Annotated in this window: 39 protein-coding genes, 7 tRNA genes and 2 pseudogenes (1 of these 48 cut by a window edge); 39 read left to right on the forward strand and 9 right to left on the reverse strand. The window is 39.7% G+C overall.

From position 1 onward, the window contains the following. Window positions 1–7: 7 nt before the first annotated feature. The 23 genes from H5154_RS03245 to H5154_RS03355 all read left to right on the forward strand — a co-directional run bounded on the left by H5154_RS03245 (window position 8) and on the right by H5154_RS03355 (window position 23,038). Window positions 8–83, forward strand: a tRNA-Lys gene (locus H5154_RS03245). A gap of 71 nt (window positions 84–154) precedes the next feature. Continuing rightward, window positions 155–230 (forward strand) — tRNA-Lys (locus H5154_RS03250). 71 nt (window positions 231–301) lie between these two features. Then, window positions 302–377, forward strand: a tRNA-Lys gene (locus H5154_RS03255). Between the two features lie 72 nt (window positions 378–449). Next, a tRNA-Lys gene (locus H5154_RS03260) sits at window positions 450–525 on the forward strand. A 71-nt stretch (window positions 526–596) separates the two neighbouring features. After that, a tRNA-Lys gene (locus tag H5154_RS03265) sits at window positions 597–672 on the forward strand. Window positions 673–743: 71 nt separating this feature from the next. Continuing rightward, window positions 744–819, forward strand: a tRNA-Lys gene (locus H5154_RS03270). 207 nt (window positions 820–1,026) lie between these two features. Continuing rightward, the gene (gene nadA, locus H5154_RS03275; RefSeq protein ID WP_145233099.1) at window positions 1,027–2,067 is read left to right on the forward strand and encodes a quinolinate synthase NadA; all 1,041 of its coding nucleotides are present in this window, start codon (window positions 1,027–1,029) and stop codon (window positions 2,065–2,067) included. A 148-nt stretch (window positions 2,068–2,215) separates the two neighbouring features. Next, a tRNA-Ser gene (locus tag H5154_RS03280) sits at window positions 2,216–2,305 on the forward strand. A gap of 175 nt (window positions 2,306–2,480) precedes the next feature. Beyond that, on the forward strand, window positions 2,481–3,617 hold the full coding sequence (gene csm6, locus H5154_RS03285) for a CRISPR-associated ring nuclease Csm6 (RefSeq protein WP_182717373.1): 1,137 nt from the start codon (window positions 2,481–2,483) through the stop codon (window positions 3,615–3,617). Between the two features lie 70 nt (window positions 3,618–3,687). Next, on the forward strand, window positions 3,688–7,128 hold the full coding sequence (locus H5154_RS03290; protein ID WP_182717374.1) for a DEAD/DEAH box helicase family protein: 3,441 nt from the start codon (window positions 3,688–3,690) through the stop codon (window positions 7,126–7,128). Next, window positions 7,129–8,103: a RhuM family protein gene (gene rhuM, locus H5154_RS03295; RefSeq protein WP_182717375.1), complete on the forward strand. Its 975-nt coding sequence runs from the start codon at window positions 7,129–7,131 to the stop codon at window positions 8,101–8,103. A 135-nt stretch (window positions 8,104–8,238) separates the two neighbouring features. Further along, window positions 8,239–9,819, forward strand: a complete 1,581-nt coding sequence (locus H5154_RS03300; protein WP_182717376.1) for a class I SAM-dependent DNA methyltransferase — start codon at window positions 8,239–8,241, stop codon at window positions 9,817–9,819. Next, on the forward strand, window positions 9,816–10,982 hold the full coding sequence (locus H5154_RS24020; RefSeq protein ID WP_182717377.1) for a restriction endonuclease subunit S: 1,167 nt from the start codon (window positions 9,816–9,818) through the stop codon (window positions 10,980–10,982). The genes H5154_RS03300 and H5154_RS24020 overlap by 4 nt, the downstream gene beginning before the upstream one ends. Before the next feature lie 121 nt (window positions 10,983–11,103). Then, on the forward strand, window positions 11,104–11,538 hold the full coding sequence (locus H5154_RS03310) for a hypothetical protein (protein ID WP_182717378.1): 435 nt from the start codon (window positions 11,104–11,106) through the stop codon (window positions 11,536–11,538). Window positions 11,539–11,679: 141 nt separating this feature from the next. Beyond that, window positions 11,680–12,156 (forward strand): hypothetical protein, encoded by a 477-nt coding sequence (locus H5154_RS03315; protein WP_182717379.1) that lies wholly within the window; start codon window positions 11,680–11,682, stop codon window positions 12,154–12,156. A gap of 32 nt (window positions 12,157–12,188) precedes the next feature. Further along, a complete protein-coding gene (locus tag H5154_RS03320) occupies window positions 12,189–12,887 on the forward strand; it encodes an amino acid adenylation (RefSeq protein ID WP_259398444.1) in 699 nt (232 codons plus the stop codon). A gap of 101 nt (window positions 12,888–12,988) precedes the next feature. Next, complete coding sequence (locus tag H5154_RS03325) at window positions 12,989–15,844, forward strand: molecular chaperone DnaK (RefSeq protein WP_182717380.1); 2,856 nt, start codon at window positions 12,989–12,991, stop codon at window positions 15,842–15,844. Window positions 15,845–15,861: 17 nt separating this feature from the next. After that, on the forward strand, window positions 15,862–16,500 hold the full coding sequence (locus H5154_RS03330; protein ID WP_182717381.1) for a hypothetical protein: 639 nt from the start codon (window positions 15,862–15,864) through the stop codon (window positions 16,498–16,500). 42 nt (window positions 16,501–16,542) lie between these two features. Next, complete coding sequence (locus tag H5154_RS03335) at window positions 16,543–19,533, forward strand: ATP-binding protein (protein WP_182717382.1); 2,991 nt, start codon at window positions 16,543–16,545, stop codon at window positions 19,531–19,533. Window positions 19,534–19,576: 43 nt separating this feature from the next. Then, a complete protein-coding gene (locus tag H5154_RS03340) occupies window positions 19,577–20,221 on the forward strand; it encodes a hypothetical protein (RefSeq protein ID WP_220493359.1) in 645 nt (214 codons plus the stop codon). Window positions 20,222–20,225: 4 nt separating this feature from the next. After that, entirely contained in the window at window positions 20,226–20,708 is a 483-nt protein-coding gene (locus tag H5154_RS03345) for a hypothetical protein (RefSeq protein ID WP_182717383.1), read from the forward strand. Continuing rightward, on the forward strand, window positions 20,709–21,599 hold the full coding sequence (locus tag H5154_RS03350; protein ID WP_182717384.1) for a hypothetical protein: 891 nt from the start codon (window positions 20,709–20,711) through the stop codon (window positions 21,597–21,599). A 257-nt stretch (window positions 21,600–21,856) separates the two neighbouring features. Next, entirely contained in the window at window positions 21,857–23,038 is a 1,182-nt protein-coding gene (locus H5154_RS03355) for a hypothetical protein (RefSeq protein WP_182717385.1), read from the forward strand. A gap of 178 nt (window positions 23,039–23,216) precedes the next feature. On the opposite strand, the gene H5154_RS24025 is transcribed toward H5154_RS03355, so the two are convergent. The 4 genes from H5154_RS24025 to H5154_RS03375 form a co-directional block, all read right to left on the reverse strand. Continuing rightward, a complete protein-coding gene (locus H5154_RS24025) occupies window positions 23,217–24,317 on the reverse strand; it encodes a methyl-accepting chemotaxis protein (RefSeq protein ID WP_310736602.1) in 1,101 nt (366 codons plus the stop codon). A 277-nt stretch (window positions 24,318–24,594) separates the two neighbouring features. Continuing rightward, entirely contained in the window at window positions 24,595–26,415 is a 1,821-nt protein-coding gene (locus tag H5154_RS03365) for a tetratricopeptide repeat-containing diguanylate cyclase (RefSeq protein ID WP_182717386.1), read from the reverse strand. 261 nt (window positions 26,416–26,676) lie between these two features. Next, a complete protein-coding gene (locus H5154_RS03370; protein WP_145233101.1) occupies window positions 26,677–27,072 on the reverse strand; it encodes a DUF2750 domain-containing protein in 396 nt (131 codons plus the stop codon). A 72-nt stretch (window positions 27,073–27,144) separates the two neighbouring features. Then, window positions 27,145–27,726, reverse strand: a complete 582-nt coding sequence (locus H5154_RS03375) for a TetR/AcrR family transcriptional regulator (RefSeq protein WP_182717387.1) — start codon at window positions 27,724–27,726, stop codon at window positions 27,145–27,147. 145 nt (window positions 27,727–27,871) lie between these two features. Here H5154_RS03375 and H5154_RS03380 point away from each other — a divergent pair, with 145 nt between their 5' ends. The 10 genes from H5154_RS03380 to H5154_RS03425 all read left to right on the forward strand — a co-directional run bounded on the left by H5154_RS03380 (window position 27,872) and on the right by H5154_RS03425 (window position 45,510). Further along, a complete protein-coding gene (locus H5154_RS03380; RefSeq protein ID WP_182717388.1) occupies window positions 27,872–28,915 on the forward strand; it encodes an alkene reductase in 1,044 nt (347 codons plus the stop codon). A gap of 367 nt (window positions 28,916–29,282) precedes the next feature. Continuing rightward, on the forward strand, window positions 29,283–31,652 hold the full coding sequence (locus tag H5154_RS03385) for a TonB-dependent receptor domain-containing protein (protein WP_182717389.1): 2,370 nt from the start codon (window positions 29,283–29,285) through the stop codon (window positions 31,650–31,652). Between the two features lie 66 nt (window positions 31,653–31,718). Continuing rightward, complete coding sequence (locus H5154_RS03390; protein WP_182717390.1) at window positions 31,719–32,846, forward strand: alkaline phosphatase family protein; 1,128 nt, start codon at window positions 31,719–31,721, stop codon at window positions 32,844–32,846. Beyond that, a complete protein-coding gene (locus tag H5154_RS03395) occupies window positions 32,843–33,907 on the forward strand; it encodes an alkaline phosphatase D family protein (protein ID WP_182717391.1) in 1,065 nt (354 codons plus the stop codon). The genes H5154_RS03390 and H5154_RS03395 overlap by 4 nt, the downstream gene beginning before the upstream one ends. Before the next feature lie 167 nt (window positions 33,908–34,074). Further along, window positions 34,075–37,383, forward strand: coding sequence for an exodeoxyribonuclease V subunit gamma (gene recC / locus H5154_RS03400; protein WP_182717392.1), 3,309 nt, complete (start codon window positions 34,075–34,077; stop codon window positions 37,381–37,383). After that, window positions 37,370–40,990 (forward strand): exodeoxyribonuclease V subunit beta, encoded by a 3,621-nt coding sequence (gene recB, locus H5154_RS03405; RefSeq protein WP_182717393.1) that lies wholly within the window; start codon window positions 37,370–37,372, stop codon window positions 40,988–40,990. The genes recC and recB overlap by 14 nt, the downstream gene beginning before the upstream one ends. Further along, a complete protein-coding gene (gene recD, locus H5154_RS03410) occupies window positions 40,987–42,960 on the forward strand; it encodes an exodeoxyribonuclease V subunit alpha (protein ID WP_182717394.1) in 1,974 nt (657 codons plus the stop codon). Before recB ends, recD begins: the two co-directional genes overlap by 4 nt. A gap of 135 nt (window positions 42,961–43,095) precedes the next feature. Beyond that, on the forward strand, window positions 43,096–43,962 hold the full coding sequence (gene blaCARB / locus H5154_RS03415) for a CARB/PSE/RTG family carbenicillin-hydrolyzing class A beta-lactamase (protein WP_145233110.1): 867 nt from the start codon (window positions 43,096–43,098) through the stop codon (window positions 43,960–43,962). 164 nt (window positions 43,963–44,126) lie between these two features. Further along, entirely contained in the window at window positions 44,127–44,990 is an 864-nt protein-coding gene (locus H5154_RS03420) for a PhzF family phenazine biosynthesis protein (RefSeq protein ID WP_145233111.1), read from the forward strand. Between the two features lie 115 nt (window positions 44,991–45,105). Further along, window positions 45,106–45,510 (forward strand): MAPEG family protein, encoded by a 405-nt coding sequence (locus tag H5154_RS03425; protein ID WP_145233112.1) that lies wholly within the window; start codon window positions 45,106–45,108, stop codon window positions 45,508–45,510. Between the two features lie 25 nt (window positions 45,511–45,535). On the opposite strand, the gene H5154_RS03430 is transcribed toward H5154_RS03425, so the two are convergent. Together H5154_RS03430 and H5154_RS03435 are read right to left on the reverse strand one after the other, a co-directional pair. After that, window positions 45,536–46,735, reverse strand: coding sequence for an Nramp family divalent metal transporter (locus H5154_RS03430; RefSeq protein ID WP_182717395.1), 1,200 nt, complete (start codon window positions 46,733–46,735; stop codon window positions 45,536–45,538). Between the two features lie 408 nt (window positions 46,736–47,143). Beyond that, a complete protein-coding gene (locus tag H5154_RS03435) occupies window positions 47,144–48,406 on the reverse strand; it encodes a valine--pyruvate transaminase (protein WP_182717396.1) in 1,263 nt (420 codons plus the stop codon). 234 nt (window positions 48,407–48,640) lie between these two features. Here H5154_RS03435 and H5154_RS03440 point away from each other — a divergent pair, with 234 nt between their 5' ends. The 4 genes from H5154_RS03440 to H5154_RS03455 all read left to right on the forward strand — a co-directional run bounded on the left by H5154_RS03440 (window position 48,641) and on the right by H5154_RS03455 (window position 54,927). Then, complete coding sequence (locus H5154_RS03440) at window positions 48,641–49,654, forward strand: endonuclease/exonuclease/phosphatase family protein (protein WP_182717397.1); 1,014 nt, start codon at window positions 48,641–48,643, stop codon at window positions 49,652–49,654. Window positions 49,655–50,009: 355 nt separating this feature from the next. Continuing rightward, complete coding sequence (locus H5154_RS03445; RefSeq protein ID WP_182717398.1) at window positions 50,010–51,014, forward strand: HlyD family secretion protein; 1,005 nt, start codon at window positions 50,010–50,012, stop codon at window positions 51,012–51,014. After that, window positions 51,014–53,803: a ribosome-associated ATPase/putative transporter RbbA gene (gene rbbA, locus H5154_RS03450; RefSeq protein ID WP_182717399.1), complete on the forward strand. Its 2,790-nt coding sequence runs from the start codon at window positions 51,014–51,016 to the stop codon at window positions 53,801–53,803. The genes H5154_RS03445 and rbbA overlap by 1 nt, the downstream gene beginning before the upstream one ends. 2 nt (window positions 53,804–53,805) lie before the next feature. Continuing rightward, window positions 53,806–54,927: an ABC transporter permease gene (locus H5154_RS03455; protein ID WP_182717400.1), complete on the forward strand. Its 1,122-nt coding sequence runs from the start codon at window positions 53,806–53,808 to the stop codon at window positions 54,925–54,927. Window positions 54,928–55,065: 138 nt separating this feature from the next. Here the strand turns inward: H5154_RS03455 and H5154_RS03460 are convergent, their stop codons facing one another. Then, complete coding sequence (locus H5154_RS03460; protein WP_182717401.1) at window positions 55,066–56,232, reverse strand: DUF3103 family protein; 1,167 nt, start codon at window positions 56,230–56,232, stop codon at window positions 55,066–55,068. 279 nt (window positions 56,233–56,511) lie between these two features. On the opposite strand from H5154_RS03460, the gene H5154_RS03465 reads away from it, so the two are divergent. Next, a complete protein-coding gene (locus H5154_RS03465; RefSeq protein WP_182717402.1) occupies window positions 56,512–56,931 on the forward strand; it encodes an MAPEG family protein in 420 nt (139 codons plus the stop codon). Window positions 56,932–56,978: 47 nt separating this feature from the next. Here the strand turns inward: H5154_RS03465 and H5154_RS23590 are convergent. After that, window positions 56,979–57,209 (reverse strand): annotated as a pseudogene (locus tag H5154_RS23590) (EamA family transporter); the annotation flags it as partial. On the opposite strand from H5154_RS23590, the pseudogene H5154_RS24030 reads away from it, so the two are divergent. Then, window positions 57,206–57,441: pseudogene (locus H5154_RS24030) on the forward strand (ClbS/DfsB family four-helix bundle protein); the annotation flags it as partial. The pseudogenes H5154_RS23590 and H5154_RS24030 overlap by 4 nt on opposite strands. Here H5154_RS24030 and H5154_RS03475 read toward each other — a convergent pair. Further along, window positions 57,428–57,671, reverse strand: partial view of a trimeric intracellular cation channel family protein gene (locus H5154_RS03475; protein WP_182717403.1) — the 3' portion only. It continues 386 nt past the right edge of the window; the window shows 244 of its 630 coding nt (coding positions 387–630); its start codon lies off the right edge, out of view — the gene reads right to left on this strand; the stop codon is at window positions 57,428–57,430. The pseudogene H5154_RS24030 and the gene H5154_RS03475 sit on opposite strands and share 14 nt — an antisense overlap.

The following is a 57,671-nucleotide window of genomic DNA, read 5'->3' on the forward strand; positions in this document are numbered from 1 at the left end:
TCAGAGCGGGTCATTAGCTCAGTTGGTAGAGCAGTGGACTTTTAATCCATTGGTCGATGGTTCAAGTCCATCATGACCCACCATTCTTTATTCGTTGAATAGTAGAGTGGTTATAATCGGCGGATTTACGTACCGTGCTTAGGCACACCAGAGCGGGTCATTAGCTCAGTTGGTAGAGCAGTGGACTTTTAATCCATTGGTCGATGGTTCAAGTCCATCATGACCCACCATTCTTTATTCGTAGAATAGTAGAGTGGTTATAATTGGCGGATTCACGCAACGTGCTTAGGCACACCAGAGCGGGTCATTAGCTCAGTTGGTAGAGCAGTGGACTTTTAATCCATTGGTCGATGGTTCAAGTCCATCATGACCCACCATTCTTTGTTCGTTGAATAATAGGGTGGTTTATAATCGGCGGATTTACGCAGCGTGCTTAGGCAAATCAGAGCGGGTCATTAGCTCAGTTGGTAGAGCAGTGGACTTTTAATCCATTGGTCGATGGTTCAAGTCCATCATGACCCACCATTCTTTATTCGTAAAATAGTAGAGTGGTTATAATCGGCGGATTTACGCAGCGTGCTTAGGCACATCAGAGCGGGTCATTAGCTCAGTTGGTAGAGCAGTGGACTTTTAATCCATTGGTCGATGGTTCAAGTCCATCATGACCCACCATTCTTTATTCGTTGAATAGTAGAGTGGTTATAATCGGCGGATCTACGCAGCGTGCTTAGGCACATCAGAGCGGGTCATTAGCTCAGTTGGTAGAGCAGTGGACTTTTAATCCATTGGTCGATGGTTCAAGTCCATCATGACCCACCATTCTGGTTTATTCAATTTCAGTTTACCTGACTCCCAGTTAGTAAATTCATATCGCTTCATATAAAAAGCAAAAAATACTTACATAATCATCGTCAAGCTAAATATAATTGCGTTAATCAAATTGCTTTGCTCACCATTACTGTTATTTAGTTTTATATTCTCGTATAATCCGCCCCATAATTGCACTGTAGATTAAGTGGTCGAGAAATGAATTTAGCTCAAACTATTATGCCTGAAGGTTATATCTTTCCTCCTAAACCAGCTCCATTGAATAATGATGAGCAGGCGCAATACAAAGCACGTATCAAACAATTATTGATTGATAAAAATGCCGTATTGGTTGCCCATTATTATACTGATCCTGAAATTCAAGCGCTTGCAGAAGAAACCGGTGGTTGTGTTGCTGATTCGCTAGAAATGGCTCGCTTTGGTGCTAAGCACGATGCCGACATGATTATCGTTGCCGGTGTACGTTTTATGGGTGAAACAGCAAAAATACTGACACCGAATAAAACCGTGGTTATGCCAACACTAGAAGCAACCTGTTCGCTTGATATTGGTTGCCCAATTGATGAGTTCTCTGCGTTTTGTGATCAGCACCCTGATCGTAAAGTAGTTGTATACGCAAATACATCAACTGCCGTTAAAGCTCGCGCTGATTGGATTGTTACCTCATCGTGTGCCCTTGAGATTGTTGAGCACCTAGATGAAATGGGTGAAAAAATCATTTGGGGCCCAGATAAACATTTAGGTGCCTATATTCAAAAGAATACTGGCGCTGATATGATCATGTGGAATGGCGCATGTATCGTGCATGACGAATTTAAAACCAAAGCGTTAAAAGACATGAAAGCGCTGTACCCTGATGCTGGCGTTTTGGTTCATCCAGAATCACCAGCAGAAATTGTAGCGTTAGCTGATGCAGTAGGTTCAACCAGTCAATTGATCAAAGCTGCACAAACTATGAGCAATCAAAAGTTTATTGTTGCCACTGATCGCGGCATTTTTTATAAAATGCAGCAGTTATGCCCTGATAAAGAATTTGTTGCCGCACCAACGGCTGGCGAAGGCGCAACCTGTAAGAGTTGTGCGCACTGCCCGTGGATGGCAATGAACGGCCTCAAAGCGATTGAGGAAGCGTTATTAGATGCAACTGGCAAAGAAGTGTTTGTAGATATGGACCTTCGTGAAGGCGCACTCAAGTCGCTTAATCGGATGCTCGACTTCTCAGCGTCACTCCAACGCTAAACCAAGTTATAAAGATAAGGCCGCTGATACTGCTATCAGCGGCCTTTTTTGTTTGTTTACTAGGCAGTTAACAGGCAAAAGGGAAAAACACCTTGCACCGCCGCGTGCTATTTCATACTATTACGCCGCGTTATACATTAACGCCTGCGGTGAGGTGGCTGAGTGGCTGAAGGCGCACGCCTGGAAAGTGTGTTTAGGTTAATCCCTAACGAGGGTTCGAATCCCTCCCTCCCCGCCATTATTCTATATTAGGACGCCTCATGGCGTCCTTTTTTGTGCTTATCAATAAAGCTTCTAATTTTATATATCAATACGCCCCCCTTTATCTAGTAACTTAATTCATTGAACTCAAACAAGTTCCATTCAGTTACAAATTTGGCTATGATGCTAAATATTCAACAAAAGGATTCTTGATGAAACATATCCTACTAATAGTTACTGGTGCAAGCCCTCAAGTATTAACTGAGACGCTTTACGCTCTTCATCAGCAGGGTAAGCCGATACCCGAAGAGATTTTTGTTATAACTACAAAAAGCACAAAGGCTATGCTTACTGATGGACTATTTAAGCAAGGTCACTTAGCTAAATTAATAGCAGACTACCAACTTCCCAATATTAAACTTCCCGATGAAAATATATGGCTAATAGAAGACAACAAAGGCCAACCTATTGATGATGCAAAATCTGAAATAGAACAAACTTATATGGCTGATTTTATTACCCGTAAAGTATTTGAGCTTACTAATAAAAATAACATTAGTATTCATGCCTCAATCGCGGGTGGGCGGAAAACCATGGCGTTTTATTTAGGTTATGCAATGTCATTATTAGGGGGCGAGCAAGATTCACTCAGCCACGTATTTGTAAACGACGAGTTTGAATTTGTAAGAGACTTTTACTACCCAACACCATACAACCACATGATCGACGGTAAAAATGGCAAACAAGTTAACTGTAAAAATGCCCAAGTTACACTTGCCGAAATACCATTTGTACGTATGCGCCAATCAATCGACGAAACCCTCATTACGAATATGCAAAGTGCCTCGTTTAGCCAAACAGTAGCAAGTTTAAACTCAGCACATAAAAAAGATTTAGCTCTTGAAGTAAATGCTAAGGCAAAAACACTTACCTTTGCAGGGGTAGAAATTAAACTTACCGCCAAAGAATGCGCCTTTTATTTATGGTTAAACAAATATAGTCAAAGTGGAAAAACTGGCTTAATTGTTGACCGTAACTTTGAAGAAACATTGAGGTACAGCAAAGAGTATCTAACGCATTTACAGCAAAATAGCAGTGATTTACGTATATTCCGTGATACGTTTGGCGTAGAACCAGAAGACTTTAGAGATGGTTTACACAGTAATTTAAAAGTAATGGAAAAAACGTTTGTACAGCAAACACGCAGCCGGATAAACAATAAAATAAAAAATTTGTTACCCAACGAGCTTGCTAAAAAAATAGCGATTGACTCTAATAACCAAAGTTTTGAAACAAGCTACTGGTTAAGTGCAGTAACACATAACATAAAAATAAATATAACGGCTTAAACTTCACAAGCTTGCAAATGCATAAAAATAAATAAGTTTGGTAAATTAGTTTATAAGGAAGTAACGAAGAATGAAGCAATCAATGAACTTTGAACACATTAAGCAACAATGGCCAGAACTACACCAGTTAGCCGCTTTTGCAGAGGAGTATGCGATTACCGATCCGCAAAGCTCATTGGTTAAATTACGTTGCTTTGCCGAAAAAGTCGTAGGCTTCATTTATAAAGAGCTCTGTTTACCTGCCAACCCTAATTCGACTTTTCAAGATAAACTCATTGCTGACAACTTTAAATCAGCAGTACCACAACAAATACAAGATAAACTGCATGCTATACGTAAAAGCGGTAACAGAGCAGCGCACGAAGGCAAAGTAAGTCAGCAAGAAGCGGTATGGATTTTAAAAGAAACTTACTTTATTTCTTGTTATCTTTATATGGCTTTTGCCAATGGCGATCAAAAAGACTTACCAGAATTCACTGCACCCGAACTTACTCAATTAACTAACCAAACAGATGCCGCTTTTGCAAAACAAAATAAGCAACTATCAAAACAGCTAGAAGAAAATAAACTTCGCTTAAAACAAGCGTTAAATGAATTAGAAGCCGCTCAGCAAGCGCAGCAATTGGCTCAAAAAGAAGCGGCCAAACTTAAAAGTGTTATTGATCAAAATAAACTCACTGAATTGCAAACAAATAATAGTGCAATTACATCTAGCTTTAACTTTAATGAAGACGAAACCCGCAAACGAATTATCGATTTAGACTTACGCGCAGCAGGGTGGCATGTTGCACTTGATGATGTTTCTACCGATGAAGTCGGCAAAGAAGTAAAGGTAAATGAGCAACCAACGCCAACAGGCACTGGCTACATAGATTACGTTTTATGGGATGACGACGGAAAGCCACTTGCTGTAATAGAAGCCAAACGCGCCCGTGAAAACATCGAAAAAGGCCGTGAGCAAGCAACGCTTTATGCCAACGCGCTCGAAAAACAATTTGGTCAACGCCCTGTTATTTTTTATTCAAACGGCTGGGATATAAAAATCCTAGATGATGCGCAAGGCTATAATAGCCGTGGATTATACGGTTACTATTCAAAAGATTCCCTGCAGTACTTAATAAAGCAGCGCACGCTGAAAAAAGATCTAAACACCACGCCAATAGATACCGCAGTAGCAGGGCGTTTGTATCAAATGGAAACCATAACCCGTGTTTGTGAGCGCTTTAGCGACAAACACCGCAAAGCGCTTATTGTGCAAGCAACCGGCACAGGTAAAACACGCGTATCTATTGCGCTTGCTAAGCGTTTACTTGATGCGGGTTGGGCAAAGCGCGTACTGTTTTTATGTGACCGAAAAGAGCTACGTAAACAAGCGGGTAATGCCTTTACCGAACACACTAAAGAGCCAGTACACATTGTAGGAAAAAGCGCTAAAAATACCGCAGCGAGTGCGCGCGTATTTATTGCGACTTACCCAGGCATGCTGCGCATAATGAACAAGTACGACGTAGGCTACTTTGACCTGATCGTGGCTGATGAATCGCACCGCTCAATTTACAATATTTATGGCGATATTTTTAAATACTTTGACGCGCTAGAAGTGGGCTTAACCGCCACGCCGGTAGAAATGGTATCGCGCTCAACCTGTGATTTGTTTAGCTGTGATTACAAAATGCCAACAGCCAATTACCCACTTGAAGACGCCATAGAGCAAGGCAACTTAGTCCCCTATAAAATTGTAAGTTACACCACACAGTTTTTACGTGAAGGCATTAAAAAAGACAACCTAACCGATGAACAAATAGCCCAACTAGAAGAGCAAGGGATTGATCCTAACGAGCTCGACTTTGACGCAAAACAAATAGACGAAGCCATTAAAAATAAAGACACCAACAGGCTAATACTACGCAACTTAATGGAAAAATGCCTGCGCGATAAAGACGGCCAGCTACCTGGTAAAACTATTATATTTGCCCGTAACATAGCCCACGCCGAATTAATGGCGCAGTTATTTAGTGAACTTTACCCGCAGCATGGTGCTAATTTTTGCCGCGTAATTCACTCAAAGTACGAACGCGCCGAAGAGCTAATAGACGACTTTAAATCAAGCGACGAAAACAGCGTACGCATTGCCGTATCGGTCGATATGCTCGACACCGGCATAGACGTACCTGAATGTGTAAACCTTGTATTTGCAAAACCCATAAAATCAAAAGTAAAATTTTGGCAAATGATTGGCCGTGGCACACGCTTATGCGAAAACTTATATGGCCCAGGCAAGCACAAAACCCACTTTTTAATATTCGACCACTGGGCTAACTTTGAATACTTTGACGAAAACCCAGAAGAAGAAGACGTAAAACAAGCTAAATCTCTACTGCAAAAACTATTTGAAGCGCGGGTAACCCTTGCCCAAACCGCCCTTAAAAAAGCCAATATGGATGTGTTTGACCAAACAATTAAATTAATTCACGGCGATATTTGTTTACTGCCAATGGAATCAATATCAGTACGCGAGAACTGGCAAGTGGTCGAAACCTATAAAGATCTAAAACGCCTTAATCAATTTGCGCCCAACACAGCCAGCGACTTACTCGAAAAAGTAGCGCCGCTTATGCAGTGGCGTAACATCATGGGGCAAAGTGAAGCGTATAAATTTGATTCTGAGCTAACCACTATTCAAACGCTGTTACTTACTGATGCAAACCAAATTGATTTAGCTAAACAAAGTGTAATGAACAAGGTTGAGTCGCTACAAATGCACTTAAACGAAGTGCGTAGCAAAGCACCTGCAATAGCAGAAATACAAACAGAGCAATATTGGCAGTATTTAACCCATGTAGCGCTTGAGCAAAGCCGCATTAATTTACGCAGTATTATACACCTGCGTACTAAAGATATAGCACCGCCACCCACTGCTTTTATACTTGATATAACCGAAGACACCAACCAAATACACGAAGCCGACAGGCTGACAAAAATAGTCTCTATTGATTATCAAATATACCGCCAAGAGGTTGAAAAAACACTTACCCCGTTATTTGAAACCGACAGCGTACTGAAAAAAATTCGCAGTGGCGAACCAGTAACCGAAGCTGACTTAGCGCAATTAAGCTCGTTAGTGCATACGCAAAACCCAAGTGTAGATTTAAATACATTAAAAGAGTTTTTTCCCGAATCAACCGCGACGCTCGACAAAATATTGCGTACCATAGTCGGCATGGATAAAAACGCCATAGAACAAAGTTTCACTACCTTTGTGCAGCAAATACATACTCACGTAAACTCTAAACAACAGCGCTTTATTGGTATGCTAAAAAACCATTTAATTCGCCACGGCTCTATCGAAATAGCCCAGCTTTACGATGCACCTTTTACCCAAATACACGACATGGGGCTAGACGGCATATTTAGCCAGCAACAAGCCGACGTAATCGAACAATTTATTAAGCAGTTTGATGTAGAATTGGGTGATAAAAATCAATCTGTTGAAAAAGAGGTGAGGCTGTAAATGGTCAATCAAGTAGAAGTGTTTCAATCTGATGATGGTGCCTTACAATTATCAGTTTCATTAAAGAACGAGTCAGTATGGCTTACTCAAGCAGATATGGCAGTATTGTTTGATAAAAACAAACGTACAGTGTCTGAACATATTCGTAATATTTTTAAAGATGAAGAGTTAATAGAAGAGGCAGTTGTCCGGAATTTCCGGACAACTGCCTCAGATGGTAAAAGTTATACTGTAAGCCATTATAATCTCGACGTTATTATATCAGTGGGCTATCGCGTTAAATCTAAAAATGGGGTGCGCTTTCGCCAATGGGCGACTAAAACGTTAAAGCAGCACTTATTAAAAGGCTACACCTTAAACCAAGAGCGACTAGCGCAAAACGCAACAGAGCTTAATAACGCATTACAACTCGTTAAACGTATTGCTGTTTTGCCACAAAACAGTGAGTTTGGAGCAGGGCTTGTAGATATAATTGCCAGTTACACGCAAACCTTCTTATGGCTACAACAGTATGATGAAGGACTGCTTAATTCACCAAAAGGGGAGTTAGGCGGCGCACTTACACCACTTAATGATGTAAAAATCGCGATTGATCAGCTTAAGCAAAACCTTATAATCAAAGGTGAAGCCACCAAGTTATTTGCACAAGAGCGTAACAACGGCCTAAATGCAATTTGGGGCGCGTTAGATCAAAGTGTATTTGGTGAGCCTGCCTACCCAAGCATAGAAAGTAAGGCGGCTCATTTATTATATTTTGTTGTAAAAAACCACCCATTTAGTGATGGCAATAAACGCACCGCAGCGTTTTTGTTTGTCGATTTTTTAAATCGTAATCAACGGCTGCTAAATGAGCATTACCAACCCGTAATAAACGACACAGGGTTAGCGGCCATTACCTTGCTAGTGGCAGAGTCAAACCCAAAAGAAAAAGACACCATTATTCGCTTAATCGAAAATTTATTAAGCCAAACTTAAATAGCATAAAACGCAGGTCGGATAAGCCAAAGCGCCATCCGACGATGTTGGATAAGCCAGAGCATCATTCAACAATGCCATATAAAAAATTAATTAACACAATGAGCGCAATAAACCGCTCACACTAGGAAAACTATGATAACCGGACCTTTAAAAAGTAAAATCGACAAACTATGGGAAGAATTTTGGACAGGCGGCATCACTAACCCGCTAACCGTAGTAGAGCAAATTACTTTTTTAATGTACGCCCGTATGCTCGACATGAACGAGCAAGCCGACGAAAAACGCAGCGCACGCACTAAGCAGCCATTTAACCGCCGCTTTAACGACGCCGAACAACACATTCGTTGGCAAAACCTGCGCCATTTAGGCGCAGAAGAGTTATACAAACTAGTTAAAGATGAGCTGTTTCCGTACTTTTCAAAAACCTCAGGCGACGTATCGCCAGAAGGCGCGGTATTTAACGAGTTTATGAAAGACGCGCAATTGATGATTCAAAAGCAAAGCTTATTGGTAAAAGCCGTTGAAATGGTCAACGATCTCCCGCTGGAAAACTCAGACACCAAAGGCGATTTATACGAATACTTGCTTAGCAAACTCACCACCGCAGGTATTAACGGCCAATTTAGAACGCCGCGCCATATTATACGCGCCATGGTCGAAATGATGGATCCAGATGTAACCAGCCAAATATGCGACCCATCAACCGGCACTGGTGGCTTTTTGTCGGTAAGTTACGAATACCTATTACAAAAATACACCTCAGCCGAGGGCATCGACCGCGAACCTGTGTTTGATGTAGATGGCAACGTACAATGTGATGATAGCGGCAAACCGCTTGAAAACTTACTTTACTCAGGCGATTTAATAACCCCAGAGCAGCGCAGCCACATAGATGCTGACATGTTCAACGGCTTTGATTTTGACGCCACCATGCTACGCGTAGCCGCTATGAACCTAGTAATGCACGGTATTAAACAACCGGGCATTCATTATCAAGATACCCTAAGCCAAAACTTTAAAGAGCATTACCCGCAAAAAGCCAAAGAAGGGTACGACATAATACTCGCCAACCCGCCATTTAAAGGCAGCCTAGACGAAGAAGACGTATGCCCCGAGTTATTACGTAAAGTAAAAACTAAAAAAACCGAGCTGCTATTTGTTGCCCTTATTGAGCGCATGTTAAAAGTAGGCGGGCAATCTGCGACTATCGTGCCCGACGGCGTATTATTTGGCTCATCAAAAGCGCACGTACAACTGCGCCAAATGCTGGTGGATAACAACCAGCTAGAAGCGGTAATTTCACTACCAAGTGGCGTGTTTAAACCCTACGCCGGTGTATCAACCGCTATATTAATTTTTACCAAAGGTGGCAGCACCGACCATGTATGGTTTTATGACGTACAAGCCGACGGTTTTAGCTTGGATGACAAACGCACGCCAATAAAAGCAAACGATTTACCAAGCTTAATCAGCGAATTTAAAGCGCGCGATAAAGCTCAGGCAACAAGCGATAGCAATGATAAAACTCAAAAGGCCTTTTGGGTAAGTAAAGATGACATAGCCAGCAATAAATACGACCTTTCAATCAACCGCTACAAAAAAGTGGTGTACGAAGAAGAAAGCTACGATCCGCCAAAAGAGATTTTAGGTAAATTAGTGAGCTTAGAAAATGAAATACTGGCTGATTTAAAAGAGCTGGAGGGTATGCTGTGAGTTGGCCTTTAGCTAAATTTAAGGATGTTGCTCAAATTGTTACTGGCTCGACTCCAAAAAAAGTTGATGGTAACTATAACGGTACAGTGCCTTTTGTGACACCAGGAGATTTAGGCTCTAACGCCCTGATATCGAATGCGAAAGTAACCGTTACAGAGAAAGGTGCTAAGTCAGGTAGGCTCTTACCCAAAGGTTCAGTAATGGTGTGTTGTATTGGTGCAACTATAGGGAAAGTAGGAATAGCTGAGCGCGATGTAATTTCAAATCAACAAATCAATAGTTTAATTTTTGATGAATTGCAGGTTTATCCTAAATATGGCTATTACTTTTGTTTAACTATCAAGCCTTTATTGTTGAATCGCTCAAGCTCTACAACAATGCCTATCGTAAATAAGAGCAATTTTTCAGAGTTTGAAATCCCACTACCGCCACTACACGAGCAAAAACGAATCGCCGCGATTTTAAATAAAGCTGACACCATCCGCCGCAAACGCCAACAAGCCATCAAACTCGCCGACGACTTCCTCCGCAGCGTATTCCTAGATATGTTCGGCGATCCTGTTACAAATCCGAAGGGGTGGGAATTGAGATCTCTCGCCTCTTTGTGCCGAAAAATTACAGATGGCACTCATCACTCACCACCTATAGTTGAAAAAGGCTTCCCTTACGTAACAGCAAAACATTTGAAGAAAACAGGGTTAGAGTTTCATGCTAAACCTTGGTACGTGTCGGAAGAAGAACATAAAAAAATATTCTCTAGGTGCAACCCTGAAAAAAATGATGTTCTCTATATTAAAGATGGTGCAACGACGGGCCTTGCAGCAATAAATGAATATGACTTTGAGTTCAGTATGCTTTCCAGTTTGGCTCTCTTAAAGCCAAATTTTGAATTAGTTAACTCAGAGTTTTTATGTATGTTTTTGAATCATCCAAGAACAAAATTAGTTTTAACTGCGAATATGGCAGGCGCAGCTATTACAAGGCTCACATTAGCGAAAATCAAAGATGTAAAAGTTCCTTTACCTGATATAAATACTCAAGAAAAGTTCAAAGAAGTATATATTTCTGTAAGGGCTATTTTGAATAAGGTCAAAGCAAGTGATGGATTGAGTGAGCAAGAATTTAACTCACTAAGCCAAAAAGCCTTTGCAGGCCAGCTATAACGCTATTTATAAAAATAAGAACAAGGATGTTAAATGACCGAACGTAAATTAAATAAAAACAAAAATGAGACCAAGCATTTAAAACAAACCGCTTATTTAGCATGGAAAGGATAAATAAAAAATGCAGGCACAAGTAAAACGCATGAACGAAGTGGGCGATACGGTGTTTTTAACACCCACGCCATTACTTAGCTATGATAAGTTGGTGTTAAAAAGTTTAGGCTCAAACACCTATCGGGGTTTTCATCGTAAAAATAATAATTGCTTAGGCGCATCACATACCTTTAGAGATGTGTTAACCAAAAAGAAGGATTATTTAATATACGCACTAAATAATCTCACCTCTGAAATAGAGTTAAACGAGCTTGTAAACGAGTTATGTAGTGAGCTTAAAATTGAACTGAGTAAAAACATTAAACCTTCACAGTTGCAGTTGTTTAATAAAGTACGAAAGCCCGTAGATATTGTATTTGAGCACTTTGTAGCAATGGGTGAAGACTTTGCACCAGCAAGAAAAACCGCCACACCATGGCTATTTTTATCTGGTTTGAAATAAGCGTTTTGAAAGCAACGGCACAAACTTATTTTTAACCAATCTAAGCAAAAATCGCTAAGAATTAGATGTAATAGTTAAAGTAAATTAGCTATTTTATGGTTTAGATCTTCAGCTATATTAATACATTAAAAGGAATTTTTTATGGGGTTAGCAATAGCATTGTTTGTTATTTATGTCGGTTTTAAGCTGATGTCTAAGAACATGAGGACATTAAATAGTATTCTTATAATCGCATTTATAGCTTATATGCTTTACATGAAGTTTGGTGCCAATGGTGAAATTGGTTTCTATGAGCTGAAAAATTTTACGACTTTTATAAGTTTAGGTATTGGTTTATTTAGTTTAGGTTTGATTCTTGGGCTGTTACGGTTTTTTTCAAGTGATGAGGCGTCCTATGAAAACCGAAAAGGTAAACTTTTTAAATTCTTAATTAAATGGGGTGCTATTTATATATGCTTCACTTTAATTTTTAGATTATTTTTGGTAGTAGTTTTGGATCTTGAATGGGATGCTACCTGGTTATTTGCTAAATTCTACGGTACAAATGCCTTTCTAGTTTCTTTATTTATTTACTATTTCTGGTTTAGAACGAAGACTAGTTCTATTAACGAACAGTAAATGAAATACTTATTTTTAAAATTGATAAATTTATGAAAATCCAGTTTTGCGCCTCAAACGCGCTTAATAAATACCTAAAGGCCGATTTATCTCGCTTACCACATGAGCCAGGTAAACAAGCTGGGGTAAATACACTCATAAGCGATAGTAATTGTTTTAACTGGCAATTACAGATAATTGATAACAGCTATAAATCTCGTGAAAAAACAATCATTGTTTGTGAAGCGAATAGCCGTTTTACGTTTTTTATACCGGTTAGTTTAAAGCTAACACAAGAGGAATTAACTCAGAGCTTAGCGTATGAATGGCAATTAATAATGGCACAAACGCTTGAGGTATATCAGCTTATTCCACGCAGCGATATTGCCGTGTTACTAAGTGACTTATCAAACATAGAATTTCCCCCGCACTGCGTTAAAAATACCGATTTAAGCATAAGCGGCCATATTAGCGACGCTGCAATGTGGGTTACCCAAACACTAGAGGAAGAGGGGTTTTATGAACTACCGAATAAGCTTGCTATTGAACTTGCGGTTTACTTAAATACTCAGCCTAAACGAATTACTAATAAAGTAACTGGTCGTAAAGAGAAGTTTATACCCATAGAGCGGTTATTGAGTTATTGGCAATCGCTTATTAATGAAAAGCAACGCGTGGAGGATTCACCAAATTCTAAAACTAACTTAATTAAGTTTCCACAAGCTTGTGAAATGAAATGTCGAAAGAAATAAGAGTATGATTAAAGAGTTAGTTAGATGTTAGGCCTTAAAAGGTACTCAATTTAAACTACTTTAACAAGCTAATACAGCATAAAAGCTAGACTGGAAGAATTATGGATACAGAAAGAATAACGCAATGGAATTTATCGAATAAAGAAGCGCAACAATTTGGTATTGACGCTTGCTTTGATAAGATGGTTATAGGTTTAGATGAAACAATTCAAAGAGAGATAGTTTCTTTTGTCAATGATTTAACAGTTACAAGTCAAAGTACACCATTAGTTAACGCACTTAATCATTGCTTTAATGATGTGAAAAGTGAATTTAATGCCGCTCGATGGGTGAGTTTCGAAGGTGAAATTTACTTTGATAAACATGCCAAAGGATTTTGGATGTTATCTATAGATAAAATTAACTCTTTTAAAAATGATAATAAGCCGAAGAGCGACATATATTCTGGTATTACCGTAACTTCTATGGATGATAAAGCGTTTGAATCAGGTACGCTTAATGACGATATAATCGAAATTATAAACTCAGTTTTACAAGATGAGTTTAATGAATGGGGTATTCCTGACCGTAATACACTTAGACAATTAACAAACTTATCAACAGCACCATTTGATATTTGTGATGGACATTTCTTTTTAACAGATTCTTATTTGTATAATTTAAAAGGTAAAGCTCAAGCTTTTAATTGCGCAAGACATCAGATGGCAAATACTACTTATGGATACTGTCTGCCGTATTCACCTCAACTCGACATATCTGAGCTCGGCAATAAAGGGTTATTTATTAATGCCATCTACAGTGGTTTTGTACCTGAAAAAATTAAAGACAATGAGCTATATAAAGCGTTAGTTGTTGCATTGAATTACAAAAATAAAGCTGCAATTAAAGGATTGGAAGATAAGACTGAGATCTTAAATCAGTTAATTACCCAAAAGATTACCAGCACTTTACTGCTGGAAGACTACATTCGTGCTGATATAGCGCCTTATCATTCAAAAATGCTGGAAGATACAGATCTTGGTCACTGGTCTTTATGGACTGATGAGTTGGAAAATACGCATGAGCAAAGTATTCATTTACCAATTCCTATGGTTGCTCGCGACCCAAAATCGAGTATTAACGATGGGGTAGTAGCAATCGACTTTGGCACAAAAAGTACGGTTGTGGTGTACCAAAAAGACAATGTGAATATTCACCCTATGCGGGTTGGTACTGGAGACTTACGAAAAGATATAAAAGCGTATCACTATGAAAACCCGACTATTATGGAATTTAATGATCTTGAACAGTTTATTCATGACTACCAAGCTAAAGATAATAAACCTTATACTCGCTGGCAAGATTTGACCATTTCACATACGGCACAAAATGCGATGCATGGTTGTGATTCCAGTCATTTTAATACCTTCTTAGGTGAGATAAAGCAGTGGGCGGGTGACAAAAATAGAAAACTCAAAATTGTTGGGAAAGAGGGAAAAGTTATTGACCTACCTGCTTTTTTAGAGATTGGTGAGAATGATTTTAACCCCATTGAAATTTATGCCTATTATCTTGGCTTGTACATTAATAATCAAAATAATGGTATCTACCTTGATTATATTCTCTCTTTTCCTGTTACCTACGAGATGCCTATTCGTGACAAAATTATTGAAAGCTTTGAAAAAGGCATACAAAAGTCATTGCCGGCTGAATTGGGTGAAGAACAATTAGACCAATTAACCGTTACTAAGGGAGCCAGTGAGCCTGCCGCTTATGCATTAGTTGCACTTCTGGCCTTTGATTTTGATCCCTGTGATGATGAACGTGTATTTTACAGTGTGTTTGATTTTGGTGGCGGTACCACTGATTTTGACTTTGGTATTTTCAGAGAGGCCAATGGTAAGAAAGAGCGCCGTTTCGATTATGTGATTGAACACTTTGGTGCCGGCGGTGATAGATTCTTAGGTGGGGAAAACCTACTTGAACTGCTTGCTTTTGAAATATTTAAAAAAAATCAAACCGCGTTACTTGCTAAAGGAATTCAGTTTGAAAAACACCCAGAAAAAGATTTTTTTGCAGGGAGTGAACAGTTATTGAGTACCTCTCAAGAAGCCAAGATAAATACTAAAACGCTATGTGAAATGTTACGTCCATTTTGGCAAGGGGAGTCAGAAACATGCCTAGACCTGTCACAAGGCTCATTGTCTATTAATTTAACCGATGTAAATTCAGTGGTGCATACGGCTTTTGAGCTTGATGTTAGTGAAGATGAACTAAATACAATTTTATATGAGCGTATTGAACGCGGTGTGGTCAACTTTTTTAATGCTCTGCGTCTCGCATTTAGTCATAGTAAACTGCCTTTGCAAGATATTGATAGCATTAAAATTTTCTTGGCGGGTAACTCCAGTAAATCTCATTTTGTGAGAGAGATTTTTGATAAACAAATCACTTTACAACATGAAGAAATGCAGCATGCAGCAGATGAAAATAGTCGTTTTGAACTGTATGCTCCGCTTGGTGCAGAGATAGATGATGTTGAAAAACCAACGGGAAAAACTGGGGTGGCGTTTGGTCTAATAGAGTCTCGCGAGGGCGGAAGGATTAAGGTTATTGATCATAACATTACTGAAGATGAAATTCGTTTTAAGTATTACTTGGGTGAAAGTCGCAAAAATCAATTTAAAGCGATTGTTGATAGAGAGATAAAATTCAATCAATGGTTTGAGTTTATCGATGCGAGTGTTGCTAAATTTGAGGTTTTTTACACCGAACAGCCTAGAGCAAGTACCGGAAAAATGTCTATCAATGACAGTGCAGTCAAAAAGGTTGGCAAAAAGCTTGATGTGACAGATGACGATGCAATGGTTTACCTTCGTGTTATTTCACCAACTCAAATTGAATATGTGGTCGCGTATGAAGATGCCATTGCTAACGACGACTATTTAAATGAAATTCAATTAATCGAACTAATGTAAATTATTAAGGAGTTATTATGTTACCTATTATTGCAACAACCCCTTCTCTTTTGACAACGATAACAAATATCGCTGCCACCATTGGCCCTACAATTGTCAAACATGCGCCAATGTTATTAGAAACGGCAGGTAAACACTTACCACAAATAATAAAAACAGTGGAAACTGTTGCGACTATTTTAAATATTATTAGTCCTAGTGAGCGCGCTGAAGACCTAGGTGCTAAAGCAATGAGTACAGACAAAAAACCAGAGGACTTTGATAAGTTTAATGATTATATCGATTATCTTCGTGATGAAGTGAAAGTTGATAAAACGTCATTAAGTGAAGAGCCTGAGGATGTTATGGCGCGCCAAATAATTGGTACATCGCTACTTCTCAAGGGCACCAGTGAAACACTTGGTACAGAATTAACTTTGCCTTTTATAAAAACGGTTAGTGTGTTTGGTTTAAATGCAAGTTTAATTGTAGAAGTAGTAAACGCTTACGGAAATAGTGGTTTAAATCTTGATGATTTTGAACACTACATTGCTAAAACACTGCCTATTAATCAATTAGATAAACATAGTGATGCTCTTGTTATCGCTTATCAAAACTCAGATGCAAAGCTGAGTTTAGAGCAAGCTGAAGATGCGGTAATGGATTTAGCGTTATAAACGCTAATTGTTAAAACCTTTGGATTCGAAATAAGATAAAGCATGAAAAAGTCATTGATTGAACAACTAAAAAACATTGATTCACAAACTGTTATGTCATCAGCACTTCAAAAAACAGAGCTGTTATCTAATTATGAATTTTCTCTTTACCATATTAAAGAGCTTACTTTTGATGATGACTCTCCTCGAAAAGAGGCTTTTGAAAATGTTTTAAACTCATTAAGTATTGAAGGAATCATATTTGTTTATCTGTTAATCGGCGATAAAAATGGTATTTCATTTTATTTTGGTATCGCAAAAGATAAGCAGTATAACAAAGCGTTAGCACTCGATGTTGATGATATCGGCCAGGCTATTTTAAAACCTGCCTTAGAGGGTAACTTTAGGGGCAGTGTTGTTGAAAAACTGGATAAAAAACAGCGTATGGCGGTGAAAGAGGCATTAACTAATTTCAAAAATGTTGGCAAACTCGAAGGAGTACCTAGTGTTAATGAGGATAATGAAGAGTTTCAGGGCGTTGATCGTTTAGTTGATGTGATGAGTGGCGACGAGTTCTGTTTAGCGATAGTGGCAGATCCTTTATCGCTACCCGAAATAATAACCATTGAAAACCAGTTACATACTATTTACGATAAGTTAGCTCCTCTCTCAAAACAGAGCATCCAAACGGGAGAAAACAAGTCGCAAACGACGGGGAAAAGCGAAGGAACTAACAGTTCTAAAACAACGGGCACTAGTGATAGCTTGAATATCACTACCAATACAGGAAACAGTGATAGTATCACTAAAGGAACAAGTGAAGGTACAAGCAGTAGTGGTTCAAGCAGTGGCAGTAATAAAGGATCTAGCAAAAGCCGCACAGAAGGCACTTCATCAGGACGCTCTGAGGCTAAAACTAAAGGGACATCTATCTCCAATGCCACCGGCAATAATATAGGCACTAATTCCTCTGAGCAAACGGGTAACTCAAACAGTAGTACACGCGAGTTTAGCGATAAAAATGTTCAAGAGTGGCTAACTTATATTGATGAAGTGCTATTAAAAAGAGTTCAGTATGGTAAAAATAAAGGTTTATACCTTGCTAATATTTACCTCTTCTCAAGCTCCAAAGGTGCGGTTTTAAAACTCGGTAATACCGCTCGTGCTTTGTTTGCTGGTGGGGAAATAAATAAGTCACCATTAACATTTAAAGAAGTATCAGATGCACAAGAGATACAGTCCATTCAAAACTTTCAGTTTCCTAAGTTGAAAAACACGGGTAAAAAACAGATTGAATCGACAGAAAGTAGTGATAAACAACTTAATCTTTTGCTTTCAAAAAGCCCATTTGACGGTATGTTAGGGAGTTGGCTTTCTACCAACGAGTTAAGCGTAGTAGCTGGTTTACCTCAAAAAGAGGTAGTAGGTTTAACTCTTAAAGAAGAGGTGGAATTTGGTCTGAATGTGAACCAAAAGACTGCCGAAGAGAATAAACTATTTTTAGGTAGCCTAGTGAAAAGTGGGTTGCCATTAACGATTGATGTTCACATTGATAAGAATGATCTAGATAAACATACCTTCATCGCAGGAGTGACTGGCAGTGGTAAAACAACTACATGTCAGCGCTTATTAGAGTCATCTAAAATGCCATTTTTAGTCATTGAACCCGCTAAAACAGAGTATCGAGTTCTCACCAAAAAAAATAAAGAAATTCTTATATTCACACTTGGCAATGATAGTGTGGCGCCCTTTAGATTAAACCCATTTGAATTCTTCCCACATGAAAATATTACCTCTCGTGTAGATATGATTAAAGCGAGCATTGAGTCTGCTTTCGATATGGAAGCAGCTATACCACAGTTGATCGAAGCTGCGATATATCAATGTTACGAGGTGAAAGGCTGGAATATAGCTACTTCAAAAAACAAGTTATACGAAAACCCGTTCGCAGATGGTGTTTATGCTTTTCCTACATTAACTGATTTGATTAAAATGACTGAAAAAGTTGTAGAAGAACAGGGATTCGATGATAGATTAAAACAAGATTATATAGGCTCTATTAAAGCACGCTTACAAGGTTTGTTAATTGGGGCCAAAGGATTAATGCTTGATACTGCCAGATCAATTGATTTTAAAGATTTGGCAACAAAAAATGTCATTTTAGAACTGGAAGAAATTCGAAATCCAAGTGAAAAATCGCTGATCATGGGCTTTATTTTAACTAACTTAAACGAAGCTATTCGTGCAAATTATGAGGATTTTAGGAAGCGTGGGGATAAATTTAAACATATTACACTAATAGAAGAAGCACACCGCCTATTATCAAAATACGAACCGGGTGATAGCCAAAATAAAAAGCAAGGTGTTGAAGCTTTTGCAGATATGTTAGCAGAGGTACGTAAGTATGGTGAAGCACTGATTATTGTGGATCAAATTCCCAATAAGTTGACCCCTGAAGTATTAAAAAATACCAATACAAAAATTATCCATAAGTTATTTGCCAAAGATGATAAAGAAGCGGTGGGTAACACTATGGCCCTTAATGATGAGCAGAAAGATTTCTTATCTAACCTTGAGCCTGGCCGAGTTATTCTATCTACAACAGGCATTAACAAGCCGTTACAGGTGCAAATTAAAGAGTTAATCAGTACAACAACTGAAGAAGACGTAAGTCCTGATGAGATTCGTGAGATTGCGCTAAGTTATTATGGAAAAAATTATAAGCGTGGTTTGATTCAAGGTTTGGAATTCTTTAGTGAAAGACCTTCTAATGATATAGTCGAAAAATTTATTACAACTAATGTGGTGGAGTGTTGGCTTACAACTGTTCAAGGTAAGTTAGCAGATGAAAATTTGATCCATGTTTTACATGAATATAAAAAAGAATTTGTTTTAAATGTAATTTTAATTACTTGTTACAGAAGTGTAAGTAGTGAGGACTATACGTTCATAAAAGAGAGGTTAAGTCAGTATTTAGATGATTTAATTAGAGATGCTAAAGCTAGATTGACGTGTAGGTATTTTGAAGCATTTAAGAAAGGTATTTTGAAGTGATAAAAAACAAGTAAATTTTATATCTAACTTAAATTAGGAGTAAATGATGGGGTTATGGGGAAGTATTTGTAGTAGCGCTTGTAGTGCAATTAGTAGTGCTGTTTCGTCAATAGGGAGCGCAGTAGCAAGTGTTGCAACGGCTGTTGTAAGTTTAGGTGTGGAATTAGCAGGGAAAGTTGGTGATGCAATCAAAGCTGTCGCTATTTCGTTAGGTATTTTAAAGCCCGAGGAAGATCTCGAGGAACTCGGTGAAAAAGCGATGATGAGTGATAAAAAACCCGAGCACTTCGATTCGATAAACGAGTACATTGATCACCTTCGACATAATGTGAATATCGATAAAGACAAATTTGGGAAGCTAGGCGAAAAGGATTTATTGGCTCGATCTGCTATTGGCGCATCGATCATGCTAAAAGGTATTAATGAGAAATTAGATAGTGCAGTTACGCCCGAATTTATGGCTGAAGTTGCCAAGCAAGAACTTGCCGCTGACCAAATTATAGGCACAATTAAAGCCTATAAAGATAATGATTTAAAAACCGATGATTATGGACTTTATATTAATAATGAATTGAGCATTGATGAAAGTGACAAACACAGTGATGCATTAGTTTCTGCTTATCAGAAGTTGGAACCAGAACTTACTATTGAACAAATTGAAGATAAAGTAATGGATTTAAAAGGTTAACTGTATGAGTGATTATTTTATCCGATCAAAAAACGATGTTATGTATGTAAGTCGCATTATTGATGGTGAACTCGTCCCTATTAGTAGCAATGGTGAAATACAGTTTTTGCGAACAGAGTTTTGGCCATTGTTTAAGGCAAAAATAGAATATGATATTGGAGAAAAGCTTGCATTTATTGTGTTGAATGACGATAAGAATGGCTTTGAGATTGATGCTACTATTAATATTGCTGAAAGTTTCGTAACGAAAATAGAGACCCTTCACACATTAATTTTTGAAAATAGAATTCGTGATACAGAAGTTATTTCATATCCTGAATTGAAAATAGATTTAGAAAGTGTTGCTTCATACTCAATACTAGAGGCGGCCGATGAAGAGTCAGAAAAAGTAGCAATAGAGAATGAGGAAGATAATATCCAAAGCTTTTTCAGAAAAAAAACACGTGCAATTCAGCGTGAGAATAAGAATGTCACGGGAGGGAAATAAATGAGTGTTGATGAATTTATAAAAATGCTTGACGACCCTGCAGTGAAGGAAAGGCTAAGGAGAATACTTGCTGATGATACTGTTAGTAAAGTACCTCTCTTACCAAGTGACTCTTGTTTTGTACAAAATGAAGCTAATGATAAGTTGAAAGCTGAAAACGATGAGCTTCCATGTGAAAGTGATGAATTTAATCAGAAAATGAATAAACTCATAGAGGAAAAGCATGAAATGGAAGAACTTATAAGACGTTTAAAAGTACTTTTCTTTGGAGTTGATAGCCAAGCAACGCAAAGTGAAGTTGTTGTCGAGGCTGAAAAAATACAGGTTAACGAAGTGAAGTCTCGAGAGGAGGTTGAAGTGCTAAGAAATACTCTCAAAGCAGCTCAAAACAATATTGAAAAATCAAATGAAGATACGGTTAGTCTGCAAGCTGAATTAGATGCTGCTAACAAGAAAGTACAGTGGTATTGTGATAATTTCTCAGAAGATATAAAAGTAGATGTAATTTACAAGAAGTTATCAGAGGCAACTAAAAGTTCTTTAAGTGGCATTTTTAAAAGTACAACGCCTAGTGGGTTAATTGCTTGTGGCATTCAAGAGAAGAATATCGGAAATCTATGGGAATATGCTAAAAATGAAGTCGTAAATGGCAAAAACCCAGATGTAGCAAAAATTAATGAGATATTTGAAGTTTTATTTGCTCGCTTTACCCTTGCTTTTCCGATGTATGAAACACAACAGGTCACACTTGGTGATGATTTCGATACGCAATTATATATTAAGCACAATACTAGTCGTAATGCTAGCGGCGTCATTGAGGCTATTTTACTGCGCGGTTACTTGAATACCAAGACAGGTAAAGTAATTAAACAATCGATTGTGGTAATTTAAATCAGATAAAGTTGCATGGCGTGATAAGCATGTATTTTCAATGGTCGGATGACTATTTAACACCCAATTTTAACTAGGTTTATTTTATTAAAGCAGACTGTTTTTGTCGTTAAAAACTGACTCAAATTTCAATCTATTATGTAGCGTCATTGGATTAATATTATATCCATTGAGCAACCAATTGATTTGGGGCAGAATTAAGGTGACTTAAAATAATAACCAAAGACATCTAATGAGCACACTATATACAAAATACTTTGCCGCCTATATTTATTTCATCTCGCTGTTATGATTTAGCCATAAAGCCTGAGCAATCATTAAATGAAGAAGAGTTGCACTCGCGTCAGCAGCTTAATGACATGTTTGCTGACTTTACGTTTAATGCCAGTACATTTGCAGCAGTGTCTAACTTCACAAAAGTAACAAGTAAGCTAGATACTGTTAAGGCAAAAAAAGAGCAAATATTGGCAGATCGTTTTAATAATCTTTTAATAGGCTCAAAACGTGAGGTTAAACAAAAATTAGTTCAAATTGCAGATGACGTAACTTATAAACGTAAAAACTTACTTGAAGACGATGTTGAAAGTTTAGCGAAAAAACAACAAGCAGTTGTTAAACGCATAGAGGCTGGCACAGTTAAAGTAAATAGTGTTTTTGAAAAATACAGTATTCAAGCTGAAAAAACATTAACGCGATTACTAACTGACATAAACCAAAATGCAATTCAGGTAAAACAAGTACAATCTCAATCAGGCTCGCGGGAAGAAAGCTATACAACATCAAGAGAGGTTAGTGATTCATCGTGGTACAACCCTTTTTCATATGGCTCAACTCGTACAGTCATCTCACCTCATTACCGTACCGTTAATTACACCTATGCAAGTGTTCATGATGCTGTGAGTAAGCTTGAGTCATTTGTGGTCGATACTAGCAAAGCGCTTTATGATGTAAGTGAAAACGCAATTCAATTAGGACTGTTTAAACAGGATATAAAAGCATCAATTAGAGATGTGTTTGATTTTTCAGATGATGACTTTGACCCTGAAATGGTTTTAATGCCGTTAAACAATGCCGTTGAACGTATAACTATACCTGCAGTTAGTTTAGATCTCGATGCGCATATTAATACTATTCGGCAACAATTTAGTGCTGAGCAAGTTGAAGGCGATGACATAGCTCAGTTACGTACTGAGCAGGCACGGGTCGTCACTTTATTATTGCAAGATATAAGTGTTGAGCTAAAACAATGTATTTATCAGATAGTAGCAAAGTTAGCGAAAGAGCAAAGCAGTTTTATTCCGAGCTTAACGAAAGACCTAGTAGCAAATGTTGAACAACTCAAACAGGATCTAACCCATAAAGAAGAAGTACTAAAAGGCTATGATGACGTATTACAAAAAGTTAACACTGACCTGGCAGGATTAGACTTTAACCAATAAATATTACTATAGTTAAGGCATTATCGTGTTTTAAAAAACATAGAGAATGCCTATAAAGCAACCTTACCCATCAATAAGCAGGTAGTGGGTATAACTCCAAAGCTCAGTATCCATCATAATATCAATAATAAATATAAAATGAGCAGCGCTAAAGTTGTAGTTAAACTTAAAACGACCGTTATTTAGTTATTTTGTTTGCTAGGTTAGTTAATAAATCAACGGCTTTAAAGCTCGCCGCTTCCATTTGCGATATATGATCAATCATTTTATCCGAATGGCCATCTGCAAAGGCTTGCAATGCTTGTATGCCATGGTTGTGAATCTCGGCGTGCGGGGCTTCTAAGTTTTTAAACTCAATATGGGAGGCGTATTTAGCTGCACCATCACCTTTATAGTACCATTTACCTAAACGACACATTGTGTGATCGGCAAATTCATCTGTGGTTTTATCAGATAAACCAAGTAGTACCTTATAAACTTCCAGTTTCCAAACGATATGATCCATTTTTACCGTCTGAATAAATGCGTTTTCAGTTGAGTCGGTAATAACTGAATACATGTTTTGTGAGAACGTAACAATTTTATTAGCGGTATCTTCGATAGCCGCTGAACTTTCACTGATCTCATTACTTTGTTTCCCGACGTCGGTAATGTTGCCAACAACGTGGTCCATTTGTTGGTTTACTTGTTCAATTAAGCCTGAAATTTCATTCGATGCATCAGCTGAGCGTTGTGCTAATGTGCGAACTTCATCTGCAACTACGGCAAAGCCTCTACCTTGTTCTCCAGCTCTGGCGGCCTCAATAGCAGCATTAAGGGCTAGTAAGTTAGTTTGGTCAGAGATGCCTTTGATAATGTTTACAAAGTCATTAATCCCTGCTGTGACTGTTTGTAATTGCTTTACAGATTCAGAGGCTGTTTTAGTGTCTCTGGATATCACAGAAGTTGATTGCAAAGTGGTGGATAGCATTACAATAATGTTATCAAGCAATTGCTGTGATGATTGAAAGCCATCTCTCTGCATTACAAGTTCACTTGAATTTGCTGCTAGGCTCTCCCTGATTTGCTCTATTAAAATTGAAGACTGTAGCCACAAGCGGTTTAATTCGTCTTGTTGTTTGGCAGTTTTATCAGTTTGATTTATTTGCGCTACTAACTGACTTTTAGCATTCTTAACTTGTTCCAGTTCATCATGCAGTGCTTCATTTTGGTTACGAATATCTACAATTTCATTTTTTAGTTTTGCAATTTCTTTTTTATACTTAGAATTAAATATCACGTATTTGTCCAACTGTTTCTGTAAATGTGCCCAGAGTAAATCTCAGCGTTGTGCTAGCACACTTAATCTAATAGGTTATTAGGTTAGTTTAGCAAACTATGTCGTAATTTTTTTGAGCAAGCGCAATAAAACAGTGTGCCATTGCTATTTTTAGGTCAACAGAGCAGCCTTAATGCGAGGAAATAACATCGCTTTATTAGTAAACTATATGCTTAGTGAGCAACTACATTCAATTACATGATAATGAAGATAGTTGCGCGCAAGAACATTTGTTAGTTTAACTGAGACAGACGACTTTATTCCGCCCTGTTTCTTTAGCTTTATAAAGACCAAGATCTGCTTGTTTAACCATGTCTTTATATTCACCTTGTTGATTATATTCACAGACACCTAAAGAAACAGTGACCTGAAGTAGCTTATCTTGGTAAGTCAATTCAATGTTACTTACGGCTAAGCGTAACTTTTCTGCAAGATGCGATGCTTGCTCTTTATTGGTTTCAGGTAAAAACACCAGAAATTCTTCACCTCCCCAGCGAGCAACTTTATCCATACTTCTAATTGAATCTTGCAATGCGCTAGCCACTTTTTGCAATACAATGTCACCATAGTCATGTCCATAGGTGTCGTTGAGTACTTTAAAATGATCTATATCCAGCAAAATAATACTAAAAGTTTTTTTATTGCGATTAACCCGGCTCATTTCTAATTCAAAGATATCGTGCAATGCGCGGCGATTAAATAGTCCCGTGAGCTGATCGCGCAACGCAAGCTCTTTAACTTGCAGGTAGGCAGAGTGTTTTAGTCTATAGGCAATATAAATAAATAGGATAATTAAAAGACTGAAGGCAACGATCCCATAGAGTCGTAGAATTGCATTTTCATTGCTTGTTTGCGCTAGTTTAGCTTCGATTAATGACTTTTCTTTAGAGGCAATATCATAGGCTGCTTGTGATTGATCAAATTTTTCTTTTGCAGCTAATGAGGTACTTTCATCATCTAATTCTTTGTATTCAATCATAAGTTCTAATGCGCGTTGGTAATTTCCTAATGATTGATAATTTTCGATCATTGGCGGATAGTTTTCTAAACGTTTGATAAGTTGACTCTCGCTTGAAAATATAGCGAGGGCTTGCTCAAAATAGTCGGCAGCAAGTTTATAATTACCTAAACTTTGATTGCTTTGTGCCAGATTACTTAAAACGGTAGGCTTATGTATTAAATCACTGTTTTTATTTACAATATCTAACGCTTTTAAATAATAATCAATGGCTTTTTGGTGCTCATTTAGCTCAGCATAAATAGTGCCTTTATTAATAATTATAGGAACTCGGTCAAATATATTATGAAAGTGGGCTACTTTTTCGGCTTGATTAATGGCAATTAATGCCTCTTGGTATTGGGCTTTATCAACGTACATTGCAGCTAAGTTTGCATACAGCTCAGTGAGCAGTATGTCATTTTCAGGGTATGCTGCTATTGCCTGTTGAGTGTATTCAATCGCTTTGTCGTAGTTTTTCATATAATAATTGGTAAACCCTAAACCAATTAATATCTTCGGTGAAGCATATCCTTGAATGTTTATTTGTAAATCGTGAGCATGTAAGATTTTATCGAGTCCATCTACCATTTTTCCTTGTCTAACAGAGTTAATTCCATACAAATAGTAAGTCATACTCGTAGCAAGCTGTGTGTCATCAGCAAAAGACACCGCTTTTGATAAATAAGAATCGGCTTCGGCAAACTTACCTAAGCGATATTTCATTAGTCCGAGGTTGTCATAAAGTGCGTATTTAGTTTCTATATCGACTTCGCTAACGAGTAATTGTGAGACATCGTCTTTGAGCAAGTCGAATTCATGCCAGTTCTTGTCTTCATTTATAAATGCAAGCCAAACAACCATTAACTCAGCTTGTTGTGTGGTTGATTGTGCCGAGGAATATGTTGTCCTTAATTGTTGATAAGCTTGTGCGGATTCACCATCGCTTTTGAGCTGTTTTATTTCACTGAGTGTAGATTCTAGTGAGTCAATTTGCTCTGTGGCATAGCCACTATTAATAAACGTTAGCAGTAGTAATATTAAAATACCTTGTCGTACCATTATAAAGTCCAAAGAGTAAGGGGCGTGTTGAAGTCAACTAATGCCAAAGTTTTTGCAGTGGGAGCTGTGTTTATTTCACTGATCAGTGTGAATAAGCATAAATTAATTATCGCTAAAAGCGACATTATTGCCGTTATATTTTAATTTTTATAGGTATTAATTTTGTATCTTTGTCTTAAAGCGTTACGCGTAAAAAATTTAAAGTTTGCGTGGATAAGTCGCAGAACAACACGTCTGCGACTCAATTATAGCGAAGTGTAATTAGTAACGCTTTTTAGGTGCTTTTAGTTGTGAATCAAATTCATCAGGAAATAAAATTGTGCCGTCGTCTTCTTCAGTTGGAAAAACGGCGATAAGTAAGTCATCTTGTTCAAGACCGGGTGTCCATCGGGTTGTCCAATCTTTCAATGGAATTGCTTTAGCTGTGCAATTTTCCCACTCACCGGTCGCCCATGCCTCGGCATAAATACGTTCAGGCCATACCGGTACACAATCATCATCTTCGTTGGCGAGCATAACACAGCCATCGTCGTCATTTAATATCCACACTTGTTTGAACTCTTGGACGGTCTCAAACATAAAAGCCAATCTTTTTTTGGCTCCTAAATTTAAGATTGTCTCGAATTTTTCAGATGCGGTTGCAGTTGCATTACTCATTAATAGACTCTCTCTAGAATGGCTTAGGTATAGTATATTGACTAATATGACAAAATGTCGATTAGTTAAAAATTAATTACATATTGCGTGGTATAAATCGTCGGCGAGTTGGCTTAGATCTTGTTCGCAGCGGTTAGTCAGTGCATAGGTTCGCAAGCCGTAAAGGCCCATTGCTAAAAAACGAGCTAGGTGCTCAGCTGTGCGTGTGTTTGGGATTTCACCTTCTTTTATCGCGCGCTCAAATTGTTCGGCGAGGGCGTTTTCGTAGGCATTTAAATTTGTCATCAGTACGTGGCTGATCTGTGAATCTTGCCCTTCAACTTCACTAATACTTTTAGTCAGTAAACATACTTTCATCGCATCACCACTGATGCACTCGTTGACTATTGAGTCTAAGTATTGGCGTAGGCTTGGTAAAACGGGTTTATGTTGACAAAAAAGTGCCGTAAATTGCTGATTTCGATCAGCCTGATATTGCTCAATAGCCGCTAAAAAAATACCTTTTTTATTGCCAAACGCAGCATATAAAGATCCCGGATGAAGTGCTGTAACTTGCGTTAATTTTTGCATACTCGTTTTAGCATAACCGTGTTGCATAAAAGCCAGCATCGCTTGGCGAAGTACAAATTCACGGTCAAATTCGGCTATTCTCATAGGGCGCTCTGTTGCATTCTATTTGACTTATAAGGTGTATGTGGGGTTAGTTTACTTAATCTTGAACAAATATTCAAAAATAGACTTGAATGTTTTATTGTTCGCCCTTATCTTGAATGTACACTCAAGATAAGGATTGATAAGAATGACCACTGATCTACTGCAACCGTTTAAGCTTAATGACACGATTGAATTACAAAACCGTATACTTATGGCACCGCTAACGCGTTGTATGGCTGACGATAACTTAGTGCCAACCCAAGCGATGGTTGATTACTACGCACGCCGTGCTGAAGCCGGTTTAATAATTAGTGAAGCCACGATTATTCGCCCTGATGCGCAAGGTTACCCGAATACGCCAGGTTTATTTACCAGCGCACAAATTCAAGGCTGGAAAAAAGTAACCGATGCTGTGCATGAGCAGGGCGGTAAAATGTTTGCACAACTTTGGCATGTTGGCCGTGTTGCACATCCGCACTTTTTTGATGGTGACGTTTTGGCCCCATCTGCGATTGGTGTTGAAGGCTCTGTACCACGTATGCGTGAGCTTACTTATATTACCCCAAAAGCAGCAACCACTGCCGATATTAAGTCATTAATTGCAGATTATGCAAAGGCTGCAGAGAATGCACTTGAAGCTGGGTTTGATGGCGTTGAGATCCATGGTGCGAATGGTTACTTAATCGATCAGTTTTTACATTATGCAGCCAATGAGCGTGATGATGAATACGGGCAAACTCCAGAGAATATGTCGCGTTTTGCACTTGAAGTTGTTGATGCGGTAATTAACGTCATCGGCGCAGATAAAACTGGGCTACGTTTATCTCCTGGTGCTTACTTTAATATGAGCGAAGATAGCCGCGATAAAGCGGTATTTGATTACCTCTTAAACGAGTTGAATAGCCGAGCACTCGCTTACTTACATGGCGGTATTTTTGACGATAGCATGCGCTTTGCAAGCCTTGCAGATAAAACGACGTCAGAATTTTTACGTGCGGCTTATTCAGGTACTTTAGTGGGTGTTGGTAGCTATGATTTTGACACGGCTAAAGCTGCTATTAACGCCAATAAGTTTGATTTAATTGCTATTGGTCGCCCGTTTATTGCAAACCCAGATTACATCAGTAAAATCAAAAATGCTGAAGAAGTGGTTCCGTATAGTGATGAAATGTTGGCTGAACTAATTTAAACGTAATTTATTTTAGTCACTAAACCACCTACGCCCGTAGGTGGTTGCATTAACGCCATGCATGTTGATTGCAAACTCGTTTTAGGTATTTATTTGCGATTAGCAATATTGCCTTTTAATCGTTACTAATACTGTGAAAAATACTCTTTCGTATTGATTTAACTCCCTCTCTATTTCCTACAAATATTACCGCGATAGACTGTTATTTAAATTATAATATCTTTATATGTTAATTGGTTAAGCTGCATTGTTGCCATAAATAATCAATATATTTGTCACTGTTACGTCAATTTTTTCGAGCTTTTTTGTCATATATTCCCTCCATACTTTGCCCGTATACAAAACAATAATTGCAAATGGGACAACAATGCGTACTTTTACTAAAAGATCGACTTTAAGCTTAGCAATCGCTTTAGCGTTTTCAACTAATAGCTTTGCAAATACCAACGAAATAGAAGAAGTCACGGTCGTGGCAAAACCAACGAGCTATGCAAATAGTGTGATTGAGCAATCAATGATTGAACAGCAGAGTTCGGTATCAAGTGTATTATCGGTGATGGATAACCTACCGGGAATTAGTATTAACGAAGGTGATGCATTTGGTGGTGATGATTGGTCTACCACTATTACGATGCGCGGCTTTAGTATCGATGGTAACCAGCAGCAGTTAGGTATGACGGTTGATGGTATTCCAAACGGCGGCTCTAATTATGGCGGTGGTGCAAAAGCTAATCGCTATCTAGACAGCGAAAACTTAGCCACGGTTGAAGTGGGCCAAGGTACCTCAGATATCGCCTCAGCATCACTTGAAGCACTCGGTGGTACGTTTAATTTTGTTAGTAAAGATCCTAGCCTTGAGCGAGGAACTACATTTGCTTACACCAATGGTGACCATGATGCGACCCGTTATTATTTTAAGCATGAAACTGGCACTCTCTTTGATAACACGCAAGCTTATGTGAGTTATTCACAAACCAATACTAGCCGCTGGATAGGTGATGGCAGTAATGGCGGTAAAGATAATCAACATGCTGAGGCTAAATTTGTATCTAATTTTAATGCGCTGACTGTAACAGGGCGTTTATCGTATGATGATGTAAGTGAGACCAACTATAACAGTGTGAGCTTGCAGCAATTTGCGCAAACACCAGATTGGGATCAACTAACTTGGAATTGGACTGGCGTGCCACACTTTGACCAAATGTTTGCAGAAGGTTGGGGTACATTGCGTGAAAATGCGTTAGGTTACGTAAAGTTTGAATACGCAATCTCACCTTCGTCATTATTAACAATCAGCCCTTATTACCATAAAAACTCAGGGCGTGGTGATTGGATCCCACCTTATTTAACATCACCTGTCGATAAAGACGGTAATCCAACAACCGAAGGCGGCACAAATGCTGGCTCATATGGTTTTGCAGATAGCCAAGGTAAGCCATTAACGCCTAATGCAAATTGTACGGATACACTCAGTTGGCCATGGGATTCAGGCACAGGGTTGAATCCGGCGTGTTACCCAGATTCCGCAATACCGGTAATGTCATATCGCCATACACACTATGACAAGGACCGTTTAGGTTTAACCGCCGATTATAAATTAACCTTAGGGATGCACGATATTGAAGCAGGTATTTGGCTTGAGCAAACTGATCGTGACGAATCTCGTGATTGGCATAAAGTTATTGACGCTCGCGTGTATCATCACTTTGATAGCACCCCATACTGGACGCAATATAAAAATACTTTTGAAACAGATACCTTTAAGTGGTACGTACAAGATTCTATCAGCCTAGGCGATTTTACAGTTAATCTTGGCGCTAAACAGTATTTAGTTGAATTACAAAAATACGATCATTTTGCAGATCTACGCTCTGATAAAATAAACAGTGATTCAGATGTGTTATTTAGTGCAGGTGCTTTGTACCAGCTAACTAGCAGTACTGAGTTATTTGCCAGTTTTAGTGAAAATTTCTCAGCAATTAAAGATGGAGTGCTGGAGCGTGATAGTTCTACACTCACAGAAATTGAACCAGAAACAGCTGAAAATATCGACTTTGGTGTACGTTATAAAGCAGACCGCTTGAGCCTAACTGCGACCGCTTATTCTATTGCCTTTGATAACCGTATTACTTTTATCGCACCTGGCAGTGATACCGGCGGGATTGATTATACGATAGGTACAAATGGCTCTTACATCAATGTAGGTGGTATTGACTCGCAAGGTATTGAACTATCAGCAAGTTATATGCTTACAAATGAATGGAATATTTATACTTCATACACTAATAACAGCTCTGAATACGCATCGCACGATCCAAGTGCCTACGATGCCGATGGTGTTATCCTCAAAGATGAAGACGGAAAAGCGCTACCGCCAAGCTTTAAAAAAGGCGATGACGTTATCGATTCACCAAGCGATATGTTTGTGCTTTCGACCGATTATTACAGTGGCGACTTCCGCTTTGGTATATCCGCTAAATATACCGGTGAACGCTTAGGTGCATTTTTAGATGAGCAAACTCGTACACGTAATAAAGTTGATGGTTATACCGTGCTTGATATCAATGCCGGTTATGCTGCAGACGTCAATGCCGGCCCATTTAAATCAATCGATATTGCTTTTGCTGTCACTAACGTAACAGATAAACAGTATTTAGCGGGTGGGACAGGTAATGGCAGCACTTATTTTATTGGTGCACCACGAACTGCAGCACTTACATTTACTGCTAATTTTTAAGCCCTAATTATAAAAATAATAACCAAAACCCATCCTTGTTGATGGGTTTTTATTGATAGGAATACTATGAAAGCAATAGCTAAACTGGCCGTAATAGGCTGTACATTAATGGTAAGTCATATTGTCAAAGCCAGTGATAATGTCGTGCTTGTGACGCTTGATGGAGTGCGTTGGCAAGAGGTATTTAACGGCGCCGATCAAAAATTGTTAGCAAATCCCGATTTTGTTAAACAGCCTGAGCAATTGAAACAACAGTTTTGGCGCGATGACAAACACGCCCGACAAGCTCAGTTAATGCCATTTATTAGCAATACGATTGCTCAACACGGTGTGTTAATTGGCGATAGAGAGAATGGTTCAACAATGTCGGTGAGTAACCCGTGGTATTTTTCATACCCAGGCTACAGTGAGATCTTAACTGGCAGTGTTGATGAGGCAATTAACAGTAATGATAAAACGCCAAATCCAAATAAAACTATTTTAGAGCGATTAGAGCAACGCGCTGACTATAAAAATAAAACCGCCTTATTTGGTAGTTGGGATGTATTTCCGTTTATTGTTAATACCAAACGCAGCGACGTATATGTAAATGCGGGTTTTATGCCAATTGAGGCAGACTTATTTGCCGATGCGCCACTATTAAATGCTTTACAACAGGAGATCCCAAGTCCTTGGCATAATGTGCGTTTAGACAGTTTTACATATCGTTTTGCCAAAGCTTATATGCTGGCAAAAAAGCCTAAGTTATTAGTGATCAGCTTAGGTGAAACCGATGATTTTGCCCATGATGGTCATTACGATCACTATTTGCAGTCGGCTAAACAAAGTGACGCTTTTATCAAAGATTTATGGCAAACCATTCAGACTACACCTGGCTATAAAAATAACACAACGCTTATTATCACCACGGATCATGGCCGTGGCAGTAACGCTAATGATTGGCAGCATCATAGTTCAAAACAAGCAATGGCAAAATCGGAGCAAGGTCGTAAAGCTTTTCCTGAGGGAATTATTGGCTCTGAGCATATTTGGTTAGCTGCAATTGGCCCAGATATTAAACCGCAAGGTTTATTAAAAACAACAACAGAGCTCAAACAAGCACAAGTTGCGGCAACGATTTTAACCGTACTTGGCGAAAACCCTAAGCAGCTTAATCCCGCTATGGCGGATGCAATTAATGAGATTTTAAAATGAAGCATTTAATTAAAGCGGCCGCATTGGTAAGCATTGTTGCGAGTTTTTCAGTATTAAGTACACCGCAAAAACTAACGCCACAAAAAATACTGTTTGGCTCATGTGGGCATCAAGATAAAGATATTCCGATTTTTGACGCGATCAATAAAGAGCAGGCAGATTTGTTTATCTTTTTGGGTGATAACATCTACGGCGACACCAACGATATGCGCGTACTTGCCGATAAATATCAGCGCTTAGGCGCTAAGCCCGGCTTTAAAACGTTAAAAGCACAGACTCCCCTTATTGCCATGTGGGATGATCATGATTTTGGCCAAAATGATGCAGGTAAAGAGTACCCACATAAAGAACAGTCTCGGGAAATTATGCTCGACTTTTGGCAAGAGCCACCGGGTTCAGTGCGTCGCACACGTGCCGATGGGATTTATACCTCGTATATGTATGGTGAAGGTGAGCACACGATACAAGTGATCATGCCTGATCTGCGTTGGAACCGCGATGCACTTAACCACGTTAGTGAAACACAATACAAGACTGAGCGTAAAGCGAATAATCAAGGGCCTTATAGCCCAAGTGAAGTAAAAGGCGCATCGATGTTAGGTGAGGCGCAGTGGCAATGGCTTGAACAAGAGCTTAAAAAGCCTGCTGCAATTAAACTGATTGCTTCGAGCTTACAGTTACTGCCTGACTTTACCGGCTGGGAGTCATGGGCTAATTTTCCGGAGGATAGAAACCGTTTATTTGCGTTAATTAAAAAACACAAAGTAAACGGCGTGGTAATTATCAGTGGTGACACACATTGGGGTGAGATATCAAGGTATGAACAAAACCTTGATTATCCACTGATTGAAATGACCAGCTCAGGCCTTACTGAAAAATGGAAAAACGTTAGTCCTAATAAACACCGCGTGGGGAAGTTCACACATGACGTTAATTACGGTGATTTAAGCATTGATTGGCAACAAACAGATCCAGCTATTTCACTCCAGCTAAAAGGCATTGATGGCGATGTGATCATGCAAAGCCAATTTAGCTTATCAAGTATTAGCCCATATAAATAATGACTCCCTCAGAAAATAAAACGCACAGTAGCTATACTGTGCGTATAAAAAGTGAGTTAATTATTGTGCTAACTCGCTGATTTATTAATGCCAATTAGCGACAATGGCTACCCCTATAATTGAAAATATCTTACACTGTTTTTATCTCAAGCAAGAACAGTGTCGCTATGCTCAATATTATTCAATCTAACCGTATGGAAGCCCTGCAAGCGCAGTTTCATCAGCTTTTAAAAGTAAACCCATTAAGCAGCCCGTTTGATAAAGAAGTGGTGTTGGTGCAATCTCCGGGTATGTCGCAGTGGCTGAAAATTGGTTTAAGTGAAAGTTTGGGGGTGGCAGCACAGGTAGATTTTCCACTGCCGTCGAGTTTCATTTGGCAGTTATACCAGCAGCTATTACCGAATGTACCCAAAGAGTCGGCGTTTAATAAACCTAATCTTGCTTGGAAGTTATTTGCTATTTTACCAAACTGCATTGATGAACCGTTATATTTACCCCTTAAAACCTACCTAGCAGGTGATACTGACGGTCAAAAAACCTTTGCTTTATGTGAAAAAATAGCCGATGTATATGACCAATATTTAATGTACCGTCCGCACTGGATAGCCACATGGGACAGCGGCACTGATAAATTAGATGATGTAGATATTAGTATCGCGCCGTGGCAGCCTGATCTGTGGCGAAAAATAGTAGCGCATAGTCAAGTGCTTGGGCAAAGTCAGTTTCATCGCGCCAATATGCAAGGGCAGTTATTAGCCGCGCTTGATAAAATGGACAGTAGCTTATTACCAAAGCGGATCAGTTTATTTGGTATTTCAGCCATTGCCAGTTCGCAACTTGATGTGTTTGATGCATTAAGTAAAAAAACTGAGGTGTTTTTATTCTTTTTTAATCCCAGCGAACATTATTGGGGGGATTTAATTGATGAAAAAACTGCAGCTAAAATAACGGCTAAATACGCCAAAATGCCATTGCTGGAAGCGCAGCAAAAAAAGCAAAGTGAGCCAGAGCAAGACTACTATTTTATTGGTAATCCGTTGTTATCATCGTGGGGTAAATTAGGCCGTGATTACTTTGAACAACTGGTACAGCGTGACGCAAGCTGGATTGATGGCTTTATTGATGTGTTTGACGACAGTTTACTTGGTCAAATTCAAAGCGAAATTTACCAGTTAGCGTTTAAAGGTGAATCCCTTACTGACAATAAAGAATGGTTTATAAACGATGAAGGTAAGCTTGCAATAAGCGCTACCGATACCAGCATTGCTCTAAGTGATTGCCATACTCCACTTAGAGAAGTTGAGCGTTTGCACGATTACTTACTTAATTTATTTAATCAAAACCCCGCACTCACCCCAAAAGATATTATAGTAATGATGCCGGATGTTGGCACTTATAGCCCTTACATCGAAGCGGTATTTGGTGGTGCGCAGGGTAACCGTTTTATTCCCTATGCGTTAGCCGATCTAGCCATTGAGCAAGAAAAACCGGTACTGAGTTCGTTTGCAAGCTTAGCTGATCTGCCGTTTTCGCGCTTTGGTGTGTCAGATATCCTTGATTTACTGCAAGTGACGCAAATAGCTGAAAAGTTTAGTGTTGAAGCGCACGAATATGAGCAAATTCAATATTGGCTTGAGCGTGTTGGCGTCAAGTGGGGAATAAACGCCGAGCATAAGCATAGCTTTGATTTACCCGCGATAGAATTAAATACCTGGCAACATGGCTTAAACCGCTTATTGTTAGGTATTGCCCAACGTGATGAACAATGCCCGTTTAATGGCATATATAGCGCTGATGAAGTGGAAGGGATGGCACTTGATACACTCAATAAATTAGTGCATTTTATTGATGTATTGCAACACTTTAAACACAGGCTCACCCCAGACGACACGCTAACTAATAAAACCCTTATCCTGAGTGAACTATTAACGGCTATTTACGAGAGCGAAAGCGACGATAGCTGGGATTTACTGGTACTGCAAAAGGTGCTCGAAGAGCTGCAAAAGCACCATGATAATGGCGATTACACGCAAGTAGTGTCACAGCGTATTGTGAGTTATTTAATTAAACAAGGCATTCAAGAAAAAGGTGTAGGGCAACGCTTTTTAGTCGGCCAAGTGAACTTTTGTACGCTAATGCCAATGCGTGCTGTGCCATTTAAAGTGGTGTGTATGTTAGGGCTTAACGATGCCGATTACCCACGAACTGTGCAGCCGATTGGTTTTGATTTAGTGCCTTATTCGAAAAAGCAAAAAGGTGACCGATCGCGCAAATTAGATGACCGTTACTTATTTTTAGAAGCGCTGCTCAGTGCCCGTGATAACTTATACATGAGCTATATTGGCCGTTCATGTTTTGATAATCAACCGCGTATGCCATCAACCTTAGTGAGTGAATTACTAGAATACATTGGCCGCAGTTTCAAATTTGCTGAGCCAAGTGAGCAAACCTTGCCTGAGTGTTTGATCAATAAACAGCATTTACAGCCTTTTAATAGCCTAAATTATCAGGCAGATACCACTAATACGCTGCAATCCAATCACAGTTATAATCCAATTTGGTTACCCGCTCAGGCGATAATCCCAGAGCCACTGACGGCGCTTGAGGTCAGCGCACCTGAACATCTTGAGCTGGATATGTTTATCCGCAGCGTATGCAATGCACAAGAGAGTTTTTATCAGCAAAGTTTAGGGTTGCGTTTAGCACAATTTAACGAAGTAGCTAAAGATGAAGAGCCATTTAGTTTAGACGCACTGCAGCGTTATTTTTATCTCGACGAAATACTCGAAGCGGCTATTTTTGAGCAGCCCCTTAGTCGTGAGCAAATACTGCAACGAGGCGAGTTACCGCAGGCGCATGTTGGAGATTTGATCTTTGAGAAAATGCAGCACCGGGTTGATGCACTGGCAGGGCAAGTTAAAGAGCACATCAAGGGCGGCAAAAATGAACCGATTGAAGTTGCGCTAACACTTCACAGTGATAACAACAGTACTGAGCTTGAAGGCTGGTTAAATCATCTTTATCAGCACAAACAAGTGTTTTATCGTAGTGCCAGTATCAAGGCAAAAGATCTCATCAAGGGCTTTATATATCACCTTGTTGCGCAGTGCGTGGATCAACATGTAGAAACTGTATTACTTGGGCTTGATAAACAAATCACTTTTGCAGCTTTGGATAAAGCAGATGCCCAAGCACTGTTGCAAGATTGGTTTACTTTATATAACGCGCTACTTAAAGAACCCGTAGCGTTTTTTCCTGTGAGTGGCTATGAATACGTAAAAAGTGGTGGCGATATTGGCAAAGCAATGAGCAAATTTAGCCCACAATATATTGGCCGAGGCGAGGGCGAGAACCCCTATATTCGCTTAACAACGCAATCGTTGAATGAGTGCCAAGAGGAATTTATACGCTGGAGCGATATGCTACTTGCGCCGTTATTTGCACATGCAAAGGAGAGTGACCATGCAAGCGCTTAATCCACTTACGATGCCGCTTATTGGGCAAAGTCTCATTGAAGCCAGTGCAGGCACCGGTAAAACTTATACTATTACAGGTTTATATTTACGTTATTTACTCGGCATGCAAATCGCGCAACAACACTCATCGCCCGTAAATACTCCGTTGAGTGTTGAACAAATATTGGTCGTTACGTTTACCGATGCCGCCACCCAAGAAATTAAAGACCGTGTGCGCACTCGTATTATAGCAGCACGTGATGCACTGCTTGGCCAAGCAACAGAGGATGAGCTGATCAATGCTGTGATCGCCACAATCGATGATAAACACCGTGCATTTGATTTGCTCGATGCCGCCGCTAAATCGATGGATGAAGCAGCAATATTCACCATTCATGGTTTTTGCCAACGAATGTTAAAACAGCATGCGTTTGAGTCTGGTGTGGCGTTTAATTTGGAGTTTATTTTAGATCAACGGGAGATCTTGCTTGAAACCATTAAAGATTTTTGGCGAGTGTTTGTATATCCACTCAATAAAGAAAAAACCGATGCAATTTTAGAGGTATTTGCTGCCCCTGAAGCGTTATTTAGTAAAGTGGCCAACATACTTAATAAAGGCAATGCGCTGGTTACTCCGCAAATAAAACTAGATGATGTGTGGCAAGCACGCGAGCTATATCTTGGTAAAGTCGCGAGCTTTAAAAAAGCCTGCCTTGATAGCGAATTTATTGCAGCTGTAAAAAGCTCTGGCTTAAGTGGTGCCAAAACACCTGCACGTAAAGGTAGCCTTGCAGCGCTTGAGGCATTTTGTAAAGGTGATGAGCTATTTTTTGAGTTTGGTACAAACAAGTACTCTTATGAAATATGGAGTACTGAAAACCTCAGTGACGAAGCTAATTATAAAAAAAATCAGCCTTTGTTTAGTCATGTAATGCTTAGCCAGTTTGATGAAATGGCTAAGCTTGTTAACACTGTTAATCAAGGCTTGGCAATCGCTATTGTGCAACATGCGGCAAGTTGGGTTAAACAAGCCATTGTAAAACGCAAGCAAGAGCAAAGCGTTATAACTCCTGATGATTTATTAACTAATTTGCACAGTGCACTCAATACAGAGCAAGGCGCAGCACTGGCAGAAAAAATAGCGCAGTTGTTCCCGGTAGCGATGATTGATGAGTTTCAAGATACTGATCCCATTCAGTACGGTATTTTTAGTAAAATTTATAGCCAAGAAAACACCACGCTTGCCATGATAGGCGACCCTAAACAAGCTATTTACGGTTTTAGGGGCGCGGATATTTTTACGTACATTGGTGCTAAACACGAAGTGGCAAAGGAGCAGCAATTTACCCTTGGTACTAACTTTCGTTCCAGTAGCGATGTGGTTGCAAGCGTCAATGCACTGTTTAGTAAACACGATAACAGCTTTATTTATAACGATGCGATCCCGTTTAATCGCGTGGCGGCACAAGGTAAAAAAGCCGATAAATCGTTTTTAATAGATGGCCAACCTGCCACCGCCTTTGAGTTTTGTGTGTTTGCAGATAGCGCCGCAGATGAAAAAAATAAACCAACTAATAAAGGCATTGGCCAGCAACATTTAGCTAGCTATTTTGCCAATAAAATAGTGATCTTACTTGAGCAAGCACAGCAAGGGCGTGCGTGTATTGCGAATAAGCCAGTCACGGCGGCAGATATTTGTATTTTGGTGCGTGATCGGGTTGAAGCGCAAATTATGAAAAAAGCCCTCAGTGATGCCAAAATTGCGAGCGTGTACTTATCCCGTGAGAGTGTATTTAGCCAAGAGCTGAGCCATCATTTACTTAATTTTTTATCGGCTTTACATGGCCAATACAACGAATCATTGTTGCGAGGCGTGTTAGCTGGGCCACTATTTTGCTTAAGTTATAATGACATTTATGCCTTGGCTGATGATGAAGCACAGTGGCAAGAGCATCTTAACTTTTTTGCTTACCTGAGCTCTATTTGGTACAAACAAGGTGCAATGGCAATGCTTGAGCACTTACTCAGTCACAATCAATTAAGCGCGAAATGGCAAGGGTTGGGTTACAACGTTGAACGTTGGCTGACCGATTTTCGTCATTTAGGCGAGATCCTACAGCAAAAACAAATCGAGCTAGAGGGTACTTTACGGTTATTACGTTGGTTTGCGCAGCAAGTAAGTCAACAAGATGGTGAAACCGTGCAAGTACGCCTTGAGAGTGATGCCAATTTGGTAAAAATAGTCACTATGCATGCTTCAAAAGGGCTTGAATACCCGCTGGTATTTATGCCATTTGCCAGCGGTTATCGTGAAACGAAAGATGCGTTGTATCATCAGGATGGCCAGCTGATTTACGATCTCAGTAAAAACGATGATGCGTTACAAAAAGCGGAGCAAGAACGCCTAGCTGAAGATCTACGGTTATTGTATGTTGCACTCACTCGCGCCGTTCATTACTGCGCAATTGGTATGTATAACCTAGGCCAAGGACAAAGTAGTCGGTTGGCAATTCAAAGTAGCTCCTTAGGGCATGTATTATTTGCAGGACTTGATATCACCAGTAGTTTAGTGTGGCGCACGCATTTACAAGAGTTTTGTGCTGACAAACCAGCCATGAGCTATCAACAGTTTACTAGCGAAGAGTTATCTCAGCAGGGTGCATTATCACTGCAATCAAGCCAAACACAAAGTCACAGTGTGAGTGTTAATAAGGTTAAAGTTAAAATTGAACGTGATTGGCGCACCACCAGTTTTAGTGCGCTGAGTTTTAAAAGTCATAGCGAGCATTTAGAACCTGGGCGCAGCGACGAAGATCATCAAAAAGATGAGTTTGCCACGCAACAGGACGATATTCGCTCACCTTATAGCTTTCCCAAGGGGGCAAAACCGGGTAGTTGTTTACACGAGATTTTTGAGCAATTGGATTTCACCAGCCCAGAGCAGCACCCCACAAACCATGAGCAAAACCTAAGCGTGGTAGTTGAGCGCAGCTTAAACAAATACCATATTAGTGAGCAATGGCAAGAGACAACTGAGCAATGGGTGCTTGCCGCGTTAAACTGCCCATTGAATGAAAACGGTTTAAGCTTAAGTAAATTAACGCCACGGGATTGTTTGGTTGAAATGGAGTTTAATCTGCCAATTACCAGTTTAACGGCAAAAGGCTTGAATGAAACATTGATTAAGCACTTTGGTTTTAATCAAAGTAGGCTCGATTTTTATGATGTAAAAGGCTTATTAAAAGGGTTTGTCGATTTAATATTTTGTCATAACGAGCAGTATTTTATTTTGGATTATAAGTCTAACTTTTTAGGCAACCAGCCAACTGATTATGAGCAAGAGCATTTAGAGCAAGCTATGAGTAGCCACCAGTACCATTTACAGTATCTAATTTACACCGTGGCATTGCATCGGTTATTAAAACAACGGATCAACAATTACAGCATTGAGCAGCATTTAGGTGGCGTATATTACACCTTTTTACGTGGTATGGCAGATGGAAAAGGTGTGTACTTTAAAAAGTTGACCGCCGAGCAAGTTATTATTTTAGATGGGCTTTTTAGTCAAGGCAGTGTTGCCCAAAGCATAGATGAGGCAACCGAAAATAGCCAAGGAGCAATGCTATGAGCGTGTTAGATACCAATACAGCCATTGCAACAGCAGCGACGAACGACGTACAAATAGTGCCATTATTTGATTACCTACTTAGCGAAAACCGGCTACGAATGGTTGATATAAAACTGGCAGAATTACTGTGTAGCAGTGAGCAAACTCAACAACCAAACGACGTTTATTCACTGCTTTTATTACTCTGTTTATCGCAGCAAAGTCAGCACAGCTGTTTAGATTTAGCGCAGGTAGATTGGCGTAATCCGTTTAATTTACGCCAAAGTGATTTTACCAAACTAGCGGGCATAATTCCTGACACACTCAGCCCGTTTAACGACACATTTACCACCGCAGAGGCAATTAATTGCTTGCAAAACCATCCTAGTGTCGGGGAGACTAAACCGTTACAGTTACTTGAACAACGACTCTATTTTGCACGTCTAAGCGGTTATGAGCAAACACTGGCATCAAGATTGTTGTTAATGAGTGAGCGTAAGCTCGATATTGATAGCGATAAGTTAACTCAGTTACTTTGTGACTATTTCCCCGAACAAGATGCACCAGAGCAAGGGCTCGATTGGCAAAAGGTTGCCTGTGCGATGGCAGCAACCAAAGGCTTTAGCGTTATTACCGGTGGCCCAGGAACAGGTAAAACCACGACCGTGACTAAGCTACTAGCAATTTTACAATCGCTTTATCAAAATGCCCCACTGAGTATTAAGTTGGTGGCACCGACAGGCAAAGCCGCTGCGCGATTAAGTGAATCAATCCTTGGGGCAAAACAACAGTTAAAAGATAAAATAAGCGCTGCTATTACGCCGCTGATCCCAGAAAGCGCGCAAACGATTCACCGGTTACTGGGGGTAAAACCGTTTACTAATAAGTTTAGGCATAACCGCAGTAATCCATTGCATTTAGATGTATTGATCATTGATGAAGCGTCGATGGTTGATTTATCGCTGATGGCTAAACTAATTGAGGCCTTACCAGAGCATGCGCGACTTATATTACTCGGTGACAAAGACCAGCTTGCCTCGGTTGATACCGGCAGTGTAATGAGCGATTTATGCCAAGGTTTAGTGCTTGGCCAAACACCAAGTTATTCAGAGGCGCGTTGCGCTGAACTAAACAGCTTATGCTTTAATAACCAGCGCAAATTAGTCGCAGGTAATAGTCAATTCAAACTGGCCGACTGTATCGCGTTTTTACAGCACAGTTACCGTTTCACAGCCGACAGCGGCATAGGTCAATTAGCATTAGCGGTTAATACCAATAACAGCGGCAAGCTCAATTATGTAGAGCAAGAGCTGAGCAGCGGCCAATTTAAAGACGTTATTTTAGACTATGACATTGTAAGTAAACCGATTGATAAACTAGTACAAAGCGCCGCCAGTAAATACGCTCAGTATCTTAATTTAATTAAACAACACGCGAGCGTACAAGACATACATAAAGCTTTTGCCAGTTACCAGTTGTTAGCCGCAGTACGCGAAGGCGATTATGGCGTTCATAGTTTAAATAAACGCATTGAAACGCAATTAAGCCAGCAAGGATTGATTAATGTAAACTCAAATCAGCGGCATTATTTGGGCATGCCGATTATGATTGCGCAAAACGATTATCAGCTAAAACTATTTAATGGAGATATTGGGATTTTAATGCACGACGACAGTGCCCAGCTCAAAGCCATATTTATTGACGAGCAGGGCAATCAACGGGCATTTTCACCAGCCAGACTACCAGCCCATGACACAGTTTATGTAATGACTATTCATAAATCACAAGGCTCCGAGTTTGCCTATACGGCTATGGTACTGCCACCACAAAACCAAGCAACTGCCGGCATCAACCGCCAGTTAGTCTACACCGGCATTACCCGTGCTAAAAACACTTTCGAGCTGGTGGCTGATAAAAAAGTGTTGTTAATGGCAATGAATAAATCAGTCAGCAGGGCATCAGGATTGTATGAGAGGTTGGTGGAGTTTTGAAAGGGAAAGCTTTAAGTTTTAAGCTGCTTGCTCTGACCCCGTTAAATTTATCATGTAGGTCAAGCTTTAGCTTTTTTGTTGTCACAGATGCTTTGATATAAAATGCTGGTTAATCAGAATCATGGGATTAAATAGATGAATTCTTTATTGGTTATTTTGCTTTTAATACCATTTGTGGCATTTTCACATAGCCCAAAATTTCAACAAGTGGAGCAAGAAGCTAGGTTAATCGAAGTGACGCTTTCGGGCCGGATAGGGGTAACGGTTCTTGATACTAAAAATGGAGAATACTGGGATTACAAAGGTGATGAACGCTTCCCTTTGACAAGTACTTTTAAAACAATTGCTTGTGCAAAGTTATTGTATGACTCTGAGCAAGGGGATATTAATCTTAATAGTACAGTCAAAATTAAAAAGACAGATCTTGTGACGTATTCTCCGGTTATAGAAAAGTATGTAGGACAAGCAATAACCCTTGATGATGTGTGCTCTGCAACCATGAAAACAAGTGATAATACCGCGGCAAACATCATCATAAATGCAGTAGGGGGCACAGAAAGCATAACTGATTTTGTAAGGCACACAGGGGATGAAAAAACTCGCTTAGACCGTTTTGAGCCCGATTTAAATGAAGGAATACCAGGAGACTTAAGGGATACAACGACTCCTAAATCAATAGCAAACACTTTAAATGAGCTATTATTCGGCTCAACACTTTCTCCAATGAGCCAAGAAAAGTTAAAAACATGGATGGTCAATAACCAAGTAACTGGTAACTTGTTGCGCTCAGTGTTGCCTGAAGGTTGGAACATAGCCGATCGTTCCGGGGCTGGTGGCTTTGGTGCTCGAAGCATTACAGCTGTAGTATGGAGTGAACATCAATCACCGATCATAATTAGCATCTACATAGCGCAAACTGAGGTCTCAATGAAAGAACGCAATGAGGTGATCGCTAAACTAGGGAACTCCATTTTTAAAGTTTATACATCGCAGTCTCGTTGATAAAGCTAACGTTGAGGTCTTTCATGGATAAAGAGTTAAGTCTGATGATCCTGCCAGAACAGCTAAACCATTGAATCAAAATAGCAACTCGGCTATGGTTGATGGATTAAAAGATAAATAAAACGAGTCACTCTTAAGGCTCGTTATAGAGGGAGTTGGTACAGGTGGATATTGAAGTTGCTTTGGTAAACGCGTTTACAGTAAATGGCAAAGGTGGCAACCCTGCAGGCGTTGTTTTTAATGCTGACAGGCTCACAGATGCTCAAAAATTAAAAATTGCTCAAGTTGTCGGGTATTCAGAAACGGCTTTTGTTGCTAGTGATAATGAAGCTGATTTTGAGGTGTCTTTTTTTACTACAACAGCAGAAGTTGATTTTTGTGGTCATGCTACGCTAGCTACTTTTTCTACTATGTTCCAAGAAGGTATGCTTACTGCGGGCACTTATGTTCAGCGCACCAAGGCTGGCATGTTATCTGTGAGTATTGAACCAAATGGTAAGGTTGTCATGGAGCAGCAATTACCTGAAAAAATAGCTGGTTTTTCATATCAAGAAATTGCCCATGTGATAGGTATTGAAAGTAATATACTTGAAAGCACAAACTTACCTATTGAAGCTATCTCAACAGGACTAGCCGATGTCATTATTGCTGTTCCTCATGGCTATTTAGATGCAATAGAGCCAAACGATGAACGTATCGCTGATTTTTGCAAACAGCATAACCTTGTTGGCTTTCATGTTTTTGAGCTTTGTGAAGTGCAAAGTAAACATACAGCCAGCTGCCGTAATTTTGCTCCTTTGTTTGGTATTTCTGAAGAGTCAGCAACAGGAAGCTCTTGTGGGGCTTTAGCATGTTACCTTACCGAGCATCTTGCTGAGTTAGGGAGTGAATATGTTTTTGAACAAGGTAGGGCTATGAATTGCCATTCAATAATTACAGCATCTGTTGAGTCTAACAATTCAATAATAAACAGCGTAAAGGTGGGTGGTTTTGCCAATAGTATAGGCTCAGTAATAGTCGCCGTATAACAGCTACTCTCTTAAGCCTAGTAATTGACAATAGCGTACAATTGACTGTTTTTATTCTATGTTGAAGAAGCTTGTTTTAGCGAAGGTTAGATTACTTTAAAGGACTCAGTGTGAAATGAATACTATATTTTTGCCCATGTTCGCGCACGTGATTTTGTGTGTTGTGCTATATGGTTTGCTCACTATTGCCAGAGCCCCAAGTGTATGGGGGCTTGGTAAAAGAGCGGATGGCTCTAATCCATTTCAATCTATACAGCCAAAACTCAGCGCTAATTTGAGCAACCAATTCGAGTGGCCGGTATTTTTTCATCTGGTTTGTGTGCTTTTAATTTCTACTGATTCAACAATTAGTTCAGCTTATTATTTGCTAGCTTGGGTCTTTATCGCTGGGCGAGTGTTGCACAGTGGTGTTCAAATATTCACTTCAAACATCAGGCTGCGAGGAAGTGTTTTTACAATTAACTTCATCGCAGTACTCGCAATGTGGGTGATGTATAGCATTGAAAAAATGAGCAGTTAACAAGGTGGAAAGACTCGCAAACGTATCAAAAAATCAAACTAAACAGCTTGTAACCACTTAAGCCAAAAATAAGCACTAACACCGGTAAAGTAAGCAAGTTTACCAACATTGAGTTGGTGTATTTGCCCATTACTGTTTTTTGGTTAACCAGCCACACTAGGTAAGTGGTGACAATAGGCAGTAATAAGCCATTTGCGGCTTGAGCAAAAATTATCACGGCAACAGGGTCTAAACCCAGAGACGCAACCGCTGCACCAAATAATAAAATAACAATGGCGACACTTTTAAAGCGGGTGTTATCCATTTTATTTGACCAACCTAACATGCCACATACTGCATATGCACCGGCAAGGGGAGCTGTTATTGCGCTGGTTAAACCTGCTGCAAATAAGCCAATAGCAAAAAAGTAATGGGCAGCATCGCCAAGTAATGGCTCAAGCTGCACCGCCATATTAGCAGCGCTAATTTGCCCTGCATCTGTGCCATAAAATGCCACTGACGCGGTTGATAAAATAGCCAGGGTGATCACGCCACCTAAGGTGATAGACACACCGGTATCGATGTTGGTTTCTTTAATTACTTTTTGTTTGTCACTTTCGCTGTCGTGGCGAGCAGCCAGTACACCCGAATGCAAAAATAAGTTGTATGGCACTATGGTAGTGCCTACCAATGCTAAGACTGTGGTGACTGAGCCCTCTGGAATGCTAGGAATAAAGCCTGCTAACACATCACTAAGCGAGGGAGCTGCCATAACAAGCGTAGAGATAAACACTAGGCTCATTAAAATTACTAATAATATAAGCGCGTTTTCAACAACTTTGTGTTTACCGCTGTAAAGTAAAACCGCACTTAAAAATGCAATGAGTGGCGTCCAAAGTTGGGCATTTACCTGAGGAAATATTTCAATTAACCCCATGCTGGCACCGCTTAAATTACCAGCCTCGTAGGCGGCACTGCCAACACCAATGGCGCTGATCACTAAAAATATAGCGAGAGATTTAAATAGGGGCGTTTCAATGTGAGCTCTTAGCGCTTGCGCTAAATCTTGCCCGGTGGCTACGCCAAGGCGCGCCGCCATAGATTGTAATAATATGGTGGCAATAACTGAAAACAGTAATGTCCATATTAGTGCAAAACCAAAGTTTGCACCTGCCACGCTGGCAGTCGTAATAGTCCCTGGTCCAATGAAGGCAGCGGTGACGAGTAGTCCTGGTCCTAATCGCATAATTGACCTTAATAGTACTTTTGTATATTGCTATTTAAAGTTACATCTAACGTTTTATAACGCGATGCCTGTATTATTGCTGCCACTTATATTAAGTGCCTTGCAGCGATAGCCGCCCCTTGGCAAACCCTTTTTTGATGATAATCATATGTTAAAAAAGGTCGCGTAGCATACCAACTTATATATAAATTTAAAGGGGGTGTGGCGCGTTTGCACAAAATTAATACAATCAATAAATAACAGTAATAACCGCTTACCTCAGTTTAGGGCTTATTTAACGGCTTAGAGGATGACTGAATAACCTTAAATTGTTCACAGGTTTATGCCAATAACTATAGGCACTATAAACGCTTTGCACGCATTGTATTCAAACAGAGGGTTTGAATGCCCCACACAATATCACTCCATTCATGCCATCACTGCTTTAATGGCCTCTAAGCCTTTTCGCAAAGTGCTGGCATCGGTTGCATAATTAATGCGAATACACTGGTGTTTGTGTGCCCAAGCATCATCAATACCAATAAAAAAATTATGCCCGGGAATAATATAAACATCCTGCTCTTTGAGCTTTTGGTAAAGTTGTTCGCTGGTTATTTTTGCCTCTTTAAACCACAGCCACATAAAAAATGCGCCTTCTACTTTGTGTAAGTAAACGGGGAGGTGGGCAAATATTTCATCAAATAAGTTCATTGCTGTTTGTGCTTTTTCTCGATAAAAAGGCAGCACTGAATTTTTACACAGCGGGAGGAGTTCATCCTCATTAATTAGGCGCGTTACTAAACTTGGGCCAAAACTGTTCGGCGACAAAACCATACTGCCATTTACACGGCCAATGGCTTTAATTATGTCATTGTTAGCCACTACAATACCGGTTCGCAAACCCGGTAGGCCAAGCTTTGAAAGTGACATGCATAAAATAATGTTTGAGTTCCAGGTTAAGTTTGCGTCGGTATAAATACACCCAGGGAATGGGTCGCCGTAGGCGTTATCAATGATCAGTGGGATATTATATTGCTTAGCCAATAAATCGAGATGCTGTACTTCTTCATCAGTAATGACATTGCCTGTTGGGTTAGTCGGGCGAGACACACACAGTGCGCTAATGCTGCTGTCGCTTGCTAATACTTGCTCAACAGCTTTAAAATTAATGATATATTTAAATTGGTTTGAGCCACTTTCAGTATTTAAAATTTCGATATCGGGCTTTATTGCTACAAACATATCGTCAGTTAAGCCTTGATCTGCATAGCCTACATATTCAGGTGCCAGCGGAAATAAAACCTTTTTATGGCTTCCATCAGGCATACTGCCAGCTAACAGATTAAATAACACAAAAAAATTGGCTTGGCTGCCATTACCAAGCGCTATATTATTTTGGGTTAAATCCCATGAGTATTCACTTTTTAGTTGCTTGGCCAGAGCTGCACGAAATGCATCATTACCCGTAGGGCCATCGTAAAGTAAAAATACGTTGGAAAGTGTATTATTAGCAACAAGCTTTTGTAACTCATTGATAAAAATATCATTAACCTCAGGCACTAGGGCCGGATTACCACCACCGAGCATAACAATATTTGGATTGTTACTGTTTTTAGCATCGCCTAAATCTTCCATTAACTGTGTAATACCATTAGGTTGAGTAAATTTAGTGCCGAAGTTTGAGTAATCCATAATGACCGTGTGCCTTAAAAAATGATAAGTTAGTGTAAATTAACACTATGAATTTGATATTGAAAAATTTTCACCGATTAGATTACTATAGCGATAACCCGCTATAATCGTTTTTCATATTTTAAGTAGGGCAGCCTTATCAGCAACCTTGAATCACACACTAAAACACCTTTAAACACCACAGCAGACGATTCGGTTATTACTGATACGATTCTTAAAATTGCCACTTTTAACTTGTTTAATTACCTTGAGCCGCCTAATGCCTATTATGAATTTGAACGCATATACACCGCAGAGCAGTGGGCTAAAAAGCAGCGTTGGCTTATTAATTACTTAACCGAGCATCAGCCTGATGTGATTGGTTTTCAAGAAGTATTTAGTATTGAGTCGCTTAAAGAATTAGTTAAAGAGCAAGGTTATACGTACTTTGGCGTGGTAGATGAGCCCCAGGTAATCGACGACTTTATTTACAAACGCCCTGTAGTAGCGCTTGCTGCTAAATACCCAATTGCTGAAGTGGCAACTGTTGAGCATGACCATGAGCTTGCTAAAACCCTTGGTTTAACTGAGGATTTTACATTTAGCCGAAAGGTGCTTAGAGCTACAATAACCTTACCGCATATCGGCAACACGGATTGTTATGTGGTGCATTTTAAGTCTAAGCGCTCAATGATAGAGCTTGATGAGCAAAACAAAGACCTCACACCCGAAAAAAATATTATCGAGCTATTAAAAGCCGATATAGCAGGGAGTTGGGGCTCAACTATTCAGCGCGGCAGTGAAGCCACATTACTGATGATGGACATCATTGCGCGCCGCGAATCTACACAAAATCCAATGGTTTTAATGGGCGATTTTAACAACGACTTAGCTGATGGCGTTTTAAGCCATTTACTAACAAATACACTGCGCTTTGCCCCCACGTTTGACAGTAACACTTACCTTGCAAAATATTGCCTTAACGACGCATGGCAGTTATTTGCAAGGTCGCAATTAAATTTGGCTAATCAAAATAATGAAAATACAGTGGATTTAAAGCGAAAGCCTACCCATTATTTTGGCGCGAGCAGCTCAGTGCTTGACTACATTTTGTTGTCTTGCGAGTTTGACTCAAGTTACGACGACAGCTTTTTTGAGGTGAGCCAGTACCATACTTACGATCGTCATTTAATTAACCCTGAATTTGAGCGTGATGATTTAAGCACAGATCATGGCGTGGTATTGATTAGCTTAGCATTAAGGTCGTAGCGGGTTTTGTTACTATAAATTGTAAGCTAATCTGCCGCTGACATAATTAGTATTAAGGCGCTCAGTAGGTGCCTTGATGTTTTCCCTTTCTTTTATCCTGCTGTTTTAAAAAATCACTAATAATTAGTGCATTAACTCTAATTTATATTGATCCACATCATCTTTATTAACGGTGATAGTGGTAGATTAGTGACAATGGATTTTTAAGTTCGTTTAAATCGCTTAGTACAACTACCCTTGTTGTACTTACAAAGCAGGGTTGCTTTCATATAACAATTAGCGTGCTGTATCCTAAAAATTTTTACCTTGACTACCCTCACTTACATTACTTTTTACATACATGGAGTTTTAGCACATGACAATTAAATCAACGTTCAAATCTTTGAGTAAACTCGCTGTTTTGGTCATTGTGGGCGGGGCTGGCTGGTATGCTTGGCAAACCTTGCAACCTACATCATTTGCTGAACAACTCCCTGACAGTGTTGCCTATGGAAATGGCCGAATTGAAGCAACCGAGTACGATATTGCTACAAAATTACCGGGCCGCTTAGTTGACGTTATGGTGCAAGAAGGCGATATGGTCAAAGCGGGTCAAACGTTAGCGGTTATTGATACTGATGATTTAAATGCACAGTTACGTGAAGCTCAGGCGGGGCTTCGTGTTGCTAATGAGTCTCGTAAATACGCATTAGCGATTGTAGAGCAGCATAAAAGTGAGCTTAATTTTGCACAAACTGAATTGCGCCGCTCTGCAAAATTATTGGAAAAAGGCCATATTTCAAAAGAAGTGGTTGATCAACAACGAACCACCTCTGCTATTGCGCAAGCTGCTTTAACCGCGGCAAACGTAAAAGTTGTGCAGTCGGATGCTGAAATAGAAGCAGCGCAGGCACGTATTGAGCGATTACAAAGCAACATAGCCGACAGCACGCTCACAGCACCAATCAATGGTCGCATATTGTATCGATTAGCTGAGCCTGGCGAAGTGCTTGGTAGTGGTGGTAAGGTTTTATCGTTATTGGATTTAACCGATGTTTATATGAGTATATATTTACCAACAGCGCAAGCGGGCAAGGTAACAGTAGGCTCACAAGCGCGCATTGTTATTGATGCTGTTGCCGAGTATACATTGCCGGCTAAAGTGACGTTTGTATCTGCACAGGCGCAATTTACCCCTAAATCGGTAGAAACCCGAAACGAGCGCGATAAACTGATGTTTAGGGTTAAGGTAAAGCTCGACTCGCAGTTATTAAAAGAACATATCAAACAAGTAAAAACAGGGGTGCCAGGGCTTGCTTATGTGTTGTTAGCACCTGAAAAAAATTGGCCTACGTCATTACAGGTACGAGTGCCTGAATAATGGATAACGACGATAAAAACATTCAACAGCCACCAAGTGAAAGTGTGGTTACGCTTACTAAGGTGAGCCATCGCTATGCTAATAATCGCGTGCTGGACAACATTAGTATTTCATTACCTGCCGGGAAAATGGTCGGGTTTATAGGCCCTGATGGCGTAGGAAAATCAAGCTTGCTGGCACTTATAGCGGGGGCAAGGGCGATTCAAGAGGGGGAGGTTGAGGTATTAAACGGCAATATGCGCAGCAGTGGTTTTCGTAATACGGTGTCGCCACGCATTGCTTACATGCCTCAAGGGCTTGGCAAAAATGTGTATCCAACACTTTCTGTGTTTGAAAATATAGATTTTTTTGGTCGTCTATTTTCTCAAAATAAAGCCGAGCGAATACAACGAATTAATAACCTTTTAAAAAGTACAGGCTTAGAGGCATTTGCCGATCGCCCCGCAGAAAAGCTCTCTGGCGGGATGAAACAAAAACTCGGTTTGTGCTGCGCACTGATCCATGACCCTCAATTATTAATTTTAGATGAGCCAACTACCGGGGTTGATCCGCTATCGCGTCGTCAATTTTGGCAATTAATAAACAGTATTCGCGCTGAAAATACACAGATGAGCGTACTGGTTGCGACCGCCTACATGGAAGAAGCCGATGATTTTGATTGGCTAGTTGCTATGGACGATGGAAAAGTAATCGGTACGGGCAGCCCACAAAACCTGAAAGCGCAAACTAATAAAGAATCGCTTGATGAAGCCTTTATAGCATTACTTCCTGAAGAAAAGCGCCATGATCATCAGCGGTTAGTTGTGCCACCTCGTAAACAAGACATAAACACAACCCAGTTCGCTATAGAAGCAAATGGATTATGTAAAACATTTGGCGATTTTACCGCTGTTAACAATGTGAGTTTAAGTATTGAACAAGGTGAAATTTTTGGCTTTTTAGGCTCAAATGGCTGTGGAAAAACCACCACAATGAAAATGCTTACCGGGTTACAACCGGCAACCAGTGGCGAAGCAAAATTGTTTGGTGAAAAGGTCGATGCCAATAACATCGAAAGCCGCAAACGCGTTGGTTTTATGTCACAAGCATTTTCGCTTTATAACGAGCTTACAGTGAAGCAAAACTTGGTATTGCATGCGCGTTTATTTCACTTACCTGCAGAGAAAATAGAGCCGCGCGTTAAAGATTTAATTACTCGGTTTAACCTTAAAAAATACAGTGACGATTTTCCTACCGATTTGCCCCTAGGTATTCGCCAGCGTTTATCGCTTGCTGTTGCGGTAGTACATAGCCCTGAAATGCTCATACTTGATGAGCCCACATCGGGGGTAGACCCCGTTGCAAGGGATGACTTTTGGCAGCTACTCATAGAGCTTTCGCGCGAACAAGGCGTGACTATTTTTATTTCGACTCACTTTATGGATGAAGCGGCACGTTGCGATAGAATTTCGTTAATGCATGCAGGTAAAATACTTGCCAGCGATACGCCAGCTGCACTGTGCCAAGCGCGTAATACCGACACACTAGAAGCTGCCTTTATTGAATATTTAGAAGAGGCGGTAAATGCAGCGGGAGCAAGCTCGGCGTTACAAGCATCGATAACGGATAAACCCAAAGCATTGGCTAAAGCGCCGGCTACTCGTAAAAATAACACTAACCCCGCATTTAGTTTGTTGCGGTTATTTGGTTATGCGCATCGCGAAACGCTAGAGTTATGGCGCGATCCTATTCGCCTAACGTTTGCTTTGCTGGGCTCGATAATTTTGCTGTTTATTTTAGGTTACGGCATTACATTTGATGTTGAAGATTTAAGCTTTGCGGTACTAGATCAAGACCAATCGCCCGAGAGCCGCAACTACATTCAAAATATGGCAGGTTCACGTTACTTTATTCAAAAAGCAGATATTAAAAGCCCGCAAGAACTTGATAAACGAATGCGCAGTGGCGAGTTAAGCGTGGCCGTTGAAATTCCACCTAACTTTGCTCAGCAATTTAAACGCGGCCGTAAACCTGAAATTGTAGTGTGGATTGATGGTTCTATGCCGTTTAGGGCAGAAACGATTAATGGTTATATGAGCGGCGTGTATTACAGCTATTTAACCAACTTATCTTTGCGTACTTATGCGCAGATACCCAATTTAGTGCCAGCTAATATTGAATCTCGCTATCGTTATAACCAAGATTTTAAAAGCATTGAGGTTATGGTGCCGGCAGTTATTCCACTACTATTGGTATTTATTCCTGCGATATTGATGGCGCTTGGCGTAGTACGAGAAAAAGAGTTGGGTTCAATCATAAACTTATATGTAACACCGGTTAATCGGCTGGAATTTATTATTGGCAAACAGCTGCCTTACATTTTAGTGAGTATGATCAGCTTTTTTGGCTTAGTCGCACTTGCTATTACCGTGTTTGGTGTGGCGCTAAAAGGCAGCTTTTGGGCGCTTAGTTTGGCTGCATTATTATACGTTACAGCGACTACGGGGGTGGGGCTGTTAATTTCGGCTTTTACAAAAACACAAATTTCAGCACTGGCAGCCACTACGGTGGTGGTGTTGATGATTGCCGTTAACTTTTGTGGGCTAATTGACCCTGTTTCTTCCTTGGAAGGGTTTGGTGCGATTATTGGCAAATTGTTTCCGACCACCTACTTTTTAGAAGCGTGTCGAGGGGTCTTTAATAAAGCGCTTAATTTTTCTGATTTATCAGCCCAGCTACTGCCTTTATTCGCTTTTATACCCGTGCTGACTCTGGCCAGTGTATTTTTACTTCCAAAGCAGGACAAATAGCCATGCAACGTCGCGGAAACATTATTAATTTAGGTATTAAAGAGTTGCGTAGTTTATGGCGTGATAAGGTCTTGTTGCTATTCGTTTTTTTTGCTTTTACTGGGTTGATTTATGTGGTGGCTTCAGCCACGTCGATAGAGTTAAATAATGCGCCGATTGCAGTTGTTGATCACGACCAATCGCAATTATCTAAGCGTATTATTGATGCCTTTTATGAGCCTTACTTTAAAACGCCAGACAGTATTTCATTAAGCGATGTTGACTCAGCTATGGATAATGGCCGTTATACTTTTGTGCTTAATATCCCGCCTTATTTTGAGCGTGATGTACTTGCAGCTAAGCAACCTACAATTCAAGTAAATATAGATGCTACGCGTATGTCGCAAGCATTTATTGGTGATAACTATATTCAAACTATTATTAACGGCGAAGTAAATGAGTTTGTGCAAGGTTATCGAACCGTTTATTCACTGCCAATAAAGCAATCGGCGCACATTATGTTTAATCCAAACATGACAAGTGTATGGTTTGGTAGCGTGATGGAATTGATGAACGTGATCACAATGATTTCGATTATTTTAACTGGCGCCGCGGTGATCCGTGAACGCGAACACGGCACATTAGAGCATTTATTAGTGATGCCGTTAAGCCCCTTTGAAATAGTGATGGCGAAAATTTGGGCCAATGGGTTAGTGATTTTATTACTGACTACGTTTTCATTATTTATTGTGATCGAAGGTTTGTTACAAGTGCCTATTCATGGCTCGGCGGGCTTATTTTTATTTGGCGTTGCGATTCATTTATTTGCGACCACATCGCTGGGTATATTGTTGGGAACGCAGGCGCGCACTATGCCGCAACTCGGGTTATTGATGATCTTAATTTTATTACCATTACAAATGCTGTCTGGCGGTGTTACGCCGCGAGAAAGTATGCCTGAGGTGGTGCAAAATATAATGTTATTGGCGCCAACAACGCATTTTGTAAAATTTGCTCAAGCAATTTTATACCGAGGGGCAGGGTGGGATGTAGTTTGGCCTTACTTTTTAGCGTTATTTGTTATTGGCAGTGTGTTTTTTACTGTTGCATTAATGCGCTTTCGTAAATCAGTGGCGCAAGGTTAGGTTAATAAAATATAACGTGTAATTTCAAAAAAGTGGCTGTGATAAAGCCACCCGTTAACGTTAAAGCGCTAATGGGTGGCTATTGAAGTATGGGGGAGTGATACCATCCGCAATAATAATTAAGCGAATGGGTATGACTTAGTTTAGTCTTGGGTTAATTTCTAAAGGAGACAGCGTAATGGTCGCATTACTGCTTGCTCCTTTATATTCTTGATAGTCTTTGTTTTCAAACAGCGTGTAAAAAACATCAACATAATCGTCATTATTAGTAAACCATTCATCCGGCATTGCTTTTAGCAGTTCATTGGTCAGCTTAGGGATAATGGCATAACCCTGCGCTTGTAAATCAGGAATGCTCGCCATCACTTGCTCTGATATTTCTAATAATTTTATTGCTAAAGTTTTATAGTTGGTGTTGTCATCTTGTTCCATTAAGAGTAAATCAACCGCCTGCCAACGATAACGCTGCCAATGAATGAGTACCTGATTAGGGCTGTAATCGGTTTGATCATGATCTAAATACGGTAAATCAACGATATCTAATATTGGTTCATCTCGTGTCGGGTCGATACCCGTTACAATGGCATAAATTTCAGCACCACCTGAGATCCAAGGTTCTTTGTCATCTTCTAAGCGTATTTTTTTCAATACACTGGTTTGCAGGGGTTGTTCATTGCTTAACTGGTTTTGTGGACTAACCGTGGTTTTACTGAATTTGTTAGCAGATAAAATTCCTCTCATTACTGCAATACCCGCATCTTGTACTTTTTGTTGATCTAATTCGACAATAAATACAGGTTGGGTCGGCATTTGGTCAACACTAAGATAATGAATGTCACCATACTGATCGAACGCTTCAATTTCGCTCCATTGCGTATCGTCACCAGCGGGTGCAAATGCAAATAAAGGGCGTTCGCCTTGCTGCCAAGCGCTAAGCATTTTATCGCTTGCCAAACGCACTTGTAACAAACTACCGGTGTTTTGTGGTAAACCTTTCAGTTGTTGTAACGCGTTGTTTGCTAAACGAGTATTTTGTTGTGTGTGCATACCTAAAGACGGTAGCTGATCCGCATTCAAAACCAGTTTATATTGGCTTAGCGTTTGTTTAAGATCAGCGTTTAATACACTGTAATTAAGCGCTATTTGTTTTGCGAAATTGCGTTTAATGGTGGCTACGTCTTTGTATTGCGCCAACTTAGCCAAGTTTTCACCTTTTTCGATTTCATATTGAGCTGAAAAAGCGGGCGCTGATACACAGTTCAATAGCGCTAAGGTTACCAAGCATTTGGTTATTTTATTCATCATATTCATTTTACCGTTCCGTTATCAGTAACACTATAAAACAACACTTAGAATAAATATTCAAATAAAAATTATAAAATACGTAATTAGTACTGGTTTTAAGTTGCACTCAGACTCTAAAAAAATACCAAGACGCTGTGATAGAGTAAGTTTTATATAAAGAATGAATCTATTACAAAAAATTATTTTACTAAAAAGTAATTGCTATATACATCAGTGGCTTATCTTTGGCTTGATAGTTGCTGTAACTACTACTCTAATAACAACACAAAGGATTAAACAATGACCGATATAGCACATTCAGCGTTTATAGCATTTTATTTATATTTAATTATGATGTTAGTACAGTGGGCAGTGGCGACGTTTAGTAAAGCCAAACAGCCTGGGGCTGTGCCAGGAAAAATTGATAAAGACCTATCTCATGAGAGTTTTATATTTAGAGCGCATCGCACCTTTCATAACACATTAGAAAACAGCGCGTTATTTATAGGAACGGTTTTATTTGCTTTTGTGATGAATTACCACAGTTCGGTTTTTGCAATCTGTATTTGGGTTTACGTCATTGCACGTTTAATTCATATGGCACTGTATTACGCAATTGCCACCGAGAAAAACCCCAGCCCGCGTAGCTACTTCTTTTTGATTGGCGTAATTGCGAATCTAGTTATGCTGGTGATGCTAGGGCTAAGATTAGCCAGCTAATAAAACCTGATAAAGCGAGAAGCATTATTTGCTTCTCGTTTTTAAATTTAATTATCTACTACAGGTTTTTTTGTGCGAGAAACCCAAAAGCAAATTAACGAACCAATCGTCACCAGCACAACACCTTGTTAAAAAGAGTCAGCTAAAGCAACGGATAAGTAAATAGAGACAAACACAGTTGAAAAAATAGGGGTAAAATAAGACAAGGTGCCTAAAAGTATCATATTGCCACCTATAACGGCCTGATTTCAAAAAGCATATCCTGACCCAATAACAAGAGTATCGAGACTGGAAATACGATGATCTACTTATGGAGCTTGAATTTAAGGCAAACGATATACTCTTGCTTATTTCAGCTTAAATAACTATGAATTGTATGCTGTATCGTGGTACGAAAAATCGACATTGGGACGTAAAATTCAGTTTAATACGTCATCATCGATGAAAAAGGTACGTACAAAATTTCGGCGTTTTAATCGGAACTTCACAAAGCAAACTATTGTTTTCTAACCGACCTTTTTCTAAATATATTTGGTTGCCATCCCCAGTGTAGGGAACCGAGCCGTAAAAATACGGTAATAAAGAGTGCGCCTAAAATACACCAAACATAAGGTACTTCTAATAGAAACAGTGTGGCATAAGTTAAGCCACCAGATAGACACGCGGTGGAGTAGAGCTCTTCGCGCATGACAAGGGGGACTTCACGGCATATTACATCGCGCATTAGACCACCAAAGATG

It is taken from the genome of Pseudoalteromonas sp. SR44-5 (genome assembly GCF_014163675.1).
Taxonomy (GTDB): domain Bacteria; phylum Pseudomonadota; class Gammaproteobacteria; order Enterobacterales; family Alteromonadaceae; genus Pseudoalteromonas; species Pseudoalteromonas rhizosphaerae.

What these genes read in the sequence shown, in the direction of transcription:
- H5154_RS03390 (WP_182717390.1), top strand. Translation starts at nt 31,719, where the DNA reads ATGAAAGCAATAGCTAAACTGGCCGTAATAGGCTGTACATTAATGGTA.
- H5154_RS03455 (WP_182717400.1), top strand. Translation starts at nt 53,806, where the DNA reads ATGCAACGTCGCGGAAACATTATTAATTTAGGTATTAAAGAGTTGCGT.
- H5154_RS03395 (WP_182717391.1), top strand. Translation starts at nt 32,843, where the DNA reads ATGAAGCATTTAATTAAAGCGGCCGCATTGGTAAGCATTGTTGCGAGT.
- recD (WP_182717394.1), top strand. Translation starts at nt 40,987, where the DNA reads ATGAGCGTGTTAGATACCAATACAGCCATTGCAACAGCAGCGACGAAC.
- H5154_RS03375 (WP_182717387.1), bottom strand. Translation starts at nt 27,726, where the DNA reads ATGAGAATAGCCGAATTTGACCGTGAATTTGTACTTCGCCAAGCGATG.
- recC (WP_182717392.1), top strand. Translation starts at nt 34,075, where the DNA reads ATGCTCAATATTATTCAATCTAACCGTATGGAAGCCCTGCAAGCGCAG.
- H5154_RS03350 (WP_182717384.1), top strand. Translation starts at nt 20,709, where the DNA reads ATGAGTGTTGATGAATTTATAAAAATGCTTGACGACCCTGCAGTGAAG.
- H5154_RS03370 (WP_145233101.1), bottom strand. Translation starts at nt 27,072, where the DNA reads ATGAGTAATGCAACTGCAACCGCATCTGAAAAATTCGAGACAATCTTA.
- H5154_RS03320 (WP_259398444.1), top strand. Translation starts at nt 12,189, where the DNA reads ATGAAAATCCAGTTTTGCGCCTCAAACGCGCTTAATAAATACCTAAAG.
- H5154_RS03365 (WP_182717386.1), bottom strand. Translation starts at nt 26,415, where the DNA reads ATGGTACGACAAGGTATTTTAATATTACTACTGCTAACGTTTATTAAT.
- H5154_RS03340 (WP_220493359.1), top strand. Translation starts at nt 19,577, where the DNA reads ATGATGGGGTTATGGGGAAGTATTTGTAGTAGCGCTTGTAGTGCAATT.
- H5154_RS03330 (WP_182717381.1), top strand. Translation starts at nt 15,862, where the DNA reads ATGTTACCTATTATTGCAACAACCCCTTCTCTTTTGACAACGATAACA.
- rbbA (WP_182717399.1), top strand. Translation starts at nt 51,014, where the DNA reads ATGGATAACGACGATAAAAACATTCAACAGCCACCAAGTGAAAGTGTG.
- H5154_RS03315 (WP_182717379.1), top strand. Translation starts at nt 11,680, where the DNA reads ATGGGGTTAGCAATAGCATTGTTTGTTATTTATGTCGGTTTTAAGCTG.
- H5154_RS03435 (WP_182717396.1), bottom strand. Translation starts at nt 48,406, where the DNA reads ATGGATTACTCAAACTTCGGCACTAAATTTACTCAACCTAATGGTATT.
- blaCARB (WP_145233110.1), top strand. Translation starts at nt 43,096, where the DNA reads ATGAATTCTTTATTGGTTATTTTGCTTTTAATACCATTTGTGGCATTT.
- H5154_RS03335 (WP_182717382.1), top strand. Translation starts at nt 16,543, where the DNA reads ATGAAAAAGTCATTGATTGAACAACTAAAAAACATTGATTCACAAACT.
- H5154_RS03310 (WP_182717378.1), top strand. Translation starts at nt 11,104, where the DNA reads ATGCAGGCACAAGTAAAACGCATGAACGAAGTGGGCGATACGGTGTTT.
- H5154_RS03465 (WP_182717402.1), top strand. Translation starts at nt 56,512, where the DNA reads ATGACCGATATAGCACATTCAGCGTTTATAGCATTTTATTTATATTTA.
- H5154_RS03385 (WP_182717389.1), top strand. Translation starts at nt 29,283, where the DNA reads ATGCGTACTTTTACTAAAAGATCGACTTTAAGCTTAGCAATCGCTTTA.
- rhuM (WP_182717375.1), top strand. Translation starts at nt 7,129, where the DNA reads ATGGTCAATCAAGTAGAAGTGTTTCAATCTGATGATGGTGCCTTACAA.
- nadA (WP_145233099.1), top strand. Translation starts at nt 1,027, where the DNA reads ATGAATTTAGCTCAAACTATTATGCCTGAAGGTTATATCTTTCCTCCT.
- csm6 (WP_182717373.1), top strand. Translation starts at nt 2,481, where the DNA reads ATGAAACATATCCTACTAATAGTTACTGGTGCAAGCCCTCAAGTATTA.
- H5154_RS03380 (WP_182717388.1), top strand. Translation starts at nt 27,872, where the DNA reads ATGACCACTGATCTACTGCAACCGTTTAAGCTTAATGACACGATTGAA.
- H5154_RS03460 (WP_182717401.1), bottom strand. Translation starts at nt 56,232, where the DNA reads ATGATGAATAAAATAACCAAATGCTTGGTAACCTTAGCGCTATTGAAC.
- H5154_RS03425 (WP_145233112.1), top strand. Translation starts at nt 45,106, where the DNA reads ATGAATACTATATTTTTGCCCATGTTCGCGCACGTGATTTTGTGTGTT.
- H5154_RS03300 (WP_182717376.1), top strand. Translation starts at nt 8,239, where the DNA reads ATGATAACCGGACCTTTAAAAAGTAAAATCGACAAACTATGGGAAGAA.
- H5154_RS03445 (WP_182717398.1), top strand. Translation starts at nt 50,010, where the DNA reads ATGACAATTAAATCAACGTTCAAATCTTTGAGTAAACTCGCTGTTTTG.
- recB (WP_182717393.1), top strand. Translation starts at nt 37,370, where the DNA reads ATGCAAGCGCTTAATCCACTTACGATGCCGCTTATTGGGCAAAGTCTC.
- H5154_RS03290 (WP_182717374.1), top strand. Translation starts at nt 3,688, where the DNA reads ATGAAGCAATCAATGAACTTTGAACACATTAAGCAACAATGGCCAGAA.
- H5154_RS03430 (WP_182717395.1), bottom strand. Translation starts at nt 46,735, where the DNA reads ATGCGATTAGGACCAGGACTACTCGTCACCGCTGCCTTCATTGGACCA.
- H5154_RS03345 (WP_182717383.1), top strand. Translation starts at nt 20,226, where the DNA reads ATGAGTGATTATTTTATCCGATCAAAAAACGATGTTATGTATGTAAGT.
- H5154_RS03325 (WP_182717380.1), top strand. Translation starts at nt 12,989, where the DNA reads ATGGATACAGAAAGAATAACGCAATGGAATTTATCGAATAAAGAAGCG.